Source organism: Sphingopyxis witflariensis (assembly GCF_002205635.1).
Classification (GTDB): domain Bacteria; phylum Pseudomonadota; class Alphaproteobacteria; order Sphingomonadales; family Sphingomonadaceae; genus Sphingopyxis; species Sphingopyxis witflariensis.
Genome location: NZ_NISJ01000015.1, coordinates 1 through 56663 on the forward strand (window position 1 = coordinate 1; position 56663 = coordinate 56663).

The 56663-nt window shown below is 64.2% G+C and carries 53 protein-coding genes, 1 tRNA gene, 1 other RNA gene and 1 pseudogene (1 of these 56 running past the window's edge); 26 read left to right on the plus strand and 30 right to left on the minus strand.

All coding sequences use genetic code 11. The features are described from left to right. Positions 1-89 precede the first annotated feature (89 nt). Both CDQ91_RS21100 and CDQ91_RS19055 read right to left on the minus strand, forming a co-directional pair. Positions 90-284, minus strand: a complete 195-nt coding sequence (locus CDQ91_RS21100; RefSeq protein WP_144036826.1) for a hypothetical protein — start codon at positions 282-284, stop codon at positions 90-92. A 47-nt stretch (positions 285-331) separates the two neighbouring features. After that, a complete protein-coding gene (locus CDQ91_RS19055) occupies positions 332-1504 on the minus strand; it encodes an acyl-CoA dehydrogenase family protein (RefSeq protein ID WP_088474360.1) in 1173 nt (390 codons plus the stop codon). A 79-nt stretch (positions 1505-1583) separates the two neighbouring features. Here CDQ91_RS19055 and CDQ91_RS19060 point away from each other — a divergent pair, with 79 nt between their 5' ends. After that, complete coding sequence (locus CDQ91_RS19060) at positions 1584-2855, plus strand: dipeptidase (protein ID WP_088474295.1); 1272 nt, start codon at positions 1584-1586, stop codon at positions 2853-2855. 86 nt (positions 2856-2941) lie between these two features. Here CDQ91_RS19060 and CDQ91_RS19065 read toward each other — a convergent pair whose 3' ends face one another. Next, positions 2942-3343 carry a DoxX family protein gene (locus tag CDQ91_RS19065; protein WP_088474296.1) on the minus strand — a complete coding sequence of 134 codons (402 nt, stop codon included), beginning with the start codon at positions 3341-3343 and terminating at the stop codon, positions 2942-2944. Further along, the gene (locus tag CDQ91_RS19070) at positions 3343-4644 is read right to left on the minus strand and encodes an FAD-dependent oxidoreductase (RefSeq protein WP_088474297.1); all 1302 of its coding nucleotides are present in this window, start codon (positions 4642-4644) and stop codon (positions 3343-3345) included. Before CDQ91_RS19070 ends, CDQ91_RS19065 begins: the two co-directional genes overlap by 1 nt. A gap of 170 nt (positions 4645-4814) precedes the next feature. On the opposite strand from CDQ91_RS19070, the gene CDQ91_RS19075 reads away from it, so the two are divergent. The 6 genes from CDQ91_RS19075 to CDQ91_RS19090 all read left to right on the plus strand — a co-directional run bounded on the left by CDQ91_RS19075 (position 4815) and on the right by CDQ91_RS19090 (position 8939). Continuing rightward, positions 4815-4888 (plus strand) — tRNA-Gln (locus CDQ91_RS19075). Positions 4889-5360: 472 nt separating this feature from the next. Then, a complete protein-coding gene (locus CDQ91_RS19080; protein ID WP_088474298.1) occupies positions 5361-5636 on the plus strand; it encodes an HU family DNA-binding protein in 276 nt (91 codons plus the stop codon). A gap of 548 nt (positions 5637-6184) precedes the next feature. Then, positions 6185-6319, plus strand: coding sequence for a hypothetical protein (locus tag CDQ91_RS21905; protein ID WP_272897623.1), 135 nt, complete (start codon positions 6185-6187; stop codon positions 6317-6319). An 84-nt stretch (positions 6320-6403) separates the two neighbouring features. Beyond that, positions 6404-6538: a hypothetical protein gene (locus CDQ91_RS21910; protein ID WP_272897624.1), complete on the plus strand. Its 135-nt coding sequence runs from the start codon at positions 6404-6406 to the stop codon at positions 6536-6538. Positions 6539-6633: 95 nt separating this feature from the next. Further along, on the plus strand, positions 6634-7206 hold the full coding sequence (locus CDQ91_RS19085) for a lasso peptide biosynthesis B2 protein (protein WP_158213725.1): 573 nt from the start codon (positions 6634-6636) through the stop codon (positions 7204-7206). Next, positions 7203-8939, plus strand: coding sequence for an asparagine synthase-related protein (locus CDQ91_RS19090; protein WP_088474300.1), 1737 nt, complete (start codon positions 7203-7205; stop codon positions 8937-8939). The genes CDQ91_RS19085 and CDQ91_RS19090 overlap by 4 nt, the downstream gene beginning before the upstream one ends. On the opposite strand, the gene CDQ91_RS19095 is transcribed toward CDQ91_RS19090, so the two are convergent. The 8 genes from CDQ91_RS19095 to CDQ91_RS19125 all read right to left on the minus strand — a co-directional run bounded on the left by CDQ91_RS19095 (position 8936) and on the right by CDQ91_RS19125 (position 17851). Next, positions 8936-11119: a prolyl oligopeptidase family serine peptidase gene (locus CDQ91_RS19095; protein ID WP_088474301.1), complete on the minus strand. Its 2184-nt coding sequence runs from the start codon at positions 11117-11119 to the stop codon at positions 8936-8938. The genes CDQ91_RS19090 and CDQ91_RS19095 overlap by 4 nt on opposite strands. A 2-nt stretch (positions 11120-11121) precedes the next feature. After that, entirely contained in the window at positions 11122-13662 is a 2541-nt protein-coding gene (locus tag CDQ91_RS19100; RefSeq protein WP_088474302.1) for a TonB-dependent receptor, read from the minus strand. 98 nt (positions 13663-13760) lie between these two features. Continuing rightward, on the minus strand, positions 13761-14747 hold the full coding sequence (locus CDQ91_RS19105) for a FecR family protein (protein ID WP_088474303.1): 987 nt from the start codon (positions 14745-14747) through the stop codon (positions 13761-13763). Further along, positions 14744-15352, minus strand: coding sequence for an RNA polymerase sigma factor (locus CDQ91_RS19110; RefSeq protein ID WP_088474361.1), 609 nt, complete (start codon positions 15350-15352; stop codon positions 14744-14746). Before CDQ91_RS19110 ends, CDQ91_RS19105 begins: the two co-directional genes overlap by 4 nt. A 257-nt stretch (positions 15353-15609) precedes the next feature. Further along, positions 15610-16221, minus strand: coding sequence for a GntR family transcriptional regulator (locus CDQ91_RS19115; protein WP_088474304.1), 612 nt, complete (start codon positions 16219-16221; stop codon positions 15610-15612). After that, positions 16218-16382 (minus strand): hypothetical protein, encoded by a 165-nt coding sequence (locus CDQ91_RS21350; RefSeq protein WP_158213726.1) that lies wholly within the window; start codon positions 16380-16382, stop codon positions 16218-16220. The genes CDQ91_RS19115 and CDQ91_RS21350 overlap by 4 nt, the downstream gene beginning before the upstream one ends. Beyond that, positions 16379-16999 (minus strand): acyl-homoserine-lactone synthase, encoded by a 621-nt coding sequence (locus tag CDQ91_RS19120; RefSeq protein ID WP_088474305.1) that lies wholly within the window; start codon positions 16997-16999, stop codon positions 16379-16381. The genes CDQ91_RS21350 and CDQ91_RS19120 overlap by 4 nt, the downstream gene beginning before the upstream one ends. An 87-nt stretch (positions 17000-17086) precedes the next feature. Further along, positions 17087-17851: a helix-turn-helix transcriptional regulator gene (locus tag CDQ91_RS19125; protein ID WP_237246065.1), complete on the minus strand. Its 765-nt coding sequence runs from the start codon at positions 17849-17851 to the stop codon at positions 17087-17089. 684 nt (positions 17852-18535) lie between these two features. Between CDQ91_RS19125 and CDQ91_RS19130 the strand changes: the two genes are divergently transcribed. Beyond that, a protein-coding gene (locus CDQ91_RS19130; protein WP_088474306.1) for an IS3 family transposase occupies positions 18536-19707 on the plus strand; the annotation gives its coding sequence in 2 pieces (ribosomal slippage) (positions 18536-18800 and positions 18800-19707; 1173 coding nt in all). A gap of 47 nt (positions 19708-19754) precedes the next feature. On the opposite strand, the gene CDQ91_RS19135 is transcribed toward CDQ91_RS19130, so the two are convergent. The 11 genes from CDQ91_RS19135 to CDQ91_RS19185 all read right to left on the minus strand — a co-directional run bounded on the left by CDQ91_RS19135 (position 19755) and on the right by CDQ91_RS19185 (position 33271). Then, positions 19755-20246 (minus strand): hypothetical protein, encoded by a 492-nt coding sequence (locus CDQ91_RS19135; protein ID WP_088474307.1) that lies wholly within the window; start codon positions 20244-20246, stop codon positions 19755-19757. Next, on the minus strand, positions 20237-21451 hold the full coding sequence (locus tag CDQ91_RS19140; protein WP_158213727.1) for a molybdopterin molybdotransferase MoeA: 1215 nt from the start codon (positions 21449-21451) through the stop codon (positions 20237-20239). The genes CDQ91_RS19135 and CDQ91_RS19140 overlap by 10 nt, the downstream gene beginning before the upstream one ends. Positions 21452-21461: 10 nt before the next feature. Continuing rightward, the gene (gene cobA / locus CDQ91_RS19145) at positions 21462-22247 is read right to left on the minus strand and encodes a uroporphyrinogen-III C-methyltransferase (RefSeq protein ID WP_088474309.1); all 786 of its coding nucleotides are present in this window, start codon (positions 22245-22247) and stop codon (positions 21462-21464) included. Then, positions 22237-24834: a nitrate reductase gene (locus CDQ91_RS19150; RefSeq protein WP_088474310.1), complete on the minus strand. Its 2598-nt coding sequence runs from the start codon at positions 24832-24834 to the stop codon at positions 22237-22239. The genes cobA and CDQ91_RS19150 overlap by 11 nt, the downstream gene beginning before the upstream one ends. Then, the gene (nirD, locus tag CDQ91_RS19155) at positions 24834-25172 is read right to left on the minus strand and encodes a nitrite reductase small subunit NirD (protein ID WP_088474311.1); all 339 of its coding nucleotides are present in this window, start codon (positions 25170-25172) and stop codon (positions 24834-24836) included. Before nirD ends, CDQ91_RS19150 begins: the two co-directional genes overlap by 1 nt. After that, on the minus strand, positions 25169-27646 hold the full coding sequence (gene nirB / locus CDQ91_RS19160; protein WP_088474312.1) for a nitrite reductase large subunit NirB: 2478 nt from the start codon (positions 27644-27646) through the stop codon (positions 25169-25171). Before nirB ends, nirD begins: the two co-directional genes overlap by 4 nt. Next, positions 27646-28860 carry an alginate export family protein gene (locus CDQ91_RS19165; RefSeq protein ID WP_088474313.1) on the minus strand — a complete coding sequence of 405 codons (1215 nt, stop codon included), beginning with the start codon at positions 28858-28860 and terminating at the stop codon, positions 27646-27648. Before CDQ91_RS19165 ends, nirB begins: the two co-directional genes overlap by 1 nt. Positions 28861-28862: 2 nt before the next feature. Beyond that, positions 28863-30098 (minus strand): nitrate/nitrite transporter, encoded by a 1236-nt coding sequence (locus CDQ91_RS19170; protein WP_088474314.1) that lies wholly within the window; start codon positions 30096-30098, stop codon positions 28863-28865. Positions 30099-30346: 248 nt separating this feature from the next. Further along, complete coding sequence (locus CDQ91_RS19175) at positions 30347-31558, minus strand: CmpA/NrtA family ABC transporter substrate-binding protein (RefSeq protein ID WP_088474315.1); 1212 nt, start codon at positions 31556-31558, stop codon at positions 30347-30349. Then, positions 31555-32136 carry an ANTAR domain-containing response regulator gene (locus CDQ91_RS19180; RefSeq protein ID WP_088474316.1) on the minus strand — a complete coding sequence of 194 codons (582 nt, stop codon included), beginning with the start codon at positions 32134-32136 and terminating at the stop codon, positions 31555-31557. Before CDQ91_RS19180 ends, CDQ91_RS19175 begins: the two co-directional genes overlap by 4 nt. Positions 32137-32260: 124 nt before the next feature. Beyond that, positions 32261-33271, minus strand: coding sequence for a serine hydrolase domain-containing protein (locus CDQ91_RS19185; protein WP_011542780.1), 1011 nt, complete (start codon positions 33269-33271; stop codon positions 32261-32263). A 130-nt stretch (positions 33272-33401) separates the two neighbouring features. Between CDQ91_RS19185 and CDQ91_RS19190 the strand changes: the two genes are divergently transcribed. From CDQ91_RS19190 to CDQ91_RS19210, 5 genes and pseudogenes are all read left to right on the plus strand, one after another. After that, the gene (locus CDQ91_RS19190; RefSeq protein WP_088474317.1) at positions 33402-34145 is read left to right on the plus strand and encodes a GntR family transcriptional regulator; all 744 of its coding nucleotides are present in this window, start codon (positions 33402-33404) and stop codon (positions 34143-34145) included. Next, complete coding sequence (locus CDQ91_RS19195; protein ID WP_088474318.1) at positions 34142-35455, plus strand: zinc-binding metallopeptidase family protein; 1314 nt, start codon at positions 34142-34144, stop codon at positions 35453-35455. The genes CDQ91_RS19190 and CDQ91_RS19195 overlap by 4 nt, the downstream gene beginning before the upstream one ends. A 96-nt stretch (positions 35456-35551) precedes the next feature. Further along, on the plus strand, positions 35552-37795 hold the full coding sequence (locus tag CDQ91_RS19200; protein ID WP_088474319.1) for a TonB-dependent receptor: 2244 nt from the start codon (positions 35552-35554) through the stop codon (positions 37793-37795). 73 nt (positions 37796-37868) lie between these two features. Further along, the gene (locus tag CDQ91_RS19205; protein WP_088474320.1) at positions 37869-39101 is read left to right on the plus strand and encodes a serine hydrolase domain-containing protein; all 1233 of its coding nucleotides are present in this window, start codon (positions 37869-37871) and stop codon (positions 39099-39101) included. A gap of 155 nt (positions 39102-39256) precedes the next feature. Beyond that, a pseudogene (locus CDQ91_RS19210) lies at positions 39257-40629 on the plus strand (transposase). 109 nt (positions 40630-40738) lie between these two features. On the opposite strand, the gene CDQ91_RS19215 reads toward CDQ91_RS19210, so the two are convergent. Continuing rightward, positions 40739-42226, minus strand: a complete 1488-nt coding sequence (locus CDQ91_RS19215; protein WP_088474363.1) for an MFS transporter — start codon at positions 42224-42226, stop codon at positions 40739-40741. A gap of 157 nt (positions 42227-42383) precedes the next feature. On the opposite strand from CDQ91_RS19215, the gene CDQ91_RS19220 reads away from it, so the two are divergent. Together CDQ91_RS19220 and CDQ91_RS19225 are read left to right on the plus strand one after the other, a co-directional pair. After that, positions 42384-42854 carry a hypothetical protein gene (locus CDQ91_RS19220; RefSeq protein WP_088474321.1) on the plus strand — a complete coding sequence of 157 codons (471 nt, stop codon included), beginning with the start codon at positions 42384-42386 and terminating at the stop codon, positions 42852-42854. A gap of 49 nt (positions 42855-42903) precedes the next feature. Beyond that, positions 42904-43284: an SCO4402 family protein gene (locus CDQ91_RS19225; protein WP_088474322.1), complete on the plus strand. Its 381-nt coding sequence runs from the start codon at positions 42904-42906 to the stop codon at positions 43282-43284. A gap of 176 nt (positions 43285-43460) precedes the next feature. Here the strand turns inward: CDQ91_RS19225 and mtgA are convergent, their stop codons facing one another. Then, a complete protein-coding gene (mtgA, locus tag CDQ91_RS19230) occupies positions 43461-44159 on the minus strand; it encodes a monofunctional biosynthetic peptidoglycan transglycosylase (protein WP_088474323.1) in 699 nt (232 codons plus the stop codon). Positions 44160-44237: 78 nt separating this feature from the next. On the opposite strand from mtgA, the gene CDQ91_RS19235 reads away from it, so the two are divergent. Then, a complete protein-coding gene (locus tag CDQ91_RS19235; RefSeq protein WP_088474324.1) occupies positions 44238-45035 on the plus strand; it encodes a transporter in 798 nt (265 codons plus the stop codon). A gap of 30 nt (positions 45036-45065) precedes the next feature. On the opposite strand, the gene CDQ91_RS19240 is transcribed toward CDQ91_RS19235, so the two are convergent. The 4 genes from CDQ91_RS19240 to CDQ91_RS19255 form a co-directional block, all read right to left on the minus strand. Next, positions 45066-45680, minus strand: a complete 615-nt coding sequence (locus tag CDQ91_RS19240) for a hypothetical protein (protein ID WP_088474325.1) — start codon at positions 45678-45680, stop codon at positions 45066-45068. Positions 45681-45760: 80 nt separating this feature from the next. Continuing rightward, entirely contained in the window at positions 45761-46147 is a 387-nt protein-coding gene (locus CDQ91_RS19245; RefSeq protein WP_088474326.1) for a cupredoxin domain-containing protein, read from the minus strand. Positions 46148-46209: 62 nt separating this feature from the next. Next, a complete protein-coding gene (rpoH, locus tag CDQ91_RS19250; RefSeq protein ID WP_088474327.1) occupies positions 46210-47112 on the minus strand; it encodes an RNA polymerase sigma factor RpoH in 903 nt (300 codons plus the stop codon). Positions 47113-47192: 80 nt separating this feature from the next. Then, the gene (locus CDQ91_RS19255) at positions 47193-48149 is read right to left on the minus strand and encodes an RluA family pseudouridine synthase (RefSeq protein ID WP_088474328.1); all 957 of its coding nucleotides are present in this window, start codon (positions 48147-48149) and stop codon (positions 47193-47195) included. Between the two features lie 248 nt (positions 48150-48397). Here CDQ91_RS19255 and CDQ91_RS19260 point away from each other — a divergent pair, with 248 nt between their 5' ends. The 10 genes from CDQ91_RS19260 to CDQ91_RS21355 all read left to right on the plus strand — a co-directional run bounded on the left by CDQ91_RS19260 (position 48398) and on the right by CDQ91_RS21355 (position 56210). Continuing rightward, positions 48398-49042, plus strand: coding sequence for a histidine phosphotransferase family protein (locus CDQ91_RS19260; RefSeq protein ID WP_088474329.1), 645 nt, complete (start codon positions 48398-48400; stop codon positions 49040-49042). Positions 49043-49158: 116 nt separating this feature from the next. Next, positions 49159-49287: a hypothetical protein gene (locus tag CDQ91_RS21915; RefSeq protein ID WP_272897625.1), complete on the plus strand. Its 129-nt coding sequence runs from the start codon at positions 49159-49161 to the stop codon at positions 49285-49287. A gap of 191 nt (positions 49288-49478) precedes the next feature. Further along, the gene (locus CDQ91_RS19265; protein WP_237246066.1) at positions 49479-51911 is read left to right on the plus strand and encodes a chemotaxis protein CheA; all 2433 of its coding nucleotides are present in this window, start codon (positions 49479-49481) and stop codon (positions 51909-51911) included. After that, positions 51908-52345: a chemotaxis protein CheW gene (locus CDQ91_RS19270; RefSeq protein ID WP_088474330.1), complete on the plus strand. Its 438-nt coding sequence runs from the start codon at positions 51908-51910 to the stop codon at positions 52343-52345. Before CDQ91_RS19265 ends, CDQ91_RS19270 begins: the two co-directional genes overlap by 4 nt. Positions 52346-52420: 75 nt before the next feature. Continuing rightward, entirely contained in the window at positions 52421-52795 is a 375-nt protein-coding gene (locus CDQ91_RS19275) for a response regulator (protein ID WP_088474331.1), read from the plus strand. 70 nt (positions 52796-52865) lie between these two features. Continuing rightward, entirely contained in the window at positions 52866-53906 is a 1041-nt protein-coding gene (locus CDQ91_RS19280) for a chemotaxis protein CheB (protein ID WP_237246067.1), read from the plus strand. Then, positions 53903-54760, plus strand: a complete 858-nt coding sequence (locus tag CDQ91_RS19285; RefSeq protein WP_088474333.1) for a CheR family methyltransferase — start codon at positions 53903-53905, stop codon at positions 54758-54760. The genes CDQ91_RS19280 and CDQ91_RS19285 overlap by 4 nt, the downstream gene beginning before the upstream one ends. A 78-nt stretch (positions 54761-54838) precedes the next feature. Beyond that, positions 54839-55528, plus strand: a complete 690-nt coding sequence (locus CDQ91_RS19290) for an N-acetylmuramoyl-L-alanine amidase (protein ID WP_088474334.1) — start codon at positions 54839-54841, stop codon at positions 55526-55528. A gap of 53 nt (positions 55529-55581) precedes the next feature. Continuing rightward, positions 55582-55976: RNase P RNA component class A (rnpB, locus tag CDQ91_RS19295), an RNA gene on the plus strand. A 78-nt stretch (positions 55977-56054) separates the two neighbouring features. Then, positions 56055-56210 (plus strand): hypothetical protein, encoded by a 156-nt coding sequence (locus CDQ91_RS21355; protein ID WP_158213728.1) that lies wholly within the window; start codon positions 56055-56057, stop codon positions 56208-56210. 14 nt (positions 56211-56224) lie between these two features. Here CDQ91_RS21355 and CDQ91_RS19300 read toward each other — a convergent pair whose 3' ends face one another. Then, positions 56225-56663, minus strand: partial view of a hypothetical protein gene (locus CDQ91_RS19300; protein WP_088474335.1) — the 3' portion only. It continues 218 nt past the right edge of the window; 439 of the gene's 657 nt are visible here — the last part of the coding sequence; its start codon lies off the right edge, out of view — the gene reads right to left on this strand; it ends in the stop codon at positions 56225-56227.

Sequence of the window (56663 nt, forward strand, 5' to 3'; positions counted from 1 at the left end):
CCTTCGTGATCCAGCACCATCCGTACCGCACGTGCGCGAACCTCAGGTGAAAACTTGTTGGTTGTCTTGCTCATCGTAGGCCCTTCCTCTCAGGAGTTGGGGCCTCCGGCAATCCCGGGGCGGTTCAGTGCTGTATTTTTGAGGTCGATGTGTTGCAGATGGCGGCCGGGGCATCCCACGCTTTTTAGAAACTCGATGATTTTTGCTTTCGGCCAAAAGACGGCCAAAATACAATCGTGAAGCAATTCACGAATATCGAGTGGAATTTCTGGGGCAGCATTCATTGCTGCACGATCCAACAATGTGTGAGGCTCGTCAACAAAGAGCCAATTTAACGCCCCCCGAACAACTGCCGCCCCGCCAGATCGAGCATGATCTCCTCGCTGCCGCCGCCGATCGCGTTGACGCGGACTTCGCGATAGATGCGCTCGACCTTGCTGCCGGTGATGTATGAGGCGCCGCCGAGGACCTGTGCGGCCTCGCGTGCCACGGCCTCGAGCATCCGCGTCGCCTGCACCTTCAGCATCGCGAAATCGGCGGGGCGGGCGCATCCGGTTTTGACCTGCCATGCGGCGAGGTCGACCCATGCTTGCGTCGCTTCGATCTGGCGTTCCATGTCGGCGAGCTTGATGCGGATCGACTGATGGCCGACGAGCGGCTTGCCGAAGGTCTCGCGATTCTGCGCCCATTCGGCCGCCTCGGCCATCGCAACGCGGGCATAGCCGCAGCATCCCATCGCCATGCCGAGCCGTTCGCTGTTGAAATTGCGCATGATGCCAATGAAGCCGCCGTTTTCGGGACCGATGAGGTTTTCGGCGGGGACGCGGACGTCGCCGAAGTGGATTGCGGCGGTGTCGCTGCACCGCCAGCCCATCTTGTCGAGCCGCGTGCGCTCGACCCCGGGGCTGTCCATGTCGATGAGCAGCAGCGAGATCCCCGCCGCACCCGGCCCGCCGGTGCGTACTGCGCAGGTCAGCCAGTCGGCGCGCATCCCCGATGTGATGAACATCTTGCCGCCGTTGACGACATAATCGCCGCCGTCCTTCACCGCCGTGGTTTTGAGGTTGGCGACGTCGCTGCCGCCGCCCGCCTCGGTGATGCCGAGCGCGATGATCTTGTCGCCCGCGAGCACGGGGGGCGCGACGCGCTGTTTCAATTCGTCGGAGCCGAGTGCGAGCACCGGGGGAAGGCCGATGCCATGGGTCATCAGCGAAGCGCTGAGGCCCCCCGCGCCGACCGCCGCCAGTTCCTCGGTCAGCACCAGCCCGTGAAAATTGTCGAAGCCTTCGCTATGCCCGCCATATTCTTCGGGATAGCGCAGGCCGAGGATTCCCGCTTCCGCCGCTTTCTTGTGGAGGTCGCGCGGCAATTCGCCCTCGGCCTCCCACTGGTCGATATGCGGCGCAATCTCGCGCGCGACAAAGCGGCGAACGCTTTGCGCCAGCGCTTCGTGGGTTTCGTCGTAAAAGGGAGAGCGCGCACGCCAGTCGTCAAATGCTGTCATGAGCCCGATGCTGCGTGTCGCAGGCCGATCCGTCAAGCGGGGCTTGCGCACTTGTCTCAAGCGGTTAGGTTCACTCCCCATGAAAACGTCGCACCTGCTCGCCGGCATCGCAGCCTTCGCCCTTTTTTCCACCCCCGCCACCGCGCAGAAATCGCCTGAGGCGGTTGCCGAGGCGGCGCTAAAGCGCGCGCCGGTGTTCGACGGGCATAATGACGTGCCGTGGGCGCTGCGCGACCATGTCGGCAATGTCATCAATGATTTCGATTTTCAGGACACGACCGACACCGCCAAGCCCGATGCCTCGCCGCCCGAGATTGCGATGCACACCGACCTCAATCGGCTGCGCAAGGGGCGCGTCGGGGCGCAATTCTGGTCGGTCTATGTGCCGTCGAACAGCAACGAACCGCAGGCGATCCAGCAGACGCTCGAGCAGATTGACGTCGCGAAGCGGCTGATCGCGCGCTACCCCGCCGACCTCTCGCTCGCGCGCAATTCCACCGAGCTTCAGGCGCAAATGAAGGCGGGCAAGGTCGCCGGGATGCTGGGGATCGAGGGCGGTCAGTCGATCGGATCGAGTCTCGCCGTGCTGCGCGAGATGCACGAACTGGGCGTGCGTTACATGACGCTGACCCATGGCAAGAATACGCCCTGGGCCGATTCGGCGACCGACGCGCCTGCGCACGACGGGCTGACCGATTTCGGACGTCAGGTGGTGCGCGAGATGAACCGCATCGGGATGATCGTCGACCTCAGCCACGTTAGCGAAGCGACGATGAAGGACGCGCTCGAAACGTCGAAGGCGCCGGTGATGTTCAGCCATTCGGGGGTGCGCGCGGTCAATGATTATGCGCGCAACGTCCCCGACAGCGTGCTGCCGCTGGTCAAGGCCAATGGGGGCGTCATCATGGTCGTTTTTCTGCCCGCATTCCTTGATGCCGATGTGATGGCGCGCGGCGCGGCGCGGGCGGGCGAGCAGGCGCGGTTGAAGGCGCTCTATCCGGGCGACCCCGCGGCGGTCGAGACGAAGCTTGCGGCATGGGAGGCGGCGAACCCGGCCCCCAAGGCCGGTGTCGGCAAGCTCGCCGACCATATCGACCATATCCGCAAGACCATCGGGATCGACCATATCGGGCTCGGCGGCGATTATGACGGCATGCCTTCGGGACCGGTCGGCATGGAGGATGTCACGGGCTATCCGGCGCTGTTCGTCGAACTCGCGCGGCGCGGCTATACGCAGGCCGAACTGGAGAAGATCGCGAGCGGCAACATGTTGCGCGTGCTGAAAGCGGTCGAGGCGGTTTCGGCGAGCCAGAAGGGCATGCCGCCGATCGAAACGCCGGTGGTGAAATAGCATCTCGTCATTGCGAGCGCAGCGAAGCAATCCAGAGCGGTTTACGCACACTCTGGATTGCTTCGCTGCGCTCGCAATGGCGTGGCTTAGTGTCGGTGCCCGAACGGCCAGTCGACCGCGCCGCTCGCCCAGAGCGCCCACCAGATGATCAGCGGCTGCGCGGCAAGGCGCGGGCCGTGATACCACCAGCCGAGCGTCTCGCCACCGACCGCGATCGCCGCGAACGCATGGTGAAAATTGGCGGGCCAGACACAGAGCGCATAGAGGGCGAGGCCCCAGCCTGCCGCCTTGCGCGTCGCTGGAACGAGCAGCCCGACCGCGCCCGCGATTTCGGCGACGCCTGTCGCCGCGACGACGGCCCCGGGCATCGGCACCCACGGCGGGGTGATCGCAAGGAAGGGGCTGGGCGTTGCGAGGTGGCGATAGCCGGCATAGCCATAGGCGACCGCGAGCAGCCAGCGCAGGCCGGTGCGCCACTGAAGGGGCATTACCGTCGTCCGATGGCGTCGAGCATCGCCTCGATGGTTACGAATTTCTCGCGTGGATTGCCGTCGACGGCGGCGGCGATTTCCGCATCTTCGATCTTGCGCCAGTCGCGGAAGGTTACCGGGGTGACATTGCGGCTGGCGAGCAGCGCGTCGAGCCCCGGCCGTCCCGTCTTGCCCGCGCCGCGGCCGATATCTTCGATGACCATTTCGCCGACCCGCGCGCCGTCGGGCTTGTTGGTACCGATTGTCCCCGACGGTCCGCGCCGCGCCCAGCCGACGCAATAGAGGCCGGGCAGGATGCGCCCGTCGGTGTTGGCGAAACGCCCGCGGCCATGTTCGTATGGCACGCCGGGGATCGGCGGGGTCTGATAGCCGATGCAGCTGATCACCAGCCCGGCCTCGATCGCATAGGTCTCACCGGTCGGGATCGAGCGCAGTTCGGCGTCGAGCGCGGTCTTCTCGACGATGACGCGCTGGGCGCGGCCCTCTTCGGCGCCTTCGATCGCGACCGGCATCGCGAAGAAATCGAAATCGATCGTCACCGGCCGGGCGACGGGATTGGCCGAAAAGCCCCGCAAATGGCTGACCGATTTGCGCATCCCGGGTTCGAGCAGCGCGTCGTCGCCCTCGGGCGGCAGGTCGGCGGGGTCGACGCGCGGGCTTGCGCGCTCGAGATGGCCGAGTTCACCCAGTTCCTTGGGGGTCATTGCAATCTGGTGCGGCCCACGGCGGCCAAGGATGTGAATATGGCGCACCGCACTTTTGGACAAAGCGTCGCGGGCGTGCGCGACGATGTCGCTGCCGGCAAATTCGGCCGGAGTCTTGGCGAGAATGCGCGCGACGTCGAGCGCCACATTGCCGTTGCCGATCACTGCGACCCCCGCAGCATCGAGCGGGGGATTGAGGTCAGCGAAATCGGGATGGCCATTATACCAGCCGACAAAGGCGGCGCTGCCGATCACTCCGGGCCGATCGGCGCCGGGGATGTCCAGCGGCCGGTCGTTCGGCGCGCCGGTCGCGAGGATCACCGCGTCATACAGGTCGACCAGTTCGTCGATCGTCACGTCGGTGCCGACCGAAACATGGCCGACGAAGCGGACATTGTCGGTCAGCGCAACGCCTTCATAGCGGCGCGACACGGCCTTGATCGACTGGTGATCGGGGGCGACTCCGGTGCGAATCAGGCCATAGGGGACAGGCAGGCGGTCGATGACGTCGACGGCGATATCGTCCGCCTTTTGCAATGTTTCGGCGGTGTAATATCCCGCCGGGCCCGACCCGACGATGGCGACGTGACGCATCAACCCACCTCCTTGCGGGGTGTCCTGCGCGGCGCACAGCTCCCCTTTTTCATGGGCCCGATGCTAGCGGCGAAATGGGCGAGGGCAAGGCCGCTGATGCGCGCTCAGCCAGATCTCGTCTCAGCGGCCTTGACAGCAGCGCCGCGCAATCATATTTGGCCCGCCTCTGGTGCCCTGTCGTCTAATGGTAAGACTGCGGTTTCTGATACCGCCTATCGAGGTTCGAATCCTCGCGGGGCATCCAGATTTGTTCCCTAAGCATATGTTTTATAAGGGAAAATTAGGTCGAGTGCCCGAACTCCTCCCTCATTTCCTCCCTCATTTGAGCGAGACAGCACTAGCGCAGCTTGGGGATTTTTTCGCGGCTATAGCGTAAAGCGCGAATCAAATTCCGCATTGGTCGTCCAAGAAATTGCCAAGGTTGGGGGCGAGGGCCCGAATCCTTTCGGTGGCACCATTTCTCCACGATCGTGCCGATCCAGTGGCGGGTGCCTTTTGGCATTTCAGGCGCGTTCCCGGCGAATTCTCGATGTTCAGCGAATCGTCAGCGCGCTATTGATCCGTGGTTTCGAGTGCCGATCGGCCCGCGCGCGTGGGCCTGTGCATCCTGCATTCGTTGGCGGCCGCCTGGCGGGATAGATATTGGCGTCGCCGGGCGCTGCTCACTATAGCGGTTTACCGTTCGGGATCGGCCCGGGCGCCCCAGGAGATAATATATGAACCATGCCGAACTCACCGACAGCGTCGCAGCCTCGCTTGACGTCAGCAAGGCTGACGCCAAGAAGGCCGTGGATGCGGTCTTCGCCGCGATCACCGATGCAGCCGCCAAGGGCGACGAAGTATCGGTCAACGGCTTCGGCAAGTTCAAGGTCAAGGAATCGGCAGCACGTGAAGGGCGCAATCCCTCGACCGGCGCGACGATTCAGATCGCGGCATCGAAGAAGCTGAGCTTCGGCGCTGCCAAGGCGGTCAAGGATCGCCTCAACGGCTGATCCCGTCCTCCCCGCCGGCGCCGCCGGCGGGGAAGTCTACCGGCAACCCGCGCGAACTTCTTTTGTCAGGAGTCGGCGCGTTTTCGGCGGCCGCCATCCATTGAATCGCACAGGCAGCTCTGCTGCATCGGGGCGCATGGCGAGCACTGCACCGACCGGGTTCTGCCGCGCGTACGATATCGCTGAAATGATCCTCCTCGATCCTCGCGCCTGCGTCAGGATGTCGATCGATATATTGCAGCTCGCTGCGCAATTGAGTCCCGATTTGGATCCAGTTTCCCTTGCAGAATGCCAAAGTCGCGCCAAAATAGCGTGGCGCTCGCACTATAGCATGAGCGCGTGACCGGGTTTTGGCACGCATGTCCAGGCCGCCCAGCTAAAGGTGTCAGTGCGCACGCCCGACGTGCGTTTTCTATGGCGCGGTCACCTTTTTCATTACATTCCATGAGGCGCCCGATAATAATCGGATTATTAAATGGATCGACCTTTCTTCGAAGCATATCTTGGGTTTGCGACTCATTCCGGTCGCAACATTGAAAGGATAAGCCATGAACAAGCTCGAAGAAGGCGTCGTCGATCTTGGCGATGCGCGCATCGAAACCCGCGGACGCGGCGTGGATGGCCCGCTCGACCTCGCAACTTTCCAGAAGATCTACAACGCCGGCATCCAGGCCGACGATTGATGCACAGGGCGTGCGGTGCCTTGGCGCCGCACGCACGCAACGCGCCCAAATTCTGTTTCAGATATGAGCTGACGGAGAAATGTCATGGATAGCGATAATAGCGGCATTGTGGATCTCGGCGATGCTCGGTTTCAAACGCGCGGGACAGAAGTTGTCGGCCCGATCGAGGTGCAAACCATGCTTCGGTTCTTTCCTGTCGGCCTGCGGACCGACGACTGAAGGATGCCATGTGGCGTCTATGGTGCGACATGGCTGTGCCGACGATGCAGTATCGAATTCGCTCTGATATCAAATACTGCGCTCTGGGTGGGCGTATGATCTGCCTCGATCTGTCGGCGAGCCGCTACTTCCTGCTTGAAGAGGAAGCGGCTGCCGCGATCGACGCCTTTGTGAATGGTGCAGCGAGCGCAGAGCAATTCCAGTGGCTCGTTGCAAAAGATCTGGTCGAAGCCGGCGTTCCAACGGCCGCGCCGTCGATGGCTTCGGACCCGACCGACAGCCTTTACGACGGTCCGATCGATCCGCCGCCGCCATGGCTTTTGATTGAGGCCCTTCTCTTTCAGTCGCGCGCACGCCGTAGCCTTTCCCGCCGATCCCTCCGCACCCACCTCGCTCCGACCGGACTCCCCGACGCTGCACCCGAACGCTGCAGGCCGGTGGCATCGTCTTTCGCGCGGGCATCTCGCTATCGTGATGCGACCGACCAATGCCTCGTCCGCGGCCTCGCGATGCGCGCCATGTTCGCGCGCCGGGGACTGGGTGTCGATCTTGTCATCGGGGTGAAGCTTCCGTTCGCTGCGCATTGCTGGCTCCAGGCCGGTGCTGTCGTCCTCAGCGATCCCCTCGACCGCATTCAGAACTTCAAGCCCTTGCTGGCTGTGCGATGAGGCTTGCTTTCCATCTCGATATTGCGACGTCGGGCCTTGCACCGCTGCGTGCCGAGGCGAGCACGGAAGAGGTGGCGTTTGTCTCCTCCATCGCGCGGCTATCCAGTCCGGCCCCAATTATCGACCTTGGCGAGGGTGGTTGCATTGTCGGGCCATTATTCCGCCGCGAACTTCCCGCGACCCGCGTGACAAATCTCGATCTCGCCGAACGGAAATTGATCGTCGAAACGGGCGGCGGCGCCCTGCTTGCGGACTATTGGGGCGCATATATCGCCCTGTTGATTGACGACAATGGGACGGCTTCGGTCCTGCGCGACCCGTCCGGAATGATGACCTGCTATATGCGGCGGGAGCCCGGTCGCGTTACGCTGGCGAGTGACATGGCGGCGTTAGCCGAACCGGGCCGAGCCAAGGTGGATTACAGGGCGCTCGCGCGCATGTTCGCCGGAATCGACTCCATCGGACGGCGTTCAGGGATCTGCGACATCGAGGAGCTGCTTCCAGGCGAACGTCTCATCGTGAATGCGCGCGAAAGCCTGATCGAGCAGACATGGTCGCCATGGGACCATGTTCGCGGGCCCAAGGGACGCACCTTCGAAGAGGCAGCCGATGCGCTGCGCATCACTCTCAAGGACAGTATCGGAATATGGTCGACCCTCTTCGACAACATCCTCATCGGCGTCTCGGGCGGTCTCGACAGCTCGATTGTCGCAGCTGCTCTGGGTCCCCGTACGCCGAACCTGCGCTGTCTCACCATGGTCGAGCCGGACAGCGACGGCGACGAACGGCGCTACGCCAAGGCGCTCGTCCGGAAGCTGGGGATTCGGCTGGAGGCACCCGCCTTCGATCTCGCTGCCGTGGACGTCAGGCGCCCCGTCATGCGTCACCTGCCGCTGCCGGTCGCGGCACATTATTTTCCGGCAATCGAGGCCGAGCATCGTCGTCTCGATGTTGTCACTCCCATTGACGCCTATTTCTCGGGCAATGGGGGCGACAATGTCTTCTGCGCATTGCGCAGCGCCGCGCCGCTCGCCGATCGCTTTCTCGCGCAAGGACCTGGGCCGGGCTTGTTCGCCACGGCGCGCGATCTTGCCGATCTCACGGGTTCGGGCATGATGGACGTCGTTCGCAATGGCTGGCAACGCATAGGCCGCCGCCGGAACGGGCATCGTGTCCGGCCCGATCTGACCGGTCTTGGAAAGGAGGGCCGCGCTGCCGCGCTGGCGGAGGATGATCGCCATCCCTGGCTGGCCGCCCCGCCAGGCACGCTTCCCGGCAAGGCAGCCCATGTTGTCATGCTGGCGCGCGCCCAGAGGAGCATCGAACTCTATCCGCGTACCGCCCATCCCCCGCAAATCCTACCCCTGCTGTCACAGCCGATCGTCGAGCTTTGTCTCTCGATCCCCAGCTGGCAGTGGGTGCGCGGCGGGCGGGACCGCGCGGTCGCGCGCGCGGCCTTCACCGGCATTCTGCCTGATTTGCTTATCGAACGGACGACGAAAGGCAGCCCGGGCGGTTTCGTCCGGCGGGTCTATGATGCGCAAGGGGATGCCGCGCGTGCGATGCTGAAGAAGGGGAAGCTCGTCGAAGCCGGCCTGATCGACCCATGCTGGGTCGCGCGAACCGCCGAGAGCGACTGGCAAGGCGACGGCCGCGACCTTCGCCTGCTGAGCTTTGCCGCGGCCGAAGCCTGGATCAATTGGTGGACCGACGGTGTCGAAGCCGCCTCCTAGTCCGGCACGACCGATTTGCTCCCATCGCAACGTCGCGGCGCGGCCCCGCGCATCTTGTCCCATTCGGCGTAGCGATCGGCGAACGGCGAGTCCGAATCGCGTTTGCCAAGCAGCCAATAGTCGAACCAGGCGATATTTTCCTGCATCGCTTTCAGGCGGTTCGAGGGAATGTGGAAGATGTGCGTCTCGTCGCTCGCCATATCTTCGCCCGGATAGAGGCTGATCTGCGCCGCAACCTTCGCAGCCCGCAACGCGGCATAGAGGTCGACCGAGGCCGGATAGGGATTGGCCATCTGCAACAGCATCGCGCCGCACGCTTCCTTTCCGCGCAGCGATGGCGCCATCCGGAGATAATTGGGCAGCGCGGCGGGATCGGTCGGCGGCCCGCCATAGACGGTGTCGTAGGAGCCCGTAAGGCTGGGGTAGAAGGCGGGCTCGAGATAGCCGCCGTCGCCACTCGATGCGGCGCCGAACATCTGCGATTGTGTCATCGCAACATTGACGCTCTGCGAGCCGCGACTGAAGCCTGCGATGCCGACGCGCATGGGATCGACGACGCCGGCGTCGATAAGCTCGCTCACCGCATCTTCGAAGCTTGCGGTGTCATTGAGCCAGATGCGGTCCTGAACCTCGCGGGGCGGCCGGTCTTTCGTTTCATTCACCCATGTATCGTAAATGGCTTTGAGGTCGGCATTTTGTGTCGAGGCGGGCACGTTGATCAGCAGCACGACATAACCGCGTTCGGCGAGGAGCTGCGCGGGATATTCCCACTGATTTTCCTGGTTCGCGAAACGCTCGTCGGCATCGGTGCCGTGGGTGATCACAATCGCCGGGTAGCGCTTGCCCTTCGTATAGCCGCGCGGCCAGACGATATAGCCGGTCGCCTTGCTATCGTTCCGGTTGACCCAGGTCCTTGGCTCGGTCCGCAGCGGCGCGATCCCGTCATGCGCCGGTGCAACCGAGGCGATCCGCCTCATCGTCCCGCTTGCGACATCGATGCTGACGACCGCCGGAGCCATGGTCTGGCTCTGCGCGATGCAAATCCCCCGGTCGAGCGCCGCGGTGAAATCGCAGTGGTTGAGACTGGACGCCCCGCCGATCACACGCGGTTTCGCTTTCTCGATGACGACGAGCCCGAAGCGCGGATTTTCGATGGTGCGAAATCCCGCGATCGCGCGCTTGCCGTCGGCCGACACGAAGCCGCCGGACGCACGCCCGTCGCCGACCGCAAAGGGAAAGCGTCCATAATGTTGCTTGCTCCCGTCGGGCAGCGTTTCGACGAGGTCGCGCATCGATCCGATGCCCTCCGACGTCAGCCGCCCGCCGCGCGGTCCCGCCAGGCGCCAATAGCCGCGCGTCGCCTTGTCGTCGGCAACGCGTGGGACCCCCGTCGCGAGCGGCACCGCCATAGTCATCGTCTGCTGACGCCCATCGGCATCGACCTCCATGACGTCGTAATTGACCTCTCCATTCCTCCAGCTGACAAAGCTTCGATCGAAGAATGTCGAGATATCGCCGTGCGGGCGCGTGGAGAGAAGCCGATCCTTACCGTTCGGGCCTCGCAAAAAGATCGATGCCGTCGCCCGTCCGGGAGAGCGGCGCTGCGCGCGCTCGGATGCGACGTCCGCGTCATAGCGCATCCGCCGGTCATAGGGTTCGGCATCCAGCACAACATACCAGAGCCACTGGCCGTCGGGCGACCAGCTGTACGACCGTACGCCTGTTGGCAGCGGCGCATGACCATAGGCGAGATAGGTGGCGCCCTCGCTGTCGCCATAAATGGCGGTCTCGGGGTGAACGACGATCGGCGTGACCGCGCCGTTCGCCGCGATGCGGTAGAGCTGAACGCCTTCGCCCTTGTCGATCCGCGCGCTCCAGTCGGCGGTTCCCGGAATGCGTCGCAGGTCTTCGATCCAGGCGGCGCGAAGCCATTCGCGTGTTTTTCCCGATGCAAGATCGACGTGGCGGAGAACCGCCACCGTCTTGTCGCTCGTCCGGTCGGCGATGCGCACCACATAGGCCGCGCCCTTGCCGTCCGCGGCAATTGCCAGCGTGCGGATCTCGGGAACGGTCAACTGGTCGTCGAGCGTCCAGGCGCGCTGTCTTTCCGTCGCCACCGATGGCAAGGCGAGTGCGATACCGAGCATGGCGCTCCCGGTCAGGAGGATCGTGCGGATCATGTTCACCACTCCTGCCGGACGGTCAGGCCGGCGAAGCGTCCTGTCGGAGAATAGTTGGTCGTGTCGAAAGGCGTCTCGCTGGCAAGCGCCGTTGCGATGGCAGTCGGCTTGGCATTGAGAAGATTGAGTATGGCGACCGAGACTTCGGTCCCCTTTGCAATCTGCACCCGCGCCGTGAGGTCGAGCATATTATAGGCGGGGATGCGCACTGGCACGGCCTGCCGCTCATCATCCAGGCCGCTCATATGGCTGACGAAGGCGGCGAGCGTGAACCGCTCATTGCCATAGGTCAGCCCGGCGCGTCCGCGAAAACGCGATGGATGAAAGATCGTGCCGGCGAGCGGCGTCCAGGTCGCTCCGGGAAGAAGCTGTTGGTCGCTCTTCAGGAAGCTCCCCGCGGCCGAAAGCGCCAGCTCCCTGCCGTCGTCCAGTTCAATTCGGTACCGCATCGACACGTCGACTCCCGAATAGCGTTGGCGCGCGATATTGCGGTCGCGGTTGTCGATGAAGGCGACGGTCGTGGCGGGGTCGTATGGACGGTTCGAACTATTTTCCAGGCCGAGCAACGAGCCCGCGATGATCTCGTTCAGTAAGGCCGCCGTCGGATTGAGCGTTACGAGGCCGGCGTAGAGCGGTTTGTCGAGCACACCGAGAAGCGACGCGACCGGGGTGGCGACGCGGTCGCGATAGTCGATCCGGTACCAGGCGGCGGTGAGTTCGAGCCCGCGCGCGGGTGTCAACTGCGCGCTCAGCGTGACATTCTCCGAGCGTTCGGGTCCGATCCGGCTGTCGGGCCCTGCCGCGAAAACGATGTTCGCAGTCTCGGGATAGCCGGTGCCATAGCGCGAAGCCCGCCCGAGGATTGCCGAATAGCCGCTATATTGCTGGTAGAGTGTCGGCATCTTGAACGATCGGCCCCATGACGCCCCGAGCCGGAGTATCGCCACCGGTTCCCAGACAATGCCGAGTTTGGGCGTGACGATGCCCCGCGCATCCGAATAATCCTCGAAGCGAAGCGCGCCGGTCAGCGACAGGCGGTGCAGCCCTGCAATCTCCTGTGCAGGCTGGGTGATCGGCACGAGCAGTTCGCCATAAGCGAAGAGATTATCGCGCCGACGGTCGACATCGCCCGTGAGGGAGCCGGCAAAAAAGTCATTGCGCCGCGCGCCAGCCCCGAAAGCGATCCGCACGTCACCTCCGGGAAGCGAGAACAATGGCCCCTGGAAACCGGCTTCCAGCGCGAGGTTGCGGTTGAAAAAATGCTTGTCGAGATGGGTGAGACGCTCGCCGCCAAAAAAGAGATCGCTATAGCCGCCGGTCCGGTCGGTGCCGAAGAATCCGCTCGCCTTGAAGCGCCAGTCGCCGCCGAGATCGGCGGCGAGGCTCGGTGCGATCCCGAATGTCTCCGACGTGCTGACATTGTCGAGCCCCAGCTGGTCGGGCGGCACATCGACCGCATAACCGGTCACCGAATGGAGACGGCTCTTTTTGTAGAGGAGATCCGCTGCCAGCGTGATGTCGGGCCCGAGTGTTTGATGCCCGCTCATCAGCAGCGAATGCCGCCATATGGCCGGAAACAGCATCGTGTCGGGATGGGACGCGCCGGCATAGTCGCGATCACCCGCGCGGATCGAGGATGACCGGCTATAGTCATAGGCGGCGAGCAAGCCGCCGGATGCCCACGCCTTGCCGCCGAGCAGCCCATATTGTTGCTGGACATTGCCGCCATCGGTCGACGCGCCGATGCGCGCCATCGCCGAGACCCCGTCATAGTCGGGCTTCAGCAGGATGTTGACGACCCCGGCGACGGCATCGGCGCCATAGATCGCCGATGCGCCATCGGCGACGATCTCGATCCGCTCGACCGCCGACACCGGGATCGCGCTGACATCGATAACCGATGAAGCGCCGCTGTAGGCGAAGCGATTTCCGTTGAGCAAAGTCAGCGTGGCGTTGGGGCCGATGCCGCGCAGATTGAAGCTCGATGCGCCGTTGACGTTGACATTTTCATTGGGGGCGCCCTGGCCGCTTCCGATGCCGGGATTATGCCCGCCGCCGAAATTCTGGGGCAGGCTGCGCGCGACTTCGCCGAGATCGGCCTGACCGGCGTTGCGAATATCCTCTGACGTGACCTGAATGACCGGCGCGGCCGCTGGCGCGCCGGCAATCCGCGAGCCGGTGACAATGATGGGACCGGCGTCGGCACTCGCAGCGTCGGGCGCGACCGCTTCATGGGAAATGATGACGGCCGACGCGGATTCGAACCGGCCCGTGAGCCCGCTGTCCTTCAAAAGTGCTTCGATGGCTTCGCGTGCGGTCAGGTCGCCCTTGAGCGGCGGCGCTGCCTTGCCCTCAAGATCGCGCGACGATGCATAAAGTTCGATGTCGGCCTGCGCAGCGACCCTGCGCAAGGCGTCCCCAAGGTCCTGCGCGGGCAGATCATAGGATTGGCGTTGCTCTTGTATGGCCTGCGCCGTCAGCGGCGCGAGGCAGGCTGCACTGCCGACCAGCAGCGCAACCAGCGAATGAGATTTCTTCAACATGATCACTCCCCGAGTTTGTCGGCCGTGCTTCAGGCAGACGGCCAGTGGGGGCGCGATGACGAGGGCGAGGGGGTAACCTTAGCCGAGGGCTGAAAAAATTATCGGCGACGCAGATGGATTGCGTCTGCTGTCGGCTCAACGCGGAGATTGAACAGGCGCGCAATCTGTTCGGCGAACGCTTCGGTCTGGCTGATATGGAAGCGTCCGGAGACTTCGAGCGCAGCGCTCGCGCGGTCGATTATGATCGGAACGACCGCATAGCGATTGGCTTCTGCAATCAGTTGGCCGAGCCGGATCGAACGATATTCGGCCCAGCCTTCGGGCCAGCTCGGCGGCAGGCTGGCAGCCAGCCCGGTGGCAGGCTGCTGCCGTCCATCGCGCCGATAGGCCAGCGTCTGCCCCAGTGACAGCGATGTGGCCGTGCCGGCCTTGCCGTCCGGGCGTAGCTCGGCTTCGCCGCGCCGCAACGCCATGGTGACCGTCCCGACCTCATTGACGCCTATGTCGAGTTCGGCATCGTTGGCCGTCGCAGTCCCGGAACCGGCATCGATCTGAAGCGGGATGAATTGCCTGGCCACCGACAGGCGCACCCGGCCCTTTGTCAGCCGGATGTGGCGATCATTGCTTGCGAGCGTGACCTCCAGCCGGCTGTCGGTGTCGAGCGTCGCGTGCGATCCATCGGCAAGACGAAAGGTCCGAATCTCGCCGCGCTTTGTGACCAGAGGCTCGGCAGCGCGAGCGGTCGACGCGGTGCCGGGCTGACCGGGAACGGATGCGCCTCCAGCCCCGAAGGCGAGGATGAGCAACGCCACCGCGGTTGCAGCGGCGCCCCATGGTAGCCAGCTGCGGAGCCGTCCGCGTCGTTCTGCCATATGGTCGGTTCCGTGGCGCGCGGAGGTTTTGAGAAGAGCCAGCGCCGACATGCGGCGCTCGGCGTGCCGGTACGCCTCGACATGATCGGCCGACGCCAGCAGCCATGCTTCAAATTCTCCGCGCAGCGCCCCGGCGTCCTCGCCGCGCATCTTGATAAGCCACGCGCGCGCGACCTCATCGACCGGATAGTCGCCGTCGCTCCTCCGGGTCATCGGCCGCTGTCCACCACCTTCGAAATCTGACCGAGCGCTTTCATCATATGATATTCCACCGTCGCGATGCTGATTCCAAGCAATTCATGTATCTCGCGGTAACTGAGTTCGTCTACCCGGTGCATCAGGAAGACACGCCGCGTCTTCGGCGACATCGCATCAACGGCTGCTTCGTAGAGCCGCAGCAAATCGGCGGCTTCGATATTCCATTCCTGTGCGGCGGGGGTGGCCCCGTCGCTGTCCTCGCGAAGCGGAAAGAAAAGCAGCGGCGCGCGCTGCCGGCGCCGCGCGCGGTCGATAAGGAGATTTTGCGCGATCCGGCGAAGGAAGCCGCCCGGATTGACGAGCTGGTGGCGTTGTTCGCTGCCTGCGGCCCGCGCGAAGACCTCCTGCACCAGGTCGGGCGCTTCGTCGGGTCCGGCCTTGCGACGCAGAAAATGAAAAAGCGACATGCGGTGGGTTCGAAACACCGCGTCCAGATCGGTTCGGGCCTCCGACGATGGCGCGGCAGGCGGCGTCCGGTCGTCGGGATGCGCATGGCAGGCAGAGGATACCGAAAAGGGGTGGCGCGGCGGCTGGCGGTCGCGGCAGGTGCAGGAAGACACGTTGAACAATCCCGGAGGCACGAGCGGGCGCGGCCGACCATGGCCGGATACCCGTCTCCCAGTGCTGTGCCGCCGTTCGGTCGCTTGCGCGATCCATGGTCCGGTTCGGCCGCCGGTCCTTGTCGGGACTGGCGCTCATAATGACTGGCGATATATTCCGCGCAGCAGCTGCCAGAGTTGCGCCTGCGCGGTGGAATCATGTCAATAATGGGCGGCCGATACAAGCAAAAGCGTTACGGCATCGCGGGTTCAGCGCCTCAGGGCTGGCGCGCCGGAAGATCGGCAAGCATCCGGGCGTAGGTGGCCGCTTCACGCGCACGTCTCTCATGATAGCCGAGCAGCAGGTTCCGGACCTGGGCCTGCGGCGCGACATCGGCAACCGCCGTTTCGATCGCTTCAAGCTCCTCCACGACACCGGACAGAATCGCGGCGTCGATATGGCGCGTCAGGTGAAGCCGGTCGCCGATCGCGGCGATGCTGGCGACGATCTCGGCATTCGACGCGCGCCCCGCAATGGCCAGGAACAACCCCGCGACGCGATCGGGATAGGGCTGGTCTGCGGGTGCTGGGATCGCAGCTGCTCGCGGCGCGGTGGCCAGCGCCGCGAGCAGCAGAATCAGGTGCAGTTCGAGCAGGTCACGAAACTCGGCCTCGGTCAGACGATGGACGTGGAAGCCGTCGCCCGGGGTGAAGTCGACCAGCCGCTCCCCGTTGAGCCGATAGAGGCTGTCGCGCACCGGCGTCAGGCTGACCCCGAGGAGCTCGGCAAGACGCCCCGCCTCGACGCGCGTGCCGCTCATCCATTCGCCATTCAGCAGTCGCCGCTTGATCGCTTCATAGGTGGGTTCGAAGACATGCGCGGGGCTCATTCGCCCGCCCTCGCGTGGGCAGTGAATGTGGTGACCGCATCGGGCTGTTCCGGACCCAGCGTGTTAGCCGCGCCGATAGGACACATAATGCAACATCCGTTGGAGAAGATGCCCTCGATGCCCATGTTGATGCCGTGGTCTTCGGTCGGTTTCTCGTTCATTGAATCGTCCCGCCTTCCTCGAGATGAAGGGCGAGCGGCGCATAGATGCCTGCACGCTCGAGACCGGCGAGCGTGTCGTCGTTGATCCGGATATGGAGCGCGAGAAGCTCACATCCGGCTTCCCGGCGAGTTTCGCCGAGGGCCGAGCAATCCCATCCGAACCTGCTGATCTTGTCGAACCAGTTTTGCTCGGCAACGCCGATATAGTCGGTGATGCCATGGCGGAGCGCATATTCGGCAAGCGCAGTGACGAGCTGGTTGCGGGCATCGCGGCGTTCGTCGCTGTCACAGGCCGGGTCAAGGCAAAAGCGGCTGATCTCCCAAACGGAAGGACCCGATGGCGGGGCGCTGGAGCATAGCCAGGGATAGAGATCACCGAGCAGATGCGCACCGGACGTCGGTAGCAGCCGCGCCGAGGCACGGTGGCGACCGTCGGGGTCCAGAAGGATCAGGTAGCGCGCATCCTCATTGTCAAAATGATCGAGCTCGTAGCGGCCGTCGAGCGCTGGAAGGTCCCATTTCAAAAGGTCGATGAAGACCTGTTTCCGGGCGGCGAACATGGCGCGCAGCGCCGCATGCCCGGGCGCGTCCTGCGCCCGCGTGGACTGACTGGTCATGATATTTTCCTGGCTGTTGGGTGCCAGGATCAGATCATCATTCCCGCGGCGCGCCTATACCCAGAAATGGGGATGCTTTGTACGATTCTAGGGCGCGCGTTCATGTGGGCGCCACCAGTCATAAATGTCCGAAAAGCCGATAAGCCCGTCGAACAGCGCGCACAGGATCAGCAATTGTCCACTGTGTACCGCGTAGCGATCGCGCGCTATCTTGAGGTGACGAACCACCGTCTCGGTGCTGATGCCGAGAATGCCCGCGGTTTCCCCGGCGGTCTTGCCGCGCGCCGACCATAAGACACATTCGCGCTGACGTTTGGTGAGGACGGCACGCTTCCGGTACGGAAGTGTGCCGACGAGCTGGCGTGCTCTCGCCAGCGCAACCGCCCCAAGGATCTCCGCGCTATGGAGCATGTCGGTCGGCACGCTGCCCTTCGGATTGACGACAAAGGTGCAGGAACCCGTCGCCTCGCCGGGCAGATGCCGCGGCACAGTAAAGCCGTCGCCGATGCCATTTTCGCGCGCCACCATGAGCAACTGCCGGTCTCCGCGCGACAGCGGGATGAACTGGTCAACATCGCACCATTGGAAACCGGTCAGCGACCGCTCGCCGGCGCGCCGGATCGGGTCGTTCGCGCTGAGGTCGAAGCCGATAAAGACGCTCGCCCAGGCATCGGGATAATTATGCACGAGCAAGGAGCCGGTCTCGGCGTCGCCGCGGCGATCATAGGCCAGCGCGAAATGATCGAACCCCATGCGCTCGGCCGCTTTGGAGAGGGCGGCAAAGAGCTGCTCCTCTTGTGCGGCGCCCGAAATTTCCTGTGCGAGTTCCTCCGTCAGATAAAAATGCTTCACGTCGATTATCGGCCGCCGGCGCGTTCCCGACCCGTCTGTCCCGCGGTCCGCTCCATGAATCGCAAGCCTGCCGGTTTCTTTCCGGCGCGAGCGAAGGTGGACAAGGCTGCCGGCGGGTCCTGATATCGTACGGAGGGCCGCTGTTCTCGCTGCCTCGGCGTCAATCTGTCGGCAGGTGGAGTTTAACGAACGGAAATGGCACGTAAAGACCGGGGACCCAGGAGATAGGACCAGATTGACACTTAATCCCGGGACAGGGAGTGGCCGCGAGATTCTTCAGCTTGGTCTTGGGTGGGGCCGGAAACGGCGGATCAATAGCCTAAAAGATATCGGACTGCCGACACCAGACCCGCCACGAACGAGCCGGCGACCAGCAGGGTAAGAAGCCAGAACTCGAAAGCGATGGCGCGGCTTTTCCATTTCGATTCGCGGCACATCGTCCGAACATGACATGGCCGAATTTTGTAGGACAGACGAAAAAGGGCCCGTCTTTCGACAAGGCCCTTCCGGTTTTCAGTGATCGCTAGATAGACCCCAAAAACCGTTCCCACCTATCTTCCAGGGTCGCAGTTCGAAGATCGGATAGTGGCTCGAGACTATCGCGATGACCAATGGAGTCAATGATCTGCCCCCTTCTGAGTGGTCCAAAATTGATGATATTTTGGATTACGAAGGAGATTATGAATGCCGAGCAAGAAGCATCGCCCGGAAGAGATTATTGGCAAGCTGCGTGAAGCGGAGGTTGTGCTGGCGCAGGGCGCCACGACGGCTGAAGCGTGTCGCCGGATCGCGGTCAGCGAGCAGACCTATTATCGGTGGCGCAAGGAATATGGCGGCCTGAAAACCGACCAGGCGCGTCGGATGAAGGACCTGGAGAAGGAGAATCTTCGGCTTCGGCGTGCGATATCCGACCTCACTTTGGACAAGCTGATATTGCAGGAAGCTGCCCGGGGAAACTTCTGAGCCCCGCGCGCCGAAGGCGCTGTATCGACCACATCAGAACGATGATTCCGGTGTCCGAGCGGCGGCTCTGCCGCGTACTCGGGCAGCACCGATCGACACAGCGCAAGGCGCCCCGCGGGGCAGATGACGAAGCGGCTCTTACCGAGGATATCATTGCGCTGGCGCGGCAATATGGTCGTTATGGCTATCGCCGGGTGACGGCGTTGCTGCGCGATGCGGGGTGGCATGTGAACCGCAAGCGAGTCGAGCGCATCTGGCGACGCGAGGGGCTGAAGGTGCCGCAAAGACAACCGAAACGCGGGCGGCTCTGGCTGAATGACGGATCGTGCATCCGGCTTCGGCCAGAGTATCCCGGCCATGTCTGGTCCTACGACTTCGTCGAGGGCCGCACCCACGATGGTCGCAAATATCGTATCCTGTCGATCATCGACGAGGCGAGCCGGGAGTGCATGGCGTTGCCCGTGGCGCGTAAACTCAAGAGCGACGACGTGCTGGCGGCGCTGGCCGAACTGTTCGTCACGCGCGGGCCACCAGCGCATATCAGGTCTGACAATGGGCCGGAGTTTATTGCCACGGCAGTGCAGGAATGGCTGGCGAAGGTCGGTGTGAAGACGCTCTACATCACGCCCGGATCGCCCTGGGAGAATGGCTATTGCGAAAGCTTCAACGGATCGCTGCGCGATGAACTGCTCAACGGCGAAATCTTCTACTCGCTCGCCGATGCCCGGATCCTGATCGAGGCCTGGCGGCGACATTACAACACCGTCCGGCCGCACAGCTCGCTGGGATATCGGCCACCGGCGCCGGAGGCCGTTCCCTCGCCAGTGTTGCCCTCCGGTTCCGCTTCGCTCCACCTACGGCCAACACTGGCGAGGGAGGCGTCAATGCACTAACAATCCACCCGGACCACTCGGTGGGGGCCGGTCAATGCCAGTCGCGTTCAAGCCCATTCATATACGCGGCAAATCAACTGCTCGATTTCCCATGGAAAGTTGATGTCGCTTTCGCTCGCTTGAAAACCATGTTTCAATGCTGCGATGCGGAGGAGCGAGGCCGAGTTTGCCTTCCCGTTCCCTATGTCGAGGTCTGCACGGTAAGCGAGTTCGAGCACGAACAGCCTGACGAACTCGGCAAGCGCCGGGAAGCCCATCTCATTGAATCCGGCCCGGGCAGCACCCCAACTCAATACCCTTGCATCGGACGGCACCGCAATCCTGCGGTCTCCGGTCATGACGGAGATCACGAGGGCGGTGTTCCAGATGAGCTTTTCAGAATCGGTCAGCGCGTCCCGGCCATGTGTCGCGATTGTTTGCGCGATGGCACGAAGGACCGCGTTCGGTGCCTCTGGATGACTTCGTGCCACGGGGATGCGCGGCCCGGCGTCGCGCGCCGAAGCTTTTGCCAGCTCTCGGACCAGGAGACCTAGCAACACAGCGGCAGCGTCGGCACGGGCATGCCGGGAAGGATCGGCGGAGCGTTGGCCGGTCGCCGCACCAGCCCATTGACCTGCGCAAGCCGCGCCTGGCCCGATGCATCCTGTCGATCGCTGACTTCGACGCCTCGGAAGGAGGTCGCCGCGCACAGGAATGCCTCGCGCGGCCCATTGGCTTCGATGGGGCCGAGGGCCGGGAGCAGATGCCAAGGCAGGGCACCAGCAACGTCTCCGCCCAGAAGGCAGCTGATGAGAGGTGACAGGAACAGGCGGGCGGTCGTCAGCGCCGCAGTAGGATTACCGGGGAGCCCGAGAACGTGCCGCGCTCCAACTTTTCCATACCAGACCGGCTTGCCGGGTTTCATGGCCACGTCGGCGAAAGCGATTTTCAGGCCGAGTGGAGCGAATGCGGCGCGGCCATGGTCCCGATCGCCGCGCGATGCGCCGCCGAGGACGACGATGATGTCGGCCGATGCGAATTCCATGGCTCGCGCAATCACGTCCGAGTCGTCCGGGAGCCGGGCTTTCGATATCACCGTCGCTCCCGCGGAATGGCAGAGCAGCTCAATCGCCGCGCTCAGGCTGTCCGGGATGACGAATGCGCTGCCCGCGGCTGCGCCGGGCGCAACAATCTCGTCGCCCGTCGCGAGGAGCTGAATGCGCGGGCGCGGCGATACGAGCAGTTCGTGATGGTCGGCGGCCGCCGCTGAGACAGCCACCGCCGGCGTAACTTTCGTGCCCTCGGGTATCAGAAGCTGACCCAACGCAAAATCCGACCCCCGCCGCCGAATGTGCGGTTTCCCGAACGGCGGATTATCGATCCTGACGTCGCCTTCGCTTTGGCGGCAATATTCGATCATGACGACGCGATCGGCGCCGCGGGGCACTGGAGCGCCCGTCATCACGCGCATCGTCTCGCCCGGTCCGATTTCCCCGGCGTCGTGGCTGCCAGCATAGCTGACGCCGATCGACCGGAACGTCGCGGCACCCGTGAAAAGATCGCAATCGCGCACTGCATAGCCGTCCATCGCGGCGCAGGCGTGCCGCGGAGAGTCGAGGAGGGCGAGGATAGGCGCCGCCAGATGGCACCCGCCTGCGTCGGATATCGAAACGGCCACCGGGTCCCGCGGGTTGGCAAGGGCGGACAGCACGGCCAGCGCTGAGTCGAAATCAATCGAGGCGGTGCACGCGGTGAGCGCGGTCATCTCACTCAGTTTACCCATGGGTCGACCGCGCGACATTCGGCAATCCGGCACGCGCGACATGGGCTTGGGTCACCGCCGCACCGACGACGATCAGAGTGGGTGCGTCAGCGGCGAACGATCGGGTCGCCAGTTCGAGCAGGTCGAGCCGCGTCGTCAGGCGCTGCTCGGCGGGATCGCTGACGTGACATGCAATCAACACCGACGTGTCGCCGGCCATCCCCGCACGCATGAGGCCGCGCATGATCTCTCCCGCGACCTCGCGTCCCATGTAAAACGCCAGGGTCGATCCACCGCCGGCGAGCGAATGCCAGTCAACATCGAGTGCTGCGCCCCGCTGGCTGTGCGCGGTGACGAAGCGAACATCGCGCGCGACGCCGCGAAGCGTGAGCGATATTCCAGCCGATGCGGCCGCGGCGCACGCGGTCGTGATGCCCGGGCAGATGGAGACCGGATATCCAGCATTGCGCAGCGCACGAAGCTCTTCCGCCGAACGGCCGAAGATGGAAGGGTCGCCTCCCTTGAGGCGAACGACCCTTTTGCCGGCGGCCGCCGCCTCGACGAGCATCGCATCGATCGTCCGCTGGTCTTTGGAATGCCGCCCCGATCTTTTGCCGACGCTCACGGTCTCGGTCTTGGAAGGTATAAGGCTCAGGATGCCGGCTCCGACAAGCGCGTCGTGAAAGACGATGTCGGCGCACTCGATCAGCTTCACTGCCTTCATGGTCAGAAGGTCCGGATCACCGGGGCCAGCGCCGACCAGCCACACAGTCCCCGGGGCGAAATCGTCACGCTGCATCGCTTGTCTCCTCAGCCAATATCCTTGCAAGTGCCGGGCGGCACGACCCGCAATTGGTGCCCGCCCCGATTGCCGCGCCGATAGCGGTGACGTCGGCGAGTGCCTGCTCGCGGATTGCGGCGGCGATCGTCTTCAGTCCGATGTCGAAACAGACGCAGATGATCGTCCCGCGATCGACCTGGGCTCCCGGCGCGCGGCCGGCGAGAAGGGTCGGGGCGATCTCGGGCGCCGAGAGCTGCGCAATCAGCCAGTCGCGCGGCGGCAGTTCGCCGCTTTCCGTGACGAACAGCGCGGCGGCGAGACGGCCACCCGCCACGACAGCAATGCGGCGCGTTCCGCGCGCGGCATCCTGTGCCTCAATCCGCTCGCCGCGCGGAAGCAGCGCTTCGACGGACGTGATGTCGCCGTTGCCGGCGAGTTCCCACAGCGCCCCCGAGGGAACGGCGACGCGCGTCGCCCACAGGCATTTAGGGTGGGTGTCGAGTTCGTGCGCCAGCAACAGGAAGCCGCGCCATTTTGTGGCCAGAGCGGCGATTGATGCCGGGGTCCGCTTGAAACCCGGTTGGCCCGACACCGGATCAACGAGCGGGCGGGAAAGCAGGCCGGTGCGCCCCCCGCTGCTCGTCCGGTCGGTCCAGTGGATAGGCACGAACGCTTCGCCCCGCCGCTGGCCCGCGTGGAACGCAACGCGGAAGATGCTGTCGCCCTGCGGCGTATCAACGCGCGCGAGGCCTCCGTCACTGAGGCCAAGCCGTGCACCATCGTCGGGGTGTACCTCGACCAGCGGTTCTTCGCGGTGGCGCGCGAGCTTTGGGGCGAACCCAGTGCGAGTCATACTATGCCATTGGTCGCGGTAGCGTCCGGTGTTGAGCGTTAGCGGCCATTTGGCGAGCGGTTCGGGCAAGTCCTTCTGAACAACCGCGACCAGCCGCGCGCGGCCGTCTTCGGTCGAAAAGCGGCCGTCGGCAAAGGGGTGAGCGCCGCCCCAACGGAACGGCGCCATATCGTCATAAGCCGTGTTGCCGCCCTGCGCCGCACCGGGCAGCGCGAACAGCCGATCGCCTTCATTCTCATAGATCGACAGGCGGCAATGCTCGCGCCAGATGTCGGCGGGGCGATCATAGCTGAAGGCGGTTTTCCACCCCATGCGCCGCGCGACTTCCTTGATGATCCACCAGTCGGGCATCGCCTCGCCGGGCAGCGGAAACAGCGCGCGCTGGCGGCTGACCATCCGGTCGCTGTTGGTGACGGTGCCGTCCTTTTCGCCCCAGGCGGCGGCGGGCAGACGGACATGCGCAAAGGCGCCGGTGTCGGTATGTTCGATCACGTCGCTGACGACGACGAACGGGCAGTCGGCGAGCGCCGCGCGCACCCGGTTGGCGTCGGGCATCGAGACGGCGGGGTTGGTCGCCATCACCCATACGGCCTTGATGCGGCCTTCGCCGATCGCGCGGAACATATCGACCGCCTTGAGTCCCGGTTTTTCGGCGATTGTCGGCGCGGCCCAGAAACGCTGGACGCGGGCGCGGTTTTCGGGAGCGAAATCCATATGCGCGGCGAGCGTGGTCGCGAGTCCGCCGACTTCGCGCCCACCCATCGCATTGGGCTGGCCAGTGATCGAGAAGGGGGCTGCGCCGGGTTTGCCGATTCTCCCCGTGGCGAGATGGAGATTGAGGATCGCATTGACCTGGTCGGTCCCGGCGGTCGCCTGATTGATCCCTTGGCTGAACATCGTGACGGTGCGCGGGTGCGCGGCGAACAGGTCAAAGAAACGCCTGAGGTCGGTAGCACTGACGTCGCACGTCCGCGCCACCGACCACAGGTCGTTCCCCCCTCCAAGCTCGTTCCAGAAATCGTCGGGCACCGCGACGTGCGCAGCAAGATACGCCTCATCGACGATGCCGGCTTCGCGGCAATGCTGCAACAGCCCGTTCATCAGCGCGACGTCGCTGCCGGGGCGGATTGCGAGATGCAGGTCGGCCTCTTCGGCGGTCTCGGTACGGCGCGGATCGATGACGACCAGTTTCGCGCCTGCCTCGCAGCGCGCGCGGATACGCTGATAGACGATCGGGTGACACCAGGCGGTATTGCTGCCGACAAGGACGATCAGATCAGCGGCCTCGAGATCGTCATAGGTGGCGGGAACAATGTCCTCGCCGAACGCGCGCATATGGCCCGCGACAGCGCTCGACATGCAGAGGCGCGAGTTGGTGTCGATGTTGGCGGTGCCGATGAAGCCCTTCATCAGTTTGTTCGCGACATAATAATCTTCGGTCAGCAATTGGCCCGAGACGTAAAAAGCGACGCTGCCTGGACCGTGACGCGCGATCGTTTCCTTGAAGCGCTTTGCGACGAGGTCGAGCGCCTTGTCCCAGCTTGCGCGTTTCTTGCCGATCATGGGGTGGAGGAGACGCCCCTCAAGTCCCACAGTTTCGCCGAGATGCGTGCCCTTTGAGCATAGCTTGCCGCGGTTGGCGGGATGGTCGGGGTCGCCTTCAATCCGAACCTCGCGCTCGGCGGTTACCGTCGCGCTTATGCCGCAGCCGACGCCGCAATAGGCGCAGGTGGTGCGGACCGCTTCGGCCATCAGGCCGCGGCCTTCAGCGTGCTCGCGCGGCAGATGAGGACACGGCCAGCGTCGATCTTGACCGGTACCGTCGGGGTGCAGCCCTTGTCGTCGCCGAGCGCTTCGCCGGTTGATAGCGAAATACGCCAATTGTGCAGCGGGCAGGCTACTGCGCCTCCGTGGACGATCCCCTGGCTCAGCCGCCCATGCTTATGCGGGCAGCGGTCGAGGAGCGCGAACACCTTACCCTCTGCGGTGCGGAAGACCGCGATGTCGTCGCCGCCCGCCACTTGCACGGTGCGGGTCCCGCGAACGGGGATTTCATCGACCCAGCCAATGTCGAGCCAGTCGCCGGTCATGCCATTTCCTCCTGCGGGGTGAAGCGCGCCATTGGCGCATGATGCTCCCGCTCGGCGCCCTCGGCGCGCTGCGCCCAGGGATCGTCCTGCGAAAAGCTTTGGGCATAGAGGAAGCGGGCGCGGAGCGCCTCGCGGCCCGCTGCGTCGTCGACGATTCGCGCCTTGATCTGCTCGACCCCGACGCGCTCGATCCACGGCGCGGTACGCTCGAGATAGCGGGCCTCTTCGCGGTAAAGCTGGATGAAGGCAGCGCAATAATCCATCGCCTCCTGCTCGGTCGCGACCTTGCAGAGCAGGTCGGTGACGCGCACGTGAATCCCGCCATTCCCACCGACGTGGAGCTCGTAGCCGCTATCGACGCAGACGATGCCGAAGTCCTTGATCGTCGCCTCGGCGCAATTGCGCGGGCATCCCGACACAGCGATCTTGAACTTGTGCGGCATCCAGCTGCCCCAGCTCATCCGCTCGATCTTGACCCCGAGCCCGGTCGAATCCTGGGTGCCGAAGCGGCACCATTCGGACCCGACGCAGGTTTTCACCGTGCGCAGTGCCTTGCCATAAGCATGGCCCGACACCATCCCCGCCGCGTTGAGGTCGGCCCACACCGCGGGCAAATCCTCTTTCTTGATCCCGAAGATATCGAGCCGCTGGCCGCCGGTCACCTTTACCATCGGCGCATCATATTTCTCGACGACATCGGCGATCGCGCGCAACTCGGTGGGGTTGGTGAGCCCGCCCCACATGCGCGGGACGACCGAATAGGTCCCGTCCTTCTGGATATTCGCGTGGAGACGCTCGTTGACGAAACGGCTCTGCTGGTCATCGACATAGTCGCCGGGCAGCGCGCAGAGCAGGTAATAGTTAAGCGCAGGGCGGCACGAGGAACAGCCGTCGGGGGTGGTCCAGTGCAGTTTCTGCATCACCTCGGGGATCGACTTCATGTCCTGCGCGACGATTTCGCGCCGGACGTCGTCGTGGCCGAAGCTGGTGCATTTGCACATCGTCTTGGGTCCGGCCTGCACCTCGTCGCCCAAGGTGAGCGCGAGCAGATTTTCGACGAGGCCGGTGCAGGAACCGCAACTCGCCGAGGCCTTGCAGGTGCCGCGTACGGCGTCGAGGCTGTGCGCGCCCTTGGCGATGCACGAGACAACCTGGCCCTTGGTGACGCCGTTGCAGCCGCAAATCTCGGCATCGTCCGAGAGCGCTGCAACGGCCGCCTTAGGGTCCGCGGCGCCCCCTCCTGAGGCGAAGGCCTGGCCGAAGATCAAGAGGTCGCGAAGGTCGGATACATCCTCCTGCTTCTTCAGCAGGTCGAAATACCAGCCTCCGTCGGCGGTATCGCCATAAAGTACGGCGCCGACAATGCGGTCGTCCTTGACGATGACGCGCTTGTAGACCCCGCGGCTCGCGTCGCGCAGCACGATGTCCTCGCAACCGTCGCCGCCCGAAAAGTCGCCCGCTGAGAAAACGTCGATCCCGGACACTTTGAGCTTGGTCGAGGTGACCGAGCCGCGATAGCCGGTCGGCGTCTCGACGAGCCCATCGGCGAGGCTGCGGCACATATCCCACAGCGGCGCGACGAGGCCATAAACCTGCCCGTCATGCTCGACACATTCGCCGACCGCGAGGACATGCGGGTCGCTGGTCACCATATGATCGTCAACCTGGATGCCGCGCCCGACCGCGAGTCCGGCGTCGCGGGCGAGAGCGACCGACGGGCGGATGCCGACCGCCATGACGACGAGGCTGGCGGGGATCAGGGTGCCGTCCTTCAGTTTCACCCCCTCGACCTTGCCGTTGCCGACGATCTCGGCGGTGTCGGCGCCGGTCAGGATGGTCTGACCGCGCGCTTCGAGTGCCTGCTTGAGCAGCCAGCCCGCAGCTTCGTCGAGCTGGCGTTCCATCAGCGTCGGCATCAGGTGGATGACGGTGACCTTCATGCCGCGTAGCGACAGGCCGTGCGCCGCCTCAAGCCCGAGCAGCCCGCCGCCGATCACCACCGCATCGCCGCCGGCATCGGCAGCTGCGAGCATGGTGTCGACATCGTCCATGTCGCGGAACGCGATCACGCCCGGCAAATCCTTGCCCGGCACCGGGATGATGAAAGGATCGGAGCCCGTCGCGATCAGCAGCCGGTCATAGGTTTTGGTCGTGCCGCTGCGGGTTGTTACCGTTTTCGCCGCCCGGTCGATCGCGGCGACCGGATCGCCCGCGACCAGTGCGATGCCGTTCGCGGCATACCAGTCGGCATCGTTGATCACGATGTCGTCGAAGCTTTTTTCGCCCGCCAGCACGGGGGAGAGCATGATGCGGTTGTAATTGACCCGCGGTTCGGCGCCGAAAATCGTCACGCGGTAGCGGTCGGCGTCGCGCGCGAGCAGTTCCTCGACCGCGCGGCACCCGGCCATGCCGTTTCCTATCACGACCAGATGCGCGCGCGTGTCGGTTTCGGGTTTGAGGGGGCGATATTCCATCACAGCATCCAGTCCAGTTGGAGCCAAAATTTGTCGGTGTCGGTGGCGAAGCCGCCAGCGTTGTAGTGCGCGTAGCGCACCGAGCCGGTGATCTTGCCGAGCTTGGCGCTGGCGAGCAGGTCGATCTCGTCGCCATATGATCTCACGGCGCGGTCGCTGCGATAATCGTGATAGGCCGCCTGCACGGTGACGGCTTTCAGCGGGCCAACCGCCTTCCAGCTCCATCTCGCGCTCGCATACAGGTCGCGGACCCCATCGGGCGGGGTGACGAGAAATTTGTCGGCCCAGCCCTGGAATTTGAAGCCGGTGGCGAGCGGGGTCTGGAAGCTGGTGAGCGCGGCGCCCCCAATTGCTCCTGAACCGGCGCCGAGTATCTCGTACCCGGCGCCGACCCGGGGGCCACCAAGACCGACTGCAACGTCGGCGAGATAATAGTCGGCGCTGTAGTCGTTGGGGTTGCGGTGCCAGTCCGACTGGCGGGAATAGCTCAGCTGCCAGGCGATCTTCGCCTTGCCGAGCGGCTTCGATCCGTCGAGCCGGACGCCGTAGCTTTGGCTCGACATGCGGAAACCCTGGATCGCGGCCTCGTCCTGATCGACGAGATAGGCAAAGCCGCTGAGCTTGCCGACGGGGGTTTGGGCGGCGATATTGGCAAAGACATTGTCGCCCGACACTGCCTGCTGCCGCGCCCCCGCGCCGTCGATGCCCCAGATCGTCCGCACGCTCCACGCATAGGCCAGGTCGACCTTGACCCCTTTCACCGGCGTCACCTCGCCGCGCACCGCGTCATAGCTCTGGCCGTTCTGGCGAAACCCGACACTGCCGACGAAACGCTCGTCGTCGAAACCGATCCGCTGGCGCCCCGCGGTCACCGCGAAGGTGGGCGAGGCGTAACGCAGCTGGGCGCGGGTGAGGGCGATGTTTTCGGGATCGGCGATGATCGGACGGGTCGCGGCACCGTGGAGACCGTCGAAATACTGATCGACAAGCGCCAGATTGCCTTGCCCCTCGACCAGCGCCGACCAGCGTCCCGCCTTGGCCTCGACCCCGGCGCGGACGCGCAGGGTCAGGGCTTCGGCTTCGGAGGCAAGGCCATCCTGATCGACGCTTTCATAGCGGAGGCGGGCTTCGCCGAGCGGCTTGAATTGGACGGCCTGGGCATGCGCCGCCCCGGCCGGCGCGAGCGCCAGCAAGACAATGAGGGTGCGGGCCATGACTAGATCCGCACGCCTTCGGCGGCGCCCCAGGTCGCGCGCCACTGGCTCTTGACGAACAGCAACCCGACAAGCGCAACGACCGCTAGTCCCGCGAAGATGTAAAAGCCCGGCGCAAAGCTGCCGCTCCACTGCTTGGCGAAGCCGAGCGAGGAGGCGAGGTAGAAGCCGCCGATGCCGCCTGCCATGCCGACAAGCCCGGTCATGACTCCAATTTCGGCCGAGAAACGCTGCGGCACGAGTTGGAACACCGAGCCATTGCCGGTGCCGAGCGCGAGCATCGCGATCACGAACAGCCCGAGCGCGGCGGGTAGCGTGTCGGCCTGCGGCACCCCGGCGAGCGCCAGCGCCGCGACGACGAAGACCATCATCAGCGCTTTTACCCCGCCGATCCGGTCGGCGAGCGCGCCGCCCATCGGCCGCACCAGCGATCCGGCAAAGACGCACGCCGCGGTGCAATAGCCCGCCATCACCGGGGTCAGGTGGAACTGGTCGGTGAAATAGATCGGCAGCGATGCGGCCAGTCCGACGAAGCCGCCGAAGGTCACCGAGTAAAAGGCCATCAGCCACCAGGCGTCGGCGGTCTTGAGCGGCTCGAAATAATGGGCGAGCTTCTTCGGCGCGGGAGCGTTCGGCGCGTCCTTCGCCATGACCAGATAGATGAAGAAGACGATGGTCAGTGGGATGCAGGCGAGGCCGAGCACCGCGTTCCAGCCGAACATCACCGCGAGACCTGGCGCGAACAGCGCCGCGAGCACGGTGCCCGAATTGCCCATCCCGGCGAGGCCCATCGCCTTGCCCTGATGCTCGGGCGGGTACCAGCGGCTGGCGAGCGGTAGCGCGATCGCAAAGCTGGCCCCGGCAAAGCCGAGCACCACGCCGAGTGCGAGCGTGCCGGTAAAACTGGTCACCCCCATCAACCACGCGAGGAACAGCCCAGCGATCACGATCACCTGGCTGATCGCTCCGGCGCGCTTGGGACCGATGCGGTCGACGAGCAGGCCGTTAACGACGCGCAGCAGCGCCCCGGCGAGCGTCGGGACTGCGACCATCAATCCCTTTTGCGCGGGGCTGAGGCCGAGATCGGCGGAAATTGCGGGCGCCAGTGGTCCCAGCAGCACCCACACCATGAAGGCGAGGTCGAAATAAAGAAAGGCGGCGACCAGCGTCGGCCAGTGCCCGCTTGTCCAGAAATTCGATTTGGGCGCGGTGGTCGCCCCTGCATGTGCCATCGTCATCGTCCGTCCCCTTCGTGTGACGGGCAATAAAAAAGCCGCCAGGACGGCGGCCACGCGGGCGCATCCTGACGGCTTCATTGCCTGTTGGATTACGGGAAAAGGCTTCCCGCCTGCCGCGCGGACCGGCCCCGTCGTTGGAGCCGTAGCCGCTTTATCCTGCCCCGGCAGCCTTGCCGAGTGCCTTTAAGCTGCCTGATTCGCGGCCCGACCGCAAGCGGTTATTTCGCAGGTGCAGCATAAAATAAAAACTAGGGAAGATCGGCAAGATAGCCTTGAATATCGTCGGGATCGAAGGCGCGACCGTCGAAAAACCGATCGCTACCGAGCAGCAGGCGCCCCTGCACCGACCCGGCCCCAAGCGGGGTATCGATGCCGCCCTCCAGCTTCGAACTCGCCCCCGGCAGCGGTGCTCCCGACCCGGCGAGCGCGGCGCGATAGATGTCGGGGCGGAACACCGCGGCCGCAGTGGCGGCGTCGGCGCTCGAATAGGGAGCCGCGTCCCAGCGCAGCATTTGCGAATAGAGCCACGCGGCCTGGCTGCGCCACGGGAAATTGGCGGCTTCACGGTGCTGGAACATGAAATCGGGATAGTGGATCGCCTCGCCTCCCGGGGTCAGCCGGATACGGTCGGTGATCGCGCGCAGCACCGCATCGCGCGAGGCATTGAGATATTCGGGGCGCGCCAGGATGTCGGCGCTTTCCTCGGCGGTGCCCGGTTCGACGAAATGGGCGGCGGCAGCGTGGAGTGCGCGGAGCAGCGCCTCGACCGCATCGCGGCGCTCATCGACGACGGCGTCGCGCAGCGCGAGCACTTTTTCGACGCCGCGGCGCCAGATCTGCGCAGTGGCGAGCGCGATATGGCCGACGCCGCGCTCGACCGCGATCGAGTTCCAGGGTTCGCCGACGCAAATGCCGTCGACCTCGCCCGCGGCCAGCGCATCGGCGGCAAAGGGAGGGCTGGTAACGACAATATCGATATGGAGGTCGGGACGAATGCCCACCCCCGCGAGCCAGTATCGCAGCATATAATTATGGCTCGAATAGCGATGCACAACGCCAAAGCGCAGCGGCTTGCCCGCAATTTTACGCGCCGCCGCCACGCGCTGCAGCGCCGCGCCGATTGTGGCTGGATCACCCAGCGTGTCGCCCAGCCCGACATCCTTGGCGAGCTGGGTGGAAAAGGTCACGGCATTGCCGTTGAGCCCCAGCACGAACGGCACCGCCATCGGCACCGCCGGCCGATCGCGGCCAAGCGCAGTGGCGATCGCCAGCGGTGCGATCATGTGCGCGGCATCGGTATGGCCATAGAGCAGACGGTCGCGCACCGTCGCCCAAGTCATGTCGCGGACCAGTTCGATCTGTACGCCTTCGCGCGCTGCAAAACCCAGCTCGTGCGCCAGAATCGGGAGCGCGGCATCGACCAGCGGCAGAAAGCCGATGCGGAACGTCTCGGCGCTCATTCCATGTCTCCCAGCAATGCGTCGCTGGTCACGATCGCTTCCGCTATTTCCGAAATGCGGCGGTTGGTGCGCATCGCCTGACCGCGCAGCAAGGCATAGGCGGCGGGTTCGTCGATCGCGCGCCGTTTCATCAGGATCGCCTTGGCGCGATCGATCGTCGCACGTTCGACGAGGGCATTTTTCGCTTCGTCGAGCTCGCGTTGCAGCCGCGAAAAGGCTTGGAAGCGACGGATCGCGAGGTCGATCACCGGCTTGATTCGCTGTTTTGACAGCCCGTCGACGACATAGGCCGACACCCCGGCATCAATTGCGGCGCCCGTCGCCTCGGCATCGCTCTGATCGACGAACATCGCGATCGGCCGCGCCAGCGCGCGCGACATGGCGAAGAAATCCTCGAGCAGGTCGCGGCTGGGGTTTTCGAGGTTGATCAGGACGACTTCGGGCTGTGCCGCTTCGATCTGGGCGGCCAGCGGACCCGCGGTGTCGATCAAGACCAGGTCGTCGAGCCCAGCCTCGCGCAGCCCATCCGAAATGATGGCAGCGCGCGTCGTGCTGGTGTCGATGATCGCGATCCTCATGACCGCGGCTTTACGCTGCAGCGCACAAATCTGCTAGCAGGTTTCAGCTTTTCTATGGATATCTGCTGCCGAATGGCCGCTATTTGACATTTTGAGCTCAAAGCCGTCAGGCAGCTATCGGCCATTATTCGCCGGTCGGAGAGAGGAAGAAAGACAGGAAATGTGTATCGGACCAGCCACTCTTTTTCCCGGCGGCAAGCGCTGCGATATCCAGTCTCGCCTGCCGCACGATCGTCAGGCGCCGTGACGGGATGACGTAGAGGCGCTGGTCGCCTGCGCCTGCCGCGACGACCAGGTCGGCCGGGAGCGTTGGCGCATGCGCAACGATGTCGGTCGAGCGCGTCACAGGATCGTCGGAGGGACTCGCTCGCGGAAGCCACCAGGTCAGGCCATAGGCGGGGTTGGCATCGCTTCCTTTGAACAACTCGGCCAAGGCCGCGGGATCGACAAGCGCCTTGCCGTCCTGCGTGCCGCCGCGGCGCACGAATTCGCCGACTTTTGCCCATTGCTCTGCGGCGAGTACCAGCCCCTGCGGCATCAGAGGCGCGCCATCCGGTCCATTGCGCCAATCGCCGATCGTCACTCCGACCGGGGTCAGGATGCGGCGCTCGAGATAGCGGCGCGGATCGGCATCAAGGCTTGCGGCGGCCAGCTTGCGGCGTATAATCTCGCCGATTATCTGCATCGGCGCGGGGCCATATTGGAATTTCGTGCCGGGATCGGCGGCGAGCGGGGCGTTCACCGAGTCGAGATAACCCCGTGGCCGACCGACGGTCGACGCCTGTCCACTGGTCATCGCCAGCAATTGCCGGATCGTGATCGCGGCCTTTTTTGGGTCCTCGCGCCATTCGGCGAGCGTGGCCGACGCAGGTTCGTCGAGCGTGAGCAGCCTGTCCTGGACCGCCGCTGCCGCCATCAGGCCCACCAGGCTCTTGGTCCCCGACCAGAGTTCCTGCGGTGTCGAGACGCCATCGGAGGAGCAGCGGACCTTCCCGTCCTCGAGGACGAGCACGGCGACGCCTTGATGCGCCGACGAATAGGCCAGCGCCGCGGCACAGCCGGGAGCGGGGGCGGCCTGCACCGCCGGGGCTGCTGCGCAGCCCGCGAGCAGGAGAAGGGGGGCAATGCGTTTCAAATCCGGCTCCTGATTCCGATGCTTGTTTTTATCATTATTATCGATAATATTCCGAACTTCAATGATCGTTTGCTCCCGTGTTTTCCCGATCTAGGATGGCACCGGCAGACAGGGAGCCGAACGGGTGGAAATGGCCGCGACGAAGACCGACGACGAGCAGGCGCCGACACAGGACCGGGTTATCGCACGGTTGCTGACCGACGACATCGTCGAATGGCGGATTCCGCCGGGATCGTGGCTGCGCGAGCGTGAGATTGCGGCGCGCTTTGGAGTCAGTCACGCACCCGTTCGCGAAGCCTTTCGGCATCTCGCGAGCATCGGGCTGGTCAAGGTCGTGCCCTGGCGCGGCGCTTATGCGATCGACGTCGACGACCATGGGGCGGATGAGATCTACGAGCTGTGGAAAGCGCTCTTCGGGGTCGTTTGCCGCCTCGCGTGCACGGCGATGAGCGACCGCGACGGGCGCGAGCTGATGCACCGGCTGATCGAATATAAGGATGTGACCGAACGAACCACCAATTCCGCCGAGCATCTCAGGGTCTCGAACCGGATCGGGCGATTCATCGCCAAGCGATCGAATGCGCCGATGGCGCTCGAGTTGCTCGACCGGCTGGCGCTGCTCGCGCGCTGGCAGCACAATGTCTACACCGACGAGTTTGTCGCGACGCACGGCGAGGGCGAGGTCGGCCGCCGGTCGGCGGTGCTCTATGAGCAGCTTTGCCGGCATATCGTCGCGCGCGAACCCGACGACGCCGACCGCGTCGCGCGCGACCTGATTGCCACATCGCAGCAGAATTTCGCCGAGGCGCTGGCGGAATATAAGGCACGGCGGACCAAGGCAAAGCCTGGCCGTCGCCGCGCCCGCGCGTCGTGACGCGGGGTTATGCCGGCCGGCGGAGCCTGCTGAAGGCAGGGCTTGCGGCGCCGATCGCTTTTCAGGCTGCTCCCGCCTTCGCCGCTGGGGGCGATGATGCCATATTCGCGGCCGAACGGCTTTTCGCCGATGTGAAGGCCTACGCCGAAGCGGGCAATAAGCAGTCGGGCGGGGCGGGCGATCGCTGGGCCGCCGACTGGGCTGCGCGGCGGCTTGCTGCGGCGGGCTTTGCGGTCGAGCGCCAGTCGTTCGACGTGCCCTGGTTCGAAGCGGCGACATGCGAATTGGCGCTCGGCGATCGGAAAATCCCCCTGATGGCGCAGCCGCTCGCCGTGCCGACGGGCGTTGGCGGGATCGGGGCGCCGCTGCGGCTTGCGGAGGTCAGCGATCGGCTCGATGGCGCGATCGCGGTGGTGCGGCTGCCGTATCGCCGCTGGTCGAGCCTGCTCGACCGGGCGGTGCGCGATCCGCTGGCCGATGCGCTGGCGCGGGGCGCGGCCGCGGTCATCCTTGTGACCACAGGGCCCACCGGCGAGGCGCTGCTCCTCAATGCGCCGGCCGATGCGCCGCTGTCGGACAATCCGTTGGCGCTGCTGGCGCCGCGCCTTGCGGCGCCCGTCATCGAAGCGGCGCGGCAGGGGCAGCCGGCGATGCTGGTGCTGCGCGGGAAGGGCGGTTCGCGCGTCGCGGAGAATGTCGTGGCGCGGCGCGTGCGCAAGGGGCGCCGCTGGCTCGTGGTCTCGACCCCGCGCTCGGGCTGGACCGATTGCGCGGGCGAACGCGGGCCGGGTTTCGCGATCTGGCTCGCGCTCGCCGAATGGATGCCGCGCGCCTTCCCCGATCATAGCCTGCTCTTCGTCTGCAACAGCGGGCATGAATATGAAAATCTGGGTGCCAGCCATATCGTCGAAAAGGTCGGGCCGCCGCCTGCCGACACCGATCTCTGGCTGCATCTCGGCGCCAATGTCGCGACGCGCGACTATCAGGACATGCCCGGGCGCCTGTTGCCGTTGCCGAGCGCCGATCCCTTCCGCTTCCTGATGACCTCGGCCGCCTTTGTCGATCGCGCCCGGTCGGATTTCAGGGGGTTGCCGGGACTGGAGATGGCTTATCCCTCGACCGAAGGGGTCGCGGGCGAACTCTCCGAAGTGGTCAAGGCCGGCTATCCGCATCATGCCGGAATTTTCGGCGCGCACCGCCATCATCACGCGCCGACCGACAATCTTTCGGTCGTCGCGCCCGCGCCGCTTGCCGCTACGGCGCGAGCGGTTCGCGACTTCCTCACCGCCATCATTCCCGTCCGCCGCTGACCGGCGTCGCCGCGAGGGCGAGTTTCCGGCTTGACTCGCGTCGCCATATGCACAAAATTATCGATAATAATTGCAATAACGACATGGGAGGGATTTATGGGACGCAAGGCGCAGCTTCTTTTCGGCACGGCCGCGCTCTGGGTGGCGGCCGCCGCGCCTGCTTCGGCCCAGGATCGGGCTCCCGAGGCCCTTCCGGCCGATACGGCGGCGGAAGCGGGCGATGACGGCGCGATCGTCGTCACCGCGCGGCGCCGCGAGGAACGCCTGTCCGACGTGCCGACCGCGGCATCGGTGATCGACGCGACGTCGCTCAACGATCGCGGCGGGGCGACCGGAAGCGGCGAGCTCCTCGCCGACCAGCCGAGCGTGCGCTTCAACAATCTCAGCTCGTCGATCACGTCCGAAATTTCGATCCGCGCGTCGTCGACGGCGCGCGCGACCAACGGCGACCCGAGCGTCGGCCTCTATCGGGGCGGCGCCTATATCGCCGGCGGTCCGGTCGGCGGGCGCAACTTCACCCGCCTCGACATGCTCGACATCGGCCGCGTCGAGGTGCTGCGCGGGACGCAGGGCGCGCTATACGGCCGCAACGCGGTCGGCGGCGCGATCAACATCATATCGGCCGAGCCCGAATTCGACCTGTCGGGCTGGGCAAGCGCGCGATACGGGTTCGAGAACAACAGCCTGCAACTGCAGGGTGCGGTGAACGTACCGCTGGGCGACGGGATCGCGGCGCGGATCAGCGGCGACCTGGTCGAACAGGACAAGGGCTTTTTCTACAACCCCGACAATGACGTCTATTTCGACCGGCAGAAGGGGCATGGCCTGCGCGGGCAGATCCGCCTGAAGCGCGGACCGGTCGACGCGGTGATCATGGCCGAGACGCAGCGCCTGACGACGCCGTCTATCCATTATCAGATCTTCATTCCGGCCGGCACGCCGGGCTTTCCGGGCGGCTATATCCAGGACCGTTTCCGCTATCCGTGGAGCACCGCACCGCGGGCCTCGCAGGACGTCGACGGGTTGCAGGCGATCGTGCGCGTCGATCTTGGCGGCGCCGACCTCACCTCGACGACGTCCTTCCGCAAGCGGCACAGCGAATATGATCTCGACAATGATGCGGTCAGTGTTGCCGAGCTGGCGCGTGCGCGCGCCGCGGGCGAAGTCGGGCCGCTGACCCCGCTCGACCCGGGCAGCGCGTCCTATGTGGTGGATACGACCGACAATTTCTCGCAGGACATCCATGTCAGCGGATCGAACGACCGGCTGACTTGGCTGGTGGGCGCGGAAATGCTCCTCCTCGACAGCGATTTTTCGGTGACGACGACGCGCACGCCGACGCTCGCCAACCCGTCGCCGGGCAATATCGCGCCCGCGCGGCTCCATTTCGAAAGCTATGCCGCTTATGGTTCGCTCGGCTTCGACCTGACCGACAGCCTCAATGTCACCGGCGAACTGCGCTATACGCGCGACAGTCGCAGCATCACCGCGCGGCTCTATGATCTCGGGACGGGGCTCCCGACCGGCGGGCCGTCGCGGATCATCGACGATAGCATCACCGCCAACAATCTCTCCTACAACGCGACGCTGTCCTATAAGCTGACCTCCGACATCCTCGCCTATGCCAAGGTCGGGAGCAGCTATCGCGCCGGCGGCTTCAACACGCGCCTGTCCGACCCGCGCGCGCCGAGCCCGGTGCAGGTGTTGTTCGGCAACGAAAACAGCACCAGCTACGAGATTGGCGTAAAGGGCAGCCCGGTGCGGCGCGGCTATTTCGCGGTCGCGGGCTATTATACCGAGCTTCAGGATCTGATCGCGCAGGTCGACGACGGCTGCGCGCTGACCAACCCGACCTGTCCGGTCGCAGCGGTGAGTTATCTCACCAACGCCGGCGATGCGAAGAGCTGGGGCATCGAAGCCGAATACAGCCAGGGCTTCGATCTGGGCGAAGGCAACGGTCGTCTGGCGCTTAGCGGGTCGCGGCAGGGCGGCAAGGTGAAGAGCGGGCGGTACGACGGACTCGACCTTGCGCAGGTGCCCGACTGGCTCGCCGCGGCCAACCTCAACCTCCGTTACCCCGTCGCGAACGATGTTTCGCTGACCGGCAACATCCTCGTCAGCGGCCAATGGGGTGGAAAGCAGGAGCTGACCGCGACCTCGGTCGACCTCGACGACTATGTGCTCGTCAACCTGCGCGTCGGGGTCGAGTTCGGGAAGGTGAGCATCAGCGCCTTCGCGAACAACCTCTTCGACAAGGTCTACTATGTCGCGCAGGCGCCGACGATCAACCGCTACAGCCAGCCGCGAGTAATCGGGGTCGAGGGACGTATCTCCTTCTGATCCGGCGGCCACCGCGCCGGATTCTGCGGCGCCTCCTTTCGAAACGTGTAACGAAGAGGACGGGAGAGACGATATGGTTGAACGCAAGACATGGGCGTGGCTCGCCGCGGGTGCGGCCGTCATCGGCGCGGGCGCCTTTGCGCAGGGCGGTGTGACCGGCGGTGAAAGGGGAGAGGCGCGCCCGATGGTGCAGTTGCCACCGGCAGCGGCCACTGCGGCGAATGGCACAGCGCCTGCTTCGGCAGGAGTTTCGTCTGCCAGCCTTACCACAACCGTCGGCGGTTATACCTACGACTGGACGGCGCTGCAGGCGGCGATCGATGCCGACGCCGAAGTCGCGAACGGCTATTTCATCGTCGGGAACGCCACCGACGCCGACCATCTGTTTGCATATGAGAAGGGCAGCTTCGGAATCGATCGGGTGACGCCGCTCGCTTCGGCCACCAAATGGTTTGCAGGAACGCTCGCCATGCGGATGGCGCAGGCGGGGATTGTCACGCTGGACGACCCGATGCGGCCGCCGCTCGCCTTCTGGACGACGACCGGGACCAAGAAGGACGTCAAGCTGAAGCATGCGCTGTCGATGACGTCGGGGTTCAACGGCAGCCCGCTGGTCGGAGGGTGCCAGCTGACACCGGCGCTGATCCTGTACAATTGCGCGAAGAATATTCACGACCTGCGATACGACATCCTGCGTCCCGGCAACGCGCCGGGCGCGCAATATAGCTATGGTCCGCACGGGATGCAGATCGCCGCCGCCTATCTCGAGGCGAAGGATGTAAGCATCCAGCCCGGAACAACGCCGGCGCGTCAGCGCACCTTCCACGAACTTTTCGCCCAGCATGTCACGACGCCGCTCGGGATGACGAGCACGACATGGTATGATCCGGCGGGCAGCGCGCCGACGAACCCGTGGGTGGCGGGGGGCGCCTATTCGACCCCGCGCGACTATGCCAAGCTGCTGCGCGCGCTCCTCGGCGGCGCCTTCGTGACCGATATGACCGTCTTTACCCAGCCGCGCACGACGGGCCTGCCGCGCGTCTTCGTGCCCTCGGGGGCCTCGAACTGGGAATATGCTCTGGGCTCCTTCGTCGAATGCGACACGCCATCGGCCTGCGCGACATCGACGATCAATTCGGCGCCGGGCGCTTATGGATGGACGGGCTGGATCGATCGCGGAACCGGCTATTACGGCCTGATCGCGACCGAGATTTCGAGCGGCGGAGATCGTAAGGGCACCGAACTGGAACAGGAGATGCAGGGCCTGATCGAAGCGGCTATCGCGAGCCGCGTGCCTGCGCCTTAAAATCTTGTTCGCAGCGCTTTTGGTTCGAGTGTCTGCTTCTCCAGATTTCGAACCAAAAGTTGCCTGACCGTAATCGGCCAATGCTGTTGAAAAAGTCCCCTTGCAGTGAAGCGCCAGTCCTGATTCAGAATCTCCAAGATCGGGAGATTTTGCAGATGATGGGTGAGCGGACGGTGATGCAGGAGGCGCTGTTTTACAGCTTCAGCCTCGAGGATCATGTGCCGGCAGATCACCTGCTCCGGTCGATCGACCGGTTCTTGGATCTGGGTGATCTGCGCGAGCATCTGCGGCCCTATTATAGCGAGAGGGGTCGGCCATCGATCGATCCGGAGTTGATGATCCGGATGCTGATCATCGGCTATTGCATAGGGATCCGATCGGAGCGTCGGCTGTGTGAGGAGGTTCATCTGAACCTGGCCTATCGCTGGTTCTGCCGGTTGGGCTCGACGGCGCGGTTCCTGATCACTCGACCTTCTCGAAGAACCGGCATGGGCGCTTCCGCGACAGCGATCTGCTCCGCAAGCTGTTCGAGATGACGGTAGGGCGCTGCATGGCGGAGGGACTTGTCGGCGGTGAAGGCTTTGCCGTCGATGCGAGCCTGATCCGGGCAGAGGCCAATCGCCAGACCTTCCACAGCGGTGAAGAGGGCTTGCCCGCGGAGCTGTCGACGCGTGCGGTTGATGAGTATCTGGCGGTGCTCGACGATGCGGCGTTCGGCGGGGCGAGCCAGGCGGTTCCGCCCCGCATATCGCCATCAGATCCGGCGTCGCGCTACACCTCGGCGCACGGCGGCCGCGCCGAGTTCTGCTATGCGACCAACTATCTGATCGACGTCGAGCATGCCGTCATCGTCGATGTCGAGGCGAGCACCGCGGTGCGGCAGGCCGAGGTGACTGCAGCCAAGCGGATGATCGCACGCGTGCATGACGATCTTGGGCTCTGGCCGCGCAAGCTGATCGGTGACACCGGCTATGGCTCGGCCGACATGCTCGGCTGGCTGGTGAACGAGCGCGACATTGAGCCGCATATCCCGGTGTTCGACAAGTCTGCTCGCACCGATGGCGCCTTCGATCGCACCGACTTCCTGTTCGATCATGAGCTGGATCATTACACTTGCCCGGCGGGCAAGCAGCTCCGGCACTTCCGCCGGACGGGCCATGTCGATCACAACCGGCCGAACGCTGATGGTCTTTATCGCTACCGCGCCAGCAAGCTCGACTGCGATGCATGCGCGCTCAAGCCACGCTGCTGCCCTGGCGCGGAGCCGCGCAAGGTGCTGCGCTCGGTCCAGGAAGGTGCCCGCGACCTTGCCCGTGTGATCGCCCAGGAAGACGAATGGATCACCTCGCGTCGTGAGCGAAAGAAGGTCGAGATGCTGTTCGCCCACCTCAAACGCATCCTTCGGCTCGACCGGCTGCGATTACGCGGCCCCAATGGCGCCCGCGACGAGTTCCACCTCGCAGCTGCAGCCCAGAACCTCCGCAAAATGGCCAAGATCATCCCAATGTCGCAGCCCGCCATGGCTTGAAGGGGCGCGCGTCCGCACTCACAAGCGCCGTCCCGCTCCGTCCGCTTCTATCAAATGCGGACTTTATCAACAGCATCGGCCACCGTCAGCCTTAGCCGTCTTTGCCATGCTATGGGGCCGAATGGTCGACCCGTGTCATCGCAATCATTGCAAGGAGTAAGGCAAATGCAGCGAAGGCCATCGTATAGATGGGCTCGCCTGGAAACAGCGATTTCATGATCGAGCCCATCACCGTTGCGACGAGCAATTGCGGGACGACGACGAAGACGTTGAAGAGCCCCATGTAGATGCCGAGCTTGGCTTGCGGCAGGCTGGAGGCGAGGATCGCATAGGGCATCGCGAGGACCGACGCCCAGAAAATGCCGATGAAGACCTCGCTGACGATCAAATGCGTAGGGTCGCGCAGCAGGAAGAAGCTGGCATATCCGACCGCGCCGCACGCGATGCCGACGATGTGCGTCCGCGCCTGCCCAAGGCGGCGGGCGAGCCAAGGGAGCAAGGTCAGCGCCGCGATCGCGGCGACGCCGTTATAGATTGCGAACAGCTGGCCGACCCAGTTGCCCGCTTCCTGATAGGCAGCGCTGGCGGCATCGGTCGTTCCGAAATGATATTGGGCGACGATCGGGGTGGTGTTGATCCACATGATGAACAGCGCCGACCAGCTGAAGAATTGGACGAGCGCGAGCCGCTTCATCAGCGGGGGCATGCCGGAGAAATCGCCGACGATGCTCGACAGCATATTGCGGTCGTTACCCCGCCGCGCCAGCGCGATCGCGACCATGTTCGCGAGGCCGTAGCCGATGAGCAGCGCGCCGAGCAGCAGCACTTCGCGAAGCAGCGCGAAATTATGCTGGACGAACAGGACGAGGACGCCCGCAGCCGCCCAGGCGAGGCCGCCATGATAGCCGCGTGAGGCGAGCGCGCGACTGGCGAGGCCTCCATCGGGTGCGACGCTTTCGAAGGCCGCCATCTGTTCGGGGCTATATTCGTCGGTGGTGACGACGGTCCACAGCACGGCGAGGAACAGCGCGATCCCGCCGAACCAGAAGGCGTAGCGGACCGTATCGGGAATCTGCCCCGGCGGGGCGACATTGGCGATCCCCATCGCCTCCATCAGCGTCGGGAACAGCGACCCGACGACCGCGCCCGCGCCGATGAAGGCGGTCTGCACCGCATAGCCGACGCTGTGCTGGTCCTTGCGGAGCATGTCGCCGACGAAGGCGCGGAAGGGTTCCATCGAGATGTTGAGCGAGGCGTCGAGGATCCACAGCATCATCGCGGCGAACCAGATCGCGGGGCTCTCGGGCATGACGAACAGGGCGATGGCAGCGAGGATCGCGCCGGCGAGAAAGTAAGGACGGCGGCGCCCGAGCCGGCCGAGCCAGGTGCGGTCGCTCATATGACCGATGATCGGCTGGACTAGCAGCCCGGTCAGCGGCGCGGCAACCCACAGGCCGGGGAGCCTTTCGATATCTTCGCCCAGCGATTGGAATATCCGGCTCATATTCGCATTTTGCAGCGCGAAGCCGATCTGGATGCCGAAAAAGCCGAAGCTGATATTCCACAGGCCGGCGAAGCCCTGCTTCGGTTTTTCCATCATGCGTCTCCCCTTGCGGCCGCTGTCGCGGCTCGCGTTGGTGCGGGTGTTGCAGGGCCGGCGGGCGAGGGCAAGCACGGCGCGGTTAGGTATACGAATACGTTGAGGCCGATTCCGACCGATTGCAGACGTTCATTAAAAAAGTAATGATCGCCTTGTGACCACCGCTCATCCTTCCCTTATCGCCCTCGGTGTAGCGGCTTTGATGATGAGCGGATGCGACAATTCCGTCGAGCATAAGGTTGGCGACCAATCCTTAAGTTCGGCAGCAGGTGTCGATGGCGCCTCTACTTTCGATATTGCTCCCGCCGAACGTATCGCGCTTCAGCAGCAAGCACGCGCAGGCAATGGGGAGGCCGCGTATAGGCTTGCAGTTTTTTATGGGATGGCGGGAGGAGAATCTGGCCGTGCCGGCGACCCAAGAAATTCGCTGGAAGAAGAGAAGTGGCTGCGGCTTTCAGCAAAGGCCGGGTTCGAGCCCGGTAAGCATTCCTTGGCGGTGAAAATTGGGTCGAAGGATTGCGCTACCGCGCGACATATGATGGCCGAAATCGCGGCGACTAGTAGTGACTCTGAGCTTCGCGAAAATGCCCAGCATTGGCTGGAGGACGACGCCCTTTGCAAATGACAGCAAACGACCAATTGAGAACAATCCAGATCATAGTTATCCTCACCATATGACGGATAATCACTCATTCCTGCCTGCTTCGATTGCCAATCCGGACAAGCGACAAGAGCTCATTCTGTATCTCAAAGACTTGGCGGCAGAAGACCCGGAAGAACTTTGGCGCAATGAGCGCGAACAAGGGCTGGTGTCAGACATCGATCAGATTTGTCATTTTTTCTTCGACGACAATGATTTTGACGAAGGCGCAGTCGGTTATAGTCTTTTGGATGTGAACGAAGTCGAGGCCATTGGTGAGGTGAAGGCCTTGCTGGACGCGATGCTTGTGGACCTACCCAAGGGAGATGACGCAGCATTCGTCAGCCATCACTTATGGCCACGCTTGCGTGCTAAGGCGCAAGAGGCACAATCCGCTTTTGAAGCGCGGAGCTAAACGTCCGCTTCCCACCCCAAAGCCGACATTTCATCTTCGTCGCCCCGGACTTGATCCGGGGTCCAGAAGGCCGGCGCCGTCATGGATCCCGGATCAAGTCCGGGATGACGAAAATTGGGTGGGTGTGCGGCGACCTACTTCATATCTGACATGGGCGATCAAACGGCGCAGCCGCGTCACTTATAAACGCACGCATCCAGCCCGTCGCGTTTCACCACCCCGATGCGTGCGCGGATCGTGTTGCCATAGCGGCGGGTAAAGCCCGACGGAGTGACCGCCTCGCGCTTCTTGGGCAGCGGCAGGATCGCGGCGATGCGCGCGGCTTCGGCCGGGGTCAGCTTGTCCGCGCCATGGTTGAAATAGCGCTGCGCTCCCGCCTCGACGCCATAGGTGCCGATGCCGGTCTCCGCGACGTTCAGATAGACTTCCATGATCCGCCGCTTGCCCCAGATTGTCTCGATCAGGAAAGTGAACCAGACCTCGGGAACCTTGCGGACATAGCGGGTCCAGCCGGTGCCCTGCCACAGAAAGGCGTTTTTCGCAGTCTGCTGGCTGATCGTCGATCCGCCGCGCATGCGCTTGCCCTTGGCGTTGCGCTCGATCGCCTGTTCGATCGCGTCGCGGTCGAACCCGTCGTGGCTGCAAAATTTTCCGTCTTCGGCGGCGATCACCGCGCGCACCATGTTGCGGTCGATGTCGGACAGGCTCGTCCAATCCTTGGTCATCCCGCTGCTGTCCGCCAGCATGGTGAAGGTCGCGGGCGGCGGCACGACGGCATAGAGCAGCACCCAAAGCAGCGAGATCAGGACAAAGCCGATGATGGCTTTGGCGGTGAATTTTAGAAATCCCAATATCATTGGTGTCGTGCGCGCCATGCTTTGCTGTTGCTGTCGATTTGGCCTAGTCCAAGGATCGGCAAAGGAAAAGTGCGGATCGCAAAGGCGGGGGATGTGATGATGTGGCGGACGTTCGGGATGGTGGCAGCCCTGGTCTCTGTCGTCCCTGCGGGCGCGCAGGAACGGCGCGATCTTTGCCCGGATCGTCCGGGGCTCGGCACACCCGCCTGCACGGTCGATGATGGCGATATCGTCCTTGAAATCGGGATCGGCGATTGGACGCGCGATCGCGACGGGTCGTTACAGACCGACATCATGGTCGCGGGCGATGCCTTGCTGCGCGTCGGGCTGACGCCGTCGCTGGAGGCGCAGATTGGCTGGACCGCCCTGGGCCGGGTTCGCGAGCGTGACCGGGCGTCGGGAACGGTCGCGACGCGGACCGACATCGGCGATGTGACGATCGCGCTGCGCCAGAACCTCCGCAACCCGGACGGTTCGGGCTTTTCGGTCGCCGCGATGCCCTATGTCACGCTGCCGGTGGGCGGACAGTCGATCGGCGCGGGCGATTGGGGAGCAGGGCTTTTGCTACCCGCGAGTGTCGAACTGGGCGGCGCGTCGCTAGGTCTGACGCCGCAGCTTGCCGCCGCGACCGACGGCGACGGCAAGGGACGACACCTTGCCTATGGCGCGACCGCTGGAGTGGGGTTTGGCGTATCGGACAATCTGTCGATGGCGATCGAGTTTGCGGCGGTTCGCGATCGTGATCCCGCAGGTCATGCCACCGAGCTGCTCGGCGGCATTTCGGCGGGTTGGCAGCCTGACGACGACAGCCAATGGGATATTGGGGCCAACATCGGGCTCAACGACAACAGCCCGGACATGCAGCTCTATCTCGGCTTTGTGCAGCGGTTCTAGGGCGGCTGCCCGAGAACGGCTGGTTTGGCCTCAGCTCTTCGGCGGCTCGTCGTCTTTCTTGTCTTTCGCCGCGTCGATCGCGTCATTGGCCTTGGCAGTGGCGGCCTTGGCCGCATCACTGGCTTCGGCGGCGAGTGCGCGCATTTTCGCCTCGGCCTCGACTTCCTTGCCGCTCATCACCAGCCACGCCATCACGATAGAAGCGATCAGCGACAGGAGCGCGAGCCAATAGCCGAAGTGCCAATTGACCTGGATCATCGCCAGCGCAGCCTGATCCATGCTGTTTCCCGCCCCGTTTTCGGCCGCCTCAGCAAGAATCGCATCCTTGGTGTAGCGCCAGGTGCCCGCAAGGATCAGGACGAATGCGGCTGCCGACGTGCCGAGCACCAGTCTGGCCGCCTCGCGCCCGCGGGTGAAGAGCAGGAACAGCCCGCCCGCGATCGCGAGCAGGGCCAGGATCAGCCAGACATTCATGGCGGCGTTGTCGCCGATCTGCGCCGCGCGGCCCAGCGCATTAACGCGGCCAAAGGCAAGGCCGAAGCCGCTCGCTTCGGCAAGCGGTTGGTTCGAGCAGCTGACGGTCATCCATGGCAGCAGGAAGGCCAGCAGCGCGATACCCTTGGGAATACGGATCCATTTCCACATGATATGTCTCCCCTTCAATCCGTCCAGTGGGGGGAGGCTAGGCCTTTGCGCCCGCGAGTCAAACGCGCGGCGCTTTGGGATCAATCGACCACTATCTTTCCCTTCATGCCCAGGCTGCTGTGCATGAAGTGCGAGCAATGGACTTTATAGGTCCCGGCCCCGGGTGTCAGTATGACGTCTATGCTCTCGCCCTTGCCCAGCGAGACGCGGCCTTCGGCGCCCCTCACCTTCGCGCGGTTCGCGGCGTCCATCGTCGCGGCGGCGAAGAATTCCGGCGCGGTGAAATCATGACCGCCCGACCCTTTGTTGACGAAATGGATCGCCATATTGCGCCCGGATTTCAGGTGCAGGTCGGCGGGGGTGTAGCTGAAATTGGCCAACACCACCGTCACCTTTTCTGCCTGTTCGGCAGCGAAAACGGGGACGGTGAGGGCCAGAGCGGCGGCGGCGAGCGACAGGAAACGCATGATATGCACTCCTTCTGCCGGACAATCCGGCTATGCCCGCCGCGCAGTTGAGCCCAGGGGGCTCAGGCGTTGATCAGCCGCCGGTCGCCGGCAAGCTTCAGCATCGCCTTTTGCAGTTTTTCAAATGCGCGCACCTCGATCTGGCGGACGCGTTCGCGGCTGACATCATAAACCTGGCTCAGATCCTCCAGCGTCTTGGGGTCGTCGGTCAGGCGGCGTTCGGTCAGGATGTGGCGTTCACGCTCGTTCAGCGTGTCGAGTGCTTCGTTGAGCAACCCATGGCGCACGTCGCGTTCCTGTGCCTCGGCGACACGCTCGTCCTGCAACGGGCCTTCGTCGCCCAGCAGATCCTGCCACTGGCTGTCACCATCCTCGCCCATCGGGACGTTCAGCGAGGTGTCGCCGCCCATCGCCATGCGACGGTTCATGCTGGTGACTTCGTCCTCGGTGACGCCCAGGTCGGTTGCGATCTTGGTCAGATGTTCGGGCGACAGGTCGCCGTCCTCGAAAGCCTCCAGGCTATTCTTCATCCGGCGCAGGTTGAAGAATAATTTCTTCTGCGCTGCGGTGGTGCCCATTTTGACAAGGCTCCACGACCGCAGGATGAATTCCTGGATCGACGCGCGAATCCACCACATCGCATAGGTGGCGAGGCGGAAGCCGCGTTCGGGGTCGAATTTCTTCACCCCCTGCATCAGGCCGATATTGCCTTCGGAGATGAGCTCGCTGACCGGCAGGCCATAGCCGCGGTAGCCCATGGCGATCTTCGCCACGAGCCGAAGGTGCGAGGTGACGAGCTGCGCCGCAGCTTCATTGTCGCCATGCTCCTGGAATCGCTTCGCGAGCATATATTCCTGCTCGGGGGTGAGCAGGGGGAATTTGCGGATTTCCGACAGGTAGCGGTTCAGGCTGGCTTCGCCGCCGAGCGCTGGAACCGTAGCCGGAACATTGCTTTTGTTAGCCATTGGAAAGCGTCTTCCCTAAAATCATAAAACCATGTTGCCCCGGTTGCTTCCGGCGGTCGAGATAGATTTTCATTCGAAACCTAAACGCGCAATATGTCGATCAGTTCCCGCATATCGGGGGGCAGTCCACTGTCGAGCGCGATGCTGTTACCAGTTACTGGATGAATAAAGCCCAAACGGGCCGCGTGCAATGCCTGCCGCACGAAATTCTGCGCTTTCAGCACGTCCGACAGCGGCTTTTTGGCGCGTCCATAGACCGGGTCGCCGACCAGCGGATGGCCGATGTGCGTCATGTGGACGCGCACCTGATGGGTGCGTCCGGTTTCGAGCTGACATTCGACCAGCGTTGCGCCCTTCAGCGGTTCGACAGTGCGATAATGGGTGATCGCATGCTTGCCGCGCCCTTCGGCGACGACGGCCATTTTCTTGCGGTTGGTGCTCGACCGGCCGAGCGCCGCGTCCACCGTGCCATTGGCGGGCATCGGGCGACCCGTCACGATCGCCAGATAGCGGCGATCGATGCTGTGCGCGGCGAATTGTTTCGCCAGCCCTTCGTGCGCGCGGTCATGCTTGGCGGCGACGATCAGCCCGCTCGTATCCTTGTCGATCCGGTGGACGATCCCCGGCCGCGCGACGCCGCCGACGCCCGAAAGCTGGCCTGCGCAATGGTGAAGCAGCGCGTTGACGAGGGTGCCGTCGAAATTGCCCGCGGCGGGATGGACGACCATGCCCGCGGGCTTGTCGACGACGATCAGATGCTCGTCTTCATAGGCGATGACGAGATCGAGGTCCTGCGCGGCATTGTGCGTCGGAGTGGGCTTGGGCATCCGCAGTTCGAGCGTAGCCGGGGCAACGGCCTTGGCCGAAGGGTCGAGCAACAGGGTGCCGCGGGCATCGGCGACATGTCCGTTCTTGATCAGGCTCTTCACCCGCTCGCGCGACAGGTCGGGCAATGCTTCGGTGAGCGCCCGGTCCAGGCGTAGTCCGGCCGCGCTGTCGGCCAGCGCCACGGTCAATATGTTGTCGTCCCCCTGCATTGATCTCGATGTGGTTTTCGGGCGCCGAAATTCAAGGGGACAAGCGCGTCGACACCCCTTTCGTCACGCCCGGCTTGATCCGGCATCCATTCCACGGCGGCGACATGGCTCCCTGATCAAGTCCGGCGTGACGAAGGAAAAGGGCAGGGTGCCCCGGCGCATCGCGCTTGCCCTTCGGGGCATGCGTGGCCTAGGAGCGGGCTCATGCCGGGGACGTCCGGATACTGCGCTGGGGAGCCACTTTAATCATGACCGACGATCGCGTCGATTTCGCCTCCATGCTGGCTTCGCGCCTGTGTCACGATTTGTTGAGCCCGGTCGGCGCTTTCGCCAACGGCCTCGAACTGCTCGCCGACGAAAAAGACCCGGCGATGCGCGAGCGCTGCTTTGAGCTGCTCGAACAAAGTGCGCGGACGTCCGCGAACAAGTTGAAATTCTTTCGTCTTGCCTTCGGATCGGCCGGTGGCTTTGGCGAACTGGTCCCGGCCGACGAGGCCAGATCGGCGATTCAGGGGATCATCGGCGACCGCGCGATCGACCTCAACTGGATGATCGGTTCGGACCCGCTGCCGAAGCCGGCGGTGAAGATCATCCTCAACCTGTCATTGCTTCTCGTCGATGCACTGGTGCGCGGTGGCCGGCTCGATATTGGCTGCGAAAAACAGGGTGATGCGATCGAAATTGCGCTGCATGTCGAGGCTGAGCGCATGTTCCTCGACGCCGATGTCGAACGCATCCTCGCCGAAGGCGAAGCCGCCAGCCCGATGACCTCGCGCACAGCGCCCGCAGCGCTGGTTCAGGCGGTCGCGGCGCAGAACAACGGCACGGTCATGCTGGCGCGCGAAACGCCCACCACCTTGCTCGTCGGCGCGGTTCTGCGCGGTCGGGGGTAAGCGCAGGCCGTCCTTTCGGCGGAACCTATCCCCCGGCCAGGGGTATCCTATTCTCGCGCTGAAGATGCATGTCGCGAGGAGTGAATATTATCTCGACCAGGCTCTGGATTGCTTATGTGATGATCGCCCTCATGGTGGCGGCTGCGGTCGCGGCTGTCGTCTATCTGCGCCACAACACCCACCACCGCAAAATCGAACGCCGCCGCGCGCGTGAAAAGCGCCATTTGGAAGATAGCACCGAGTAGCGGAATGAAGGGGTCGGCGCGAAACATGGTGGCCCCGCCAAGCGAGACGCAAGGGTGAGAGGCCATGCGTGGGCTCCAGACGGTGGGGCTGGTTGCGCTGCGATGAGGAGTTTCGCCTCCTTTCGGCTTGGCTAGTCGCCATGCCATGGTCTCGCCCGTATCGGTAAAGTCTCCCTTAACCATTATACGCCATGGTTGCGCTTCGAATTTTGGGGCGCACCGACACCGTGATGGACGATCTGCTGAACGATTTCCTGGCCGAAACGGCGGAAATTCTCGCCGAAGCCGGCGGGGCGCTGGTGGCGTGGGAAGCGGAGCCGGCTGACCGTGAGCGGCTCGACGCCATTTTCCGGCTGGTTCACACAATCAAGGGTAGTTCGGGTTTTCTCGCGCTGCCGCGCGTCACCGCGCTGTCGCACGCGGCGGAGGATGCGCTCGACCAGGTCCGGCGAGGCAAGCGTCCAGCCGATGGCGCGCTGGTCACAGGGGTGCTTGGCATCGTCGATCGCCTGTCCGAACTGTGCGGCAGGCTGGCCGCTGCCGGGGTGGAGCCCGCAGGCGACGACAGTCTCGTGATCGGCGCGCTCGCTAGGGCGGAGGCCAATGCTGCGACCGAACCCGCAGCCATCGAAATCCAGCTGCGCCGCGAAGATGATCTCAGCGCCGAATTGCAGGGTTGGCGTTCGATCCGCGTGCCGCTGCCGCTGCTCGACAGCGTGATGACTGGCGTCACCGACATCGTGCTCGCGCGCAACGAATTTGCGCGCATGTTACGGGAATCGGGCGCCGATGCTTCGGTCATCGCTTCGTTCGAACGCCTGTCCGATTCGATCGCCGGAATGCGCCAGTCGGTCAGTCAGATGCGGATGCAGCGCATCGACAAATTGTTCGCGCCCCTGCCGCGTATCGTCCGCGATCTCGCGCGCGACCTTGGCAAGAAGGTCAAATTCGCGACCAGCGGTGGAGAGGTCGAACTCGATCGCGAGATGATGGAAAATATCCGCGATCCGCTGATCCATATCGTCCGCAACGCGATCGACCATGGCATTGAGGCGATCGACGGGCGTGTCGCGGCGGGCAAGGATATCACCGCGACGATTTTCGTTTCGGCGCGCCAGTCGGGCAACCAGATTGAAGTTGCGATCCGCGACGACGGCCGCGGCCTGTCGCCCGACGCGCTGGTCGCAAAGGCGATTGCGGCGCGCGTCGTCACCGCGACCGAAGCGCGTGCGCTGAGCGCGCGCGAAAAGCTGGAACTGATCTTCCGCCCGGGTTTTTCGACGGCAGCGGAAATCACGGCAATTTCGGGGCGCGGCGTCGGCATGGATATCGTCAAATCCAATGTCGAAAAGATCGGCGGTGTCGTCGAGCTGCGCAATGAAGTGGGCAAGGGGCTTTCGATCCTGCTGCGCGTGCCGATGACGCTGACGATCATATCGGGATTGATGGTACGCGCGGCGGGGCATGAATTTGCCATCCCGCGCGGATCGGTGCGCGAAATATTGCTCGAAAGCAGCGATACGGTGCGGATCGACCGCATCGGCGGCGGCGAAATGGCGACGGTACGCGGCGAGCCCTTTCCGCTGCTGCGGCTCGAGACCGTGCTGGGACGCGCGCGCGATCACCGCGATGACATCGACGATCGCGCGCTGGTTATCGTCCGGCCGGGGCAGGGGCAAAGCTATGCGCTCAGCGTCGCGGCGATCCATGACCAGGAGGAACTGGTGATCAAGCCGGCGGCACCGATGATCATGGCGACCGGCCTCTATGCCGGCACGACCTTGCCCGACAATGGCCGCCCCGTGCTGTTGCTCGATGTGCAGGGCATGCTGGCCGTGGCGGGCGTCGACGCGAGCGAAGCGGGCCGCAATCAGGATCATGGCGCCGAAGCCGAGGCCGAGGCGGCCGCGGCGCGCAACGCGGTGCAGCTCCTGCTTTTCCGCGATGTCGGCGACCGGATTCGCGGTGTCCGCCTGTCGGTGATCGAGCGCGTCGAGGAAGTGTCGGCGTCGGCGCTGTTCGAAAGCGCTGGCCGTGTCCAGGTGCAGATCGGTGACGATATTTTCCCCGTTCACGCCGGAAAATTGCCCGAGGACAAAGGCAACGTGAAGCTGCTGCGCCTCTACGATGGCCGCGCTGTGCTCTGCTATCCGATCGCGGCGGTGATCGACATCGTCCGCCTGCCCGACGGGGTGCAGCCCGCTGCTTCACCCGGGCTGATCGCGGGCGTCGTGCTCGTCGGCGGCGATCCGGTCGAACTGATCGACCCCTATTGGCTGATGGAGCAATATGCCGTCGGTGCCGTGGCGCCCGCGATCCACCAGCCGCTGTGCCATCTGGCCGACGATCATGATGGCTGGGGGGCCAATTTCCTTGCGCCGATCCTGCGTCACGCGGGCTATCGGGTCGCCAGCAGCGATGCGGGCGACGACGAAACGCCTGATGTTCTGCTTTGCCTGTCGGGCGAAGAGGGGCGGTATGACCATGCGGCCAGCGACGTGCCGGTGATCCGGCTGCGCGCCGCCGCCGCCGCCTCAGGCCCCGACGATCCGACCGTCTATCGCTACGACCGCCAGGCGCTGCTCGATGCGCTGCACCGCCAGATCATGGGAGGCCGCGCATGATGGAAAAGCTTTACCTGATCGCGCGCATCGCCGACACGCGCGTTGCGCTGCGCAGCCGCGCGATCCATTCGGTGGTGACCGTCGGCACACCGGTCGAGGTGCCCGCCGCGCCGCCACATGTCGCCGGGCTGTTCGCGTTGCGCAGCCGCGTCTTCACGCTGATCGACCCGCATGTCGTCGTCGGCCTGCCGTCGGTGGTCGTTGCAGCGGGGCAGCGGGTGATCGTCGTCGATGTTGCCGATCATGGCTATGCGCTGCTCGCCGACGAGATTGAGGACGTCTGTTTCATCGAAGCGGCCGAGACGCGCATCACAGGCAAGCTGCTGCCGGGCTGGGCGCGCGTCGCCGAAGCGATGATCGAGCATGACGGCGCGACGCTGCTCGTGGTGGATCCCTCTCATTTCATCACCTTACCCGTCGCAAAAGCCGCATGAACATCCATGTCATTAACGGGCTGGACACTCCTTCACCGTAGATTGCAAAAAAACCCGGGGGGTCGGAGTAAAAGAATGTCGAAATCCTGTCTGGTCGTCGATGATAGCAAAGTGATTCGCAAAGTCGCGCGCCATATCCTTGAAAGCATGTCCTTTGCGGTCGATGAGGCCGCCGACGGGCTGGAGGCGCTGACCTTTTGTCGCACCAATCGTCCCGATGTCATCCTTCTCGACTGGAATATGCCGGTGATGAGCGGAATGGAGTTTCTGGGCGCCTTCAATGACCTGGACTATGGGCATGAAGAACGCCCACGCGTCGTCTTCTGTACGACCGAAAATAGCATCGACCATATCCGGACCGCGATCGAAGCGGGTGCTGACGAATATGTGATGAAGCCGTTCGATCGCGAAACGCTCGAAGGGAAATTGCAGCTCGTCGGGGTCGCTTGAGGCTGTCGCCATGGCCCGGCCGCAACCCCTGATTTCGGATCCCGCGCGATCGACGCGCACGATTCGGGTCATGTTGGTCGATGACAGTCTGGTCGTGCGCAGCATTCTCGAACGCATCGTCGACCAGCATCCGGCACTGAAAATCTGTGCCTCGGTCGCCTCGGCGCATGACGCGCTGGCCTATCTGGCCTGCGAATCGGTTGATGTCGTCATTCTCGATATCGAAATGCCGGGGATGAACGGCATCGACGCACTGCCGCATATATTGGAGCGCGCCGCGAAAGCGCGCGTGCTGATCCTGTCGTCCAACTGCGTCGAGGGCGGCCCGGCAGCGATCGAGGCGCTGTCACTGGGTGCCAGCGATACGCTCGCCAAGCCGGGGCGCGGCAGTTTCTCCGGCCGTTTCGCCGAAGTGTTGACCGAACGCATCCTGGCGCTGGGTGACCAGCCGCCGCTTCCGGCAACCGTCCGCTCCGTACAGCGCCCGGTCTCGGTGCCGGTCGCGGTGGTGATCGAAACGGACCAGCCAATTGAATGTATCGCGGTCGCGGCATCGACCGGCGGCATTCCGGCTTTCGCCAATTTCCTCGCTCATCTCGACCCACGCATCACCGCGCCCATACTGCTGACACAGCATCTGCCCGACGCGTTCATGGAATTTTACGCAAAGCAGATTGCGACGATGACCAACCGGCAGGTCCATGTTGCCGAAGCTGGCATGGCGGTCGAACGCGGTCATATCTATCTGGCGCCGGGGGATGCGCATCTGATGGTGGTCGCCAATGGCAGCCGCCGCGACATCCTGCTCGATCGCCACCCGGTCGAAAATGGCTGTTGCCCCTCGGCCGATCCGATGATCGGCGCGGTGGCCGATGTTTACGGCAGGCGCGGCGTCGCCGTGATCCTCAGCGGCATGGGCCGCGACGGGGTGCTGGGGGCGGCGCGATTGAAGTCTGTCGGCGGCACCATCTTTGCCCAGGCGCCCGAAAGCTGTGTCGTCTGGGGCATGCCGGGAGCCGTCGCCAAGGCCGGGCTCGCCGTCGCGACGCTCGACCCCGATGCGATCGCGCTGATGCTCGGCCGCTTCCTGCCCGGACGCCGCAAGCCATGATGGGCGGGACGGCCAGCGAATCGGTCTACCGTATCCTGATGGGAGTGCTCGAATCGCGAACCGGCCAAACCCTGTCGCCGAACCGCATCTGGCGCATCGAAATGTCGCTGAAACCGGTCATGCAGCGCCATGGCATCGCCGATCTCGACGCACTTGTCGCCGCACTGGTGATGTCGAACAGCCGACAATTGCTCGACGATACGGTCGATGCAATGCTGAACAACGAGACATTTTTTTACCGGGAACACAGTGTGTTCGACGACATTGCCGAGACGGCGCTTGAGAAAATCCGGGCCATCAATGCCGACAGGCGGCGTGTGACGGTCTGGCATTGCGGCGTGTCGACGGGGCAGGAGGCCTATTCGCTGGCGATGCTGATCGCCGAACAGGGCGACAAATGGGCGGGCTGGCAGGTCGATATCGTCGGCACCGACGTCAGCTGTCACGCGATCGGCCGCGCGCGCATCGGGCTTTACAGCCAGTTCGAAATCCAGCGCGGCCTGCCGGTACAGCGCATGGTACGCTGGTTCGACCAGACCGAAACCGGGTGGCTGGCCAAGGCGGATTTGCGGCGCCGGATCGATTTTTCGGTGCAGAATATGCTCACCGACCGGCCGCCGCTGGCGCGCTCTGCCGACCTGATCTTCTGCCGCAACCTGCTGCTCTATTTCTCGGCGCCGATGCGGCAAAAGGCCTTTGCCCGGTTGCGTGCGATGGCTGCGCCGCAAAGTTTCCTCGTACTCGGGGCAGGGGAAACGGTGCTGGGGCAAACTGACCAGTTCGTTGCCAGCCCGCGGCTGCGGGGGCTGTACGAGCCCGCCGACCAGCAGGTGCGCCGCGCTGCGGCGGCCTGAGCTTGCAATTTTCCCGGCGCTGGCGCAGGTCAGGCCTCTTCCCGCACCGGGGCGGGGCAAATATGGGTCGCGAACCGCATGAGCGATTTTATCGAGCGCTGGTCACCGAATTTCGACGAGCGCGGACTGCCCATTTCGATGATCGTGCTTCATTATACCGGTATGAAGACCGGCGCCGAAGCCATTGATCGGCTTGCCGATCCCGATGCAAAAGTGTCGGCGCATTATGTCGTCAGCGAGGACGGCCAGATCATCCATATGGTGGCGGAGGAAAAGCGCGCCTGGCACGCCGGCAAGTCGCACTGGCGCGGCATCAGCGACATCAACTCGGCCAGCGTCGGGATCGAGATTATCAATCCGGGACATGAATGGGGCTATGTGCCCTTTCCCGATCCACAGGTCTCGTCGGTCGTCCGCCTCGTCCACCAGATCAAGGATCGCCACGCAATCACGCGCGGCAATGTCGTCGGCCATTCGGACATCGCGCCGACGCGCAAACAGGATCCGGGCGAGCTGTTCCCGTGGGAGGAGCTGGCGCGCCGGCGTCTTGCGCTGCCGCGACCGACCAAGAAGCTTACCGATCCTTTGTGGACCGACGCGGGCTTTCTGCTGGCCCTCGAACGCTTTGGCTATGATGTGACCGACGGCTTTGCCGCGACGGTCGCCTTTCAGCGCCGCTTTCGAACCGAACTCATCGACGGTACGGTCGATGGCGAGTGCCGTGCGATCCTGCTGGCGCTGTTGCTGCCCCAGCCCGAGGGCAACTGACGCCCTTCTCATTTCCGTTGGTACGGTCGTCACTTTGGCCTATAACGGTCGCGCCAGAGGGTCGGGCGATCGCCGCTGGTGGGGTATCCCGCCGGGGGAGGAAAGTCCGGGCTCCACGGAAACCACGGTGCCGGATAACGTCCGGCGGTTCGCGCGTTCGTGCGGATTAGGGAAAGTGCCACAGAGAGTAGATCGCCAAAGGCTTCGGCCCGGCGAAAGGTGAAAGGGTGCGGTAAGAGCGCACCGCGCGGCTGGTAACAGGCGCGGCACGGCAAACCCCACCGGGAGCAAGGTCGAATAGGGACGGTACGGAGCAATCCAGGGTCGGTTCCGGCCCAGCCGTCCGGGTTGACTGCTTGAGCGTTCGGGTAACCGTTCGCCTAGAGGAATGATCGCCCATCCCCTGCAAAGGGGTGGACAGAACCCGGCTTACAGACCCTCTGGCAATATTCTCCCCAAACGCATCCGCGGGAACCGCCCGCGGGCGAGCCGCGTTCTACAAGGACAGTCACAAGGGAGGCGAACCATGAAGATCGTCGATGAGCATGTCGAAATGAGCGACGAAGAGGCGAGCGGCGGCGTAAAAGGGCATAATGTCCGCTATGTCCTCGCGATCTCGCTGATCGGGGCGGTAATCGTCATGTCGGCCGCCTGGATCATCCCCGCGCTTCTCGCCAAATAGACGAGGCGGGGCGCTTATTTGCCCTCCATGATGAGGTTCAGCTCGTCCTCGGGGTTGGGAGTGTTTTCCATATAGAAGGTGCTGGCTGGCCGCCGTGCGCGCTTTGCGCCGACCTTGTCATACCCGCGATCGCTGTCGTCCGGCGCGACCTTCAGTTGCGCCGTGATGATATCGCCGGTCAGCAGGTTCCAGCTCATCTCGGCGCCATCATGCGCATAGGTACGGCTATAGGCGGTCGCGTCGAGGCCGATCAGGCGCAGTTTCGGTGCGGTGGCTTCACCGCGAAAGCGATAGGTGGTCGATGTCGCGCTCGTACCGCCGGTCAAATCCCGGATGACCAGCACCCCCTTGTCGATCGACAGTTCGGCTGGCCCCAGCGCCCCGGGCAGCAGGTTGAATTTCCCGGCGGCGACATGGCTGATGCGGGCGGCATTGCGTGCGGTGAAAAAGACC

Bases quoted from the DNA above. Each gene is read 5' to 3' on its own strand.
- CDQ91_RS19105 (WP_088474303.1), bottom strand. From the start codon at position 14,747: ATGACCCGGAGGAGCGACGGCGACTATCCGGTCGATGAGGTCGCGCGC.
- CDQ91_RS21910 (WP_272897624.1), top strand. From the start codon at position 6,404: ATGGATAGCGATAATAGCGGCATTGTGGATCTCGGCGATGCTCGGTTT.
- CDQ91_RS21100 (WP_144036826.1), bottom strand. From the start codon at position 284: ATGAATGCTGCCCCAGAAATTCCACTCGATATTCGTGAATTGCTTCAC.
- CDQ91_RS21350 (WP_158213726.1), bottom strand. From the start codon at position 16,382: ATGAACGAGAAACCGACCGAAGACCACGGCATCAACATGGGCATCGAG.
- CDQ91_RS19060 (WP_088474295.1), top strand. From the start codon at position 1,584: ATGAAAACGTCGCACCTGCTCGCCGGCATCGCAGCCTTCGCCCTTTTT.
- mtgA (WP_088474323.1), bottom strand. From the start codon at position 44,159: ATGGCGCGCACGACACCAATGATATTGGGATTTCTAAAATTCACCGCC.
- CDQ91_RS19095 (WP_088474301.1), bottom strand. From the start codon at position 11,119: ATGATCCGCACGATCCTCCTGACCGGGAGCGCCATGCTCGGTATCGCA.
- CDQ91_RS19255 (WP_088474328.1), bottom strand. From the start codon at position 48,149: ATGCAGGGGGACGACAACATATTGACCGTGGCGCTGGCCGACAGCGCG.
- CDQ91_RS19140 (WP_158213727.1), bottom strand. From the start codon at position 21,451: ATGACCGCGCTCACCGCGTGCACCGCCTCGATTGATTTCGACTCAGCG.
- rpoH (WP_088474327.1), bottom strand. From the start codon at position 47,112: ATGGCTAACAAAAGCAATGTTCCGGCTACGGTTCCAGCGCTCGGCGGC.
- CDQ91_RS19170 (WP_088474314.1), bottom strand. From the start codon at position 30,098: ATGACGATGGCACATGCAGGGGCGACCACCGCGCCCAAATCGAATTTC.
- CDQ91_RS19180 (WP_088474316.1), bottom strand. From the start codon at position 32,136: ATGAGGATCGCGATCATCGACACCAGCACGACGCGCGCTGCCATCATT.
- CDQ91_RS19090 (WP_088474300.1), top strand. From the start codon at position 7,203: ATGAGGCTTGCTTTCCATCTCGATATTGCGACGTCGGGCCTTGCACCG.
- CDQ91_RS19150 (WP_088474310.1), bottom strand. From the start codon at position 24,834: ATGGCCGAAGCGGTCCGCACCACCTGCGCCTATTGCGGCGTCGGCTGC.
- CDQ91_RS19120 (WP_088474305.1), bottom strand. From the start codon at position 16,999: ATGACCAGTCAGTCCACGCGGGCGCAGGACGCGCCCGGGCATGCGGCG.
- CDQ91_RS19285 (WP_088474333.1), top strand. From the start codon at position 53,903: ATGATGGGCGGGACGGCCAGCGAATCGGTCTACCGTATCCTGATGGGA.
- CDQ91_RS19065 (WP_088474296.1), bottom strand. From the start codon at position 3,343: ATGCCCCTTCAGTGGCGCACCGGCCTGCGCTGGCTGCTCGCGGTCGCC.
- CDQ91_RS21355 (WP_158213728.1), top strand. From the start codon at position 56,055: ATGAAGATCGTCGATGAGCATGTCGAAATGAGCGACGAAGAGGCGAGC.
- CDQ91_RS19085 (WP_158213725.1), top strand. From the start codon at position 6,634: ATGATCTGCCTCGATCTGTCGGCGAGCCGCTACTTCCTGCTTGAAGAG.
- CDQ91_RS19175 (WP_088474315.1), bottom strand. From the start codon at position 31,558: ATGAGCGCCGAGACGTTCCGCATCGGCTTTCTGCCGCTGGTCGATGCC.
- CDQ91_RS19115 (WP_088474304.1), bottom strand. From the start codon at position 16,221: ATGAGCCCCGCGCATGTCTTCGAACCCACCTATGAAGCGATCAAGCGG.
- CDQ91_RS19235 (WP_088474324.1), top strand. From the start codon at position 44,238: ATGATGTGGCGGACGTTCGGGATGGTGGCAGCCCTGGTCTCTGTCGTC.
- CDQ91_RS19280 (WP_237246067.1), top strand. From the start codon at position 52,866: ATGTTGGTCGATGACAGTCTGGTCGTGCGCAGCATTCTCGAACGCATC.
- nirB (WP_088474312.1), bottom strand. From the start codon at position 27,646: ATGGAATATCGCCCCCTCAAACCCGAAACCGACACGCGCGCGCATCTG.
- CDQ91_RS21905 (WP_272897623.1), top strand. From the start codon at position 6,185: ATGAACAAGCTCGAAGAAGGCGTCGTCGATCTTGGCGATGCGCGCATC.
- CDQ91_RS19100 (WP_088474302.1), bottom strand. From the start codon at position 13,662: ATGTTGAAGAAATCTCATTCGCTGGTTGCGCTGCTGGTCGGCAGTGCA.
- CDQ91_RS19290 (WP_088474334.1), top strand. From the start codon at position 54,839: ATGAGCGATTTTATCGAGCGCTGGTCACCGAATTTCGACGAGCGCGGA.
- CDQ91_RS19240 (WP_088474325.1), bottom strand. From the start codon at position 45,680: ATGTGGAAATGGATCCGTATTCCCAAGGGTATCGCGCTGCTGGCCTTC.
- CDQ91_RS19265 (WP_237246066.1), top strand. From the start codon at position 49,479: ATGGTTGCGCTTCGAATTTTGGGGCGCACCGACACCGTGATGGACGAT.
- CDQ91_RS19190 (WP_088474317.1), top strand. From the start codon at position 33,402: ATGGCCGCGACGAAGACCGACGACGAGCAGGCGCCGACACAGGACCGG.
- CDQ91_RS19200 (WP_088474319.1), top strand. From the start codon at position 35,552: ATGGGACGCAAGGCGCAGCTTCTTTTCGGCACGGCCGCGCTCTGGGTG.
- CDQ91_RS19270 (WP_088474330.1), top strand. From the start codon at position 51,908: ATGATGGAAAAGCTTTACCTGATCGCGCGCATCGCCGACACGCGCGTT.
- CDQ91_RS19055 (WP_088474360.1), bottom strand. From the start codon at position 1,504: ATGACAGCATTTGACGACTGGCGTGCGCGCTCTCCCTTTTACGACGAA.
- CDQ91_RS19070 (WP_088474297.1), bottom strand. From the start codon at position 4,644: ATGCGTCACGTCGCCATCGTCGGGTCGGGCCCGGCGGGATATTACACC.
- CDQ91_RS19245 (WP_088474326.1), bottom strand. From the start codon at position 46,147: ATGCGTTTCCTGTCGCTCGCCGCCGCCGCTCTGGCCCTCACCGTCCCC.
- CDQ91_RS19275 (WP_088474331.1), top strand. From the start codon at position 52,421: ATGTCGAAATCCTGTCTGGTCGTCGATGATAGCAAAGTGATTCGCAAA.
- CDQ91_RS19260 (WP_088474329.1), top strand. From the start codon at position 48,398: ATGACCGACGATCGCGTCGATTTCGCCTCCATGCTGGCTTCGCGCCTG.
- CDQ91_RS19225 (WP_088474322.1), top strand. From the start codon at position 42,904: ATGACGGATAATCACTCATTCCTGCCTGCTTCGATTGCCAATCCGGAC.
- CDQ91_RS19080 (WP_088474298.1), top strand. From the start codon at position 5,361: ATGAACCATGCCGAACTCACCGACAGCGTCGCAGCCTCGCTTGACGTC.
- CDQ91_RS19205 (WP_088474320.1), top strand. From the start codon at position 37,869: ATGGTTGAACGCAAGACATGGGCGTGGCTCGCCGCGGGTGCGGCCGTC.
- nirD (WP_088474311.1), bottom strand. From the start codon at position 25,172: ATGACCGGCGACTGGCTCGACATTGGCTGGGTCGATGAAATCCCCGTT.
- CDQ91_RS19165 (WP_088474313.1), bottom strand. From the start codon at position 28,860: ATGGCCCGCACCCTCATTGTCTTGCTGGCGCTCGCGCCGGCCGGGGCG.
- CDQ91_RS19215 (WP_088474363.1), bottom strand. From the start codon at position 42,226: ATGGAAAAACCGAAGCAGGGCTTCGCCGGCCTGTGGAATATCAGCTTC.
- cobA (WP_088474309.1), bottom strand. From the start codon at position 22,247: ATGCAGCGTGACGATTTCGCCCCGGGGACTGTGTGGCTGGTCGGCGCT.